Here is a 53,225-nt window from a genome sequence, read left to right on the forward strand (position 1 = left end):
CCAAGCCCCCATGGATGGGTTCACGGCGTCCCCGGCCCAGCCCACCCGCCCGGCCAAGCGCATGAATCGCGTTTTGCGGCCACCCACGAGGGGCTGCGCCGTTCGCGGGAACCTACGCCGCAGGCGCAGGCTTCTGCCGCAGCAGGCTGACCGCCAGGCCACCCACCACCAGCACGCCCAGGCCAAGCAGCGCCCACAACAACCATGCCTTCCAGTCGCGCTGCGGCTCCAGCGCCGCCGCGCCGGCCAGTGTCTCCGGGGCACCTTCCAGGCGCGCCAGCGTCGGCTGCCACGCGGGGTCGTTGCGCTGGCGCAGTTCCTCGATCAGCACCGCGATCGGGGCTTCGGCACGGCGTGCGGTGGCGCTGCCCACGGCCAGCGCATACGGCGCCGCGCCCTGGCTCAGGAACACCATCACTTCCGGCTGGTAGCCCAGGCGCAGGGTCGGCGCCGTGGCCGTTTCCACCGGGCTGGCCACCAGCTTCCAGTAACGGTCACGCCACGGTCCGGCCAGTGACTGTGCCGCCGACTGCTGGCGCTGGCCCGGTGCGCCCTGCTGCACCTGGTAGGCGATCCACGGCGCGCTGCGCCGCTGCCATTCCGCGCTGGCATCATCGCGGCTGTACAGCGTCCACTGCACCAGGCTGTTGTCGGTGCTGGCCACGTCGGCCTTGCTGACCGGGAATCGCCCGTCCAGCTCGAAGGTGTATTCGCCCTTGCCAGCGGCGGTCGGCTGCAACGACAGCCACTCCCACGGCACCGTCGCCGGGGCGGGCGGCAACTCGGCCAGCACGCTGCGCAGGGTCGGCAGGCGCGCTTCGCCCTGCGGCAGCACGCGCAGGTAACGCGCATTGCCATCCACCTGCAGGCGGCGCTGCAGCAGGCGCTTGCCGGCGCGCTGCAGGTCCACCAGCGGCACATCGCGCGACACCGCGCGCCAGTGCTGCAGGTCGTCGCTGGCGTCGACCTGCACCTGTGCCTGCAGGGGTTGGCCGCTGTCGACCCAGTCCAGCACCAGCGCCGCGACCGGCTGCTGGCCCAGCACGCTGCCATCGATCAGCCAGCCAGCCTGCCCGTTCGCCACGGCGCCACTGCCCACCCGCGCCTCGACCCGGCGAACGCGGCCATCGGTATCGCGCTCGGTCAGCAACTGCAGGTCGTTGCGCTGCGCTTCGGCCAGCGGCGGCAGCGCGAACCACGGCAGCTCGCGCTGCACCGGCGGCTGCGCCAGCGGCTGGTCGGGGGCCAGCAGCGCCGACGGCAACGCCTGCCCGGCGGCGTTGAACACCTGCAGGTCGCCCAGGTCGGCACGGCCAGCGCGGCGGTAGATGGCCGGCTCCAGCACCACGCGGTAAGCGCCGGACTGCGCGCTGGACAGGCTCAACGGCCACTGCTCGGCGTAGTGCCTGCGGTAATCGTTGGCCTGCGCGGATGCCGTACCCGCCACGGCCAGCAGGATCGGCAGCAATGCACTGCGCCATGTCTTCATTGCGTGTTCTCCACGGTCGGCGCGGTGCCCGGGGGCGCCGGCGCCAGATAGCCCACGACCGTGCACAGCAGGCCGTAGGCGATGAACGACGCGATACCCAGCAGGTTGCCCAGGTGCTGGCGGTCGATCAGCACCAGCTTGGCCAGCACCACGGCCATCAACACGGCACCCACCATCCACAGGACGCGCTGGCCACGGCGCGAGCCCCAGACCCAGGCGATCACGCCCAGCACGCTCCACAGCACCGTCAGGCTGGTCTGGGCCAGGCTCCCGCGTGCCATCGACGGGCTCCAGGGCGCGCCGCCCCAGTGGTGGACACCGTGCAGCACGGTGCTGGTGAGGGCGATGAAACCGGCCAGCGCCAGCACCGGCACGCGCAGGCGCTGCAACGAGGCCGGGGCCTGGCTGCCGAACAGCCAGCGCGCGGCCAGCAGCAGGCTCAGCCACTGCGCAAGTTCAGCCGGGTTGAGCACCGGCAGCCACGGCAGCGGATCGGCATCACCGGCCAGGCTGATGCCGATCCACCAGGCACAGGCCAGCACACCAAACACCACGGTCTGCAGGGTGGTGCGTGCCGCGTCGAAGGCATCGCCCAGCGGCCAGCGCAACCACGTCCAGCGCCACAGCGACACGGCCGCCAGCAGCAGCCACGGCAGGGTCACCAGCAGCGCCGTCCAGCCCTGCGCCAGCTGCGCGGCATCATCGCCCCACAGCGCAAGCAGGGACAGCAGCGAAGGCCACAGCAGCCACCACAGGAACTGGGCGATGCGGCCCACGCCGTCGCCGCTCTGCCGCAGGCACAACAGCGTGCGCACGCCCAGCACCGCAAACACCGCCCAGGCCAGCCCGCCATAGCCGGCAAACGGCTGCTGGTGCGCATCGCCCTGCAACAGCGCCAGCGGGAAGCCCGTCGCCAGCATCAGCAGCGCGGTCATGCCCAGCGCACGCGCCGGTTGCCGACGATGCACCTCGGCGGCCAGCCAGGCGGTCACCGCCGCCAGCACCAGCAGGGCATCGGCCTTTGCTGCGTGCTCGATGAAGCGGACGATTTCATGGACGAAGCCGCCCAGCCACCACAGCAGGCCCCACAGGTAATAGACCAGGGCCACGTCATGCCGCGCGCGGCGCTGGTAGCTCCAGGCACTGGCGAAGCCGGCCACGGCCAGCAGCAGCGCGCCGACGGCGGTGGCGTTGAGCAGGAACCGGGTGTCGCCGTGCCAGTGGTCGGCGCCCACCACGAAGGCGAACGCGGCACCGAGCTGCAGCAGCGCGGCAGCCACCTGCGGCAGCCAGCGCTTCTGCCGCAGCCCCAGCCACGCCAGGCCAGCACCTTCCAGCGCGAACACCGCGCCGGTGGCACGCGCCGACAGCGCCAGCGGCACCGCGAGCGTGGCAAAGCCCACCGCCAGCACCGCGTGCGACTGCGCCAGCACGCTGTACGACGCGCGATGGATCAGCGCGCGTGCCAGCAACGCATAGACCGCCGCCAGGCCCAGCGCGCACAGCGCCAGCGTCATCGGCTGCTCGTGCAGCATGCCGGCCTGCAGCGAGAACGCGATCAGCGGCGTGCCGAACACCAGGCTGCCATCGACCAGATCGCGGCGCTCGGCCGGCTGGCGGCGTGCGTACAGCAGCGGAATCAGCAGGTAGAACGCGAAGAACAGCAGCAGGAAGGGTTCGGTGCTGGCGAACTTGTCGGCGCGGTACTGCAGCACGCCCCAGAAGGTGCCGATGCCGAAAGTGAAAGCAAAACCCAGCAGGTTGAGCGCGCGCCACGGGCGGAACCAGGCGATGGCGAAGATGCCCGCATTGAGCACCGCGTAGTAACTGAACAGCCCGACGTGGTTGCCACTGCCGGTAGACAGCCACAGCGGCGCCATGAAGCCGGCGAGGATGCCCAGCACTGCCAGCGTGCGCGAGTTCTGCACCACGGCCAGCACGCACAGGCCCGCCACCAGCAGGATCGAGCTGGCGAAGGCAAAGCCGGGGTTGATGAGTTCGAAGCGCTTGAACGCAGCGAAGATGGTCAGCAGCAGCACGCCGATGGCACCGCCCTGCAGGGCCAGCGCAAACAAACGACGACGTTCGCGCTGGTGCCAGCCGAAGCCCAGCAGGCACAGCGCACCGACGGTGATGGCGGCCAGGCGCAGCTCGATGGGCAGCACCAGCCAGCCCTGGTCGCTGACGTACTTCAGCAGCGCGGCAACGCCGGCCAGCAGCACCAGCATGCCGATCTTCACCGGCACGTTGCCCTCGGTGAACCAGCGTTTGGCCGCGCCCACGGCGCGTTCAACGACGTTGGGCTGCGCCGGCTGCGGCGGCAGCGGCGGGCGCGCCGATACCGGCGGTGGCACGGGTGGCACGGGGGGCGCAGGTGGTTCGGGCGCGGGACGCGGTGCAACGGGAGGTACCTGCGATACCACCGGCGGCGGAGCGGCCGCAGCCGGGCGCAGGACCGGCGGTTCGCGGGTCCCGGCGGCGGGCGCGGCGGGCCGTGGCGGCGCCACGGCGGCCTCGGCCTCACGCGGCGGGGCGGCAGCGGCCGCGATGCCGTCAGCCACTGCGCTCTCCAGCGCGGCCACGCGCCGGCGCAGGCCGGCAATCATCACCAGTGCCACCACCAGCAGCAGCGGTATCGCCAGCAGGGCCAACACCACCAGGACGATCAGTGCTTCCATTCTTCGTCTACCCCAACGCAGCCGCGCCCCAGCGGCAGCGGTCCGTGGCCCATGCTACGTCAGCCGGGCCCATGAACGACGAACCCCGGCAAGCCGGGACCCATAAACAATGAACCCCGGCAAGCCGGGGTTCGTGTGCGGATCTTCGCGGGCCTTACTTGGCCGCGACGACCTTGGCCATTTCCAGGCACTTGTTCGAGTAGCCCCACTCGTTGTCGTACCACGACACGAGCTTGACGAAGGTGCCGTCGAGGGCGATGCCGGCGTCGGCATCGAACACCGAGGTGTGGGTTTCACCGATGAAATCGGTGGCCACCACCTTGTCTTCGGTGTAGCCCAGGATGCCCTTCAGCGCGCCTTCGCTCTGTGCCTTCACTTCGGCGCAGATCTCGGCGTAGGTGGCTTCCTTTTCCAGCTCGACGGTCAGGTCGACCACCGACACGTCCGAGGTCGGGACGCGGAAGCTCATGCCGGTCAGCTTCTTGTTCAGTTCCGGGATGACCACGCCGACGGCCTTGGCCGCACCGGTGGACGACGGAATGATGTTCTCCAGGATGCCGCGGCCGCCGCGCCAGTCCTTGTTGGACGGGCCATCGACGGTCTTCTGGGTGGCCGTGGCCGCGTGCACGGTGGTCATCAGGCCGCGCTTGATGCCCCACTTGTCGTTGATGACCTTGGCCAGCGGGGCCAGGCAGTTGGTGGTGCACGACGCGTTGGAGATGATCGCCTGGCCGGCGTAGGTCTTGTCATTCACGCCGAACACGAACATCGGCGTGTCGTCCTTCGACGGAGCCGACAGGATGACCTTCTTCGCGCCCGCATCGATGTGCTTCTGCGCGGTTTCCTTGGTCAGGAACAGGCCGGTGGCTTCCAGCACGACGTCGGCGCCGACTTCGTCCCACTTCAGGTTGGCCGGGTCGCGTTCCTGGGTCAGGCGGATCTTCTTGCCGTTGACCAGCAGGTCGTTGCCCTGCACCGCCACGTCGGCCTTGAAGCGGCCATGCACGGAGTCGTACTTCAGCATGTACGCCAGGTAGTCCGGCTCCAGCAGATCGTTGATGGCCACGATTTCGATGTCATCGCCGAAGTTCAGCACCGCCGAGCGCAGGACGTTGCGTCCGATGCGACCGAAACCGTTGATACCAACCTTGATTGCCATGTTCAGAAGCTCCTGCAGCCGCGACAGGTGCGGCGGGATGGATAGGGCCCATAAGTCTAGCAGCACCCCACTGGCTACCGCCGGCCAGCGCCGCGGGCTGGCAGGCGGCGGGACAGGATTTGATCCGGATCAAAGCGTTAGCGCGGCGTGAGGCCGAGACTGGCCCCATCTACCCCGCAACGAGAACACCCCCATGCGCAAGACCTCCCCCCTGATCCTGGCCGGCCTGGCCGCTGCCGTCTCGCTGGCCGCCGCCCCGGCCATGGCCCAGTCCAAGGGCGACTGGACCGTCTCGGCCGGCGTCCACCAGGTCGCCCCGAAGTCGAACAACGGCTCGCTGGCCGGTGGCACCCTGAAGGTGGACGTCGACAGTGACATCAAGCCGACCATCACCGGTGAATACTTCATCGCCGACAACCTCGGCATCGAAGTGCTGGCCGCGCTGCCGTTCAAGCACGACATCAACATCAACGGCCTGGGCCGCGTGGGCAGCACCAAGCACCTGCCGCCGGTGGTAAGCCTGCAGTACCACTTCAACAGCAAGGGCAAGGTCTCGCCGTTCGTCGGCGCGGGCCTGAACTACACGACGTTCTTCAGCGAGGACACCACTGGCGCGCTGGCGGCCAGCAAGCTGAAGCTGGAAGACTCGTGGGGCCTGGCCGCGCATGCCGGCGTCGACTTCGCCATCGGCGAGAAGGGCGCGCTGCGCGTGGACCTGCGCTGGATCGACATCGACAGCAAGGTGAAGCTGGACGGCGAGAAGATCGGTACGGTCAACATCGATCCGCTGGCTTACGGCGTCTCCTACGTCTTCAAGTTCTGATTCAAGTTCCAGGACACCCACAAACCTCGCAGCATGTTGCCCCGGTGTGTGTGCCGGGGCTTTTTTTTGGACACATTGCGTCAAACCCGCGGTTACCTTCGCCCCGCTAGAATGGGCGCATGAAAGCCCTGCACTCCCTGATCCTCGCTGCCGCCCTCGCGCCGGCCCTGCTGACCCTGTCCCCCCCCGCCCATGCCTGGGGCGCGCAAGGCCATCGCCTGGTGGCCGAAGTGGCCGATACCCGCCTCAACCCGGCCGCGCGTGCCGAGGTCGACCGCCTGCTGGCCACCGAGCCCGGCGCCACCCTGGCCAGCATCGCGCCGTGGGCCGACCAGCTGCGCGCCAAGGACCCCGGCCTGGGCCGTCGCTCCGCCGGCTGGCACTACGTCAACATCGCCGAGGACGGCTGCCAGTACGAGCCGGCCAAGCATTGCAAGAACGGTAACTGCATCGTCGAAGCACTGAAGGCGCAGAGCGCCATTCTCGGCGACCACAGCCTGACCGACGGCGAGCGTCTGCAGGCGCTGAAGTTCGTCGTGCACATGGTCGGTGACGTGCACCAGCCGATGCATGCCGGCTACGGCCACGACAAGGGCGGCAACGACTTCCAGCTGCAGTTCGGCAACCGCGGTACCAACCTGCATTCGCTGTGGGACAGCGGCATGCTCAACACCCGCAAGCTGGATGACGCCGGCTACCTGCCGGTGCTGCGCGCGTTGCCGGCGCCGAAGCTGGCCCGCCAGTCCAACCCGCAGCGCGACCCGCAGCGCTGGGCCGAAGCCAGCTGCCGCATCTCGGTGCAGCCGGGCGTGTACCCGGCCACGCACAAGATCGGCGATGAATACACCGAGCGCTATCGCCCGGTGGCCGAAGCACAGCTGCGGCTGGCCGGCGAAAATCTGGCACAGCTGCTGAACCGCGTGCTCGGCACGCGCTGAGGAGGTTCCGATGTCGGCCCAGGTCCAATCCTTCTTCCACCGCGACAGCAATACCTTCAGCTACCTGGTCTTCGACCCGGACAGCGGTGAAGCGGCGCTGATCGACCCGGTCCTGGATTACGACCCGGACACCGACGCCAGCAGCGACGCGCCGGTGCGCCCGCTGCTGGAGGCCATCGAGCAGCAGGGCCTGCGCCTGCGCTGGCTGCTGGAAACCCACGCCCATGCCGACCACGTGTCGGCCGGGCGGCGGCTGAAGCAGCGCTTCCCGCAGGCAACCCTGGCCATCGGCGAGGGCATCCGCGAGGTGCAGGCCACCTTCGCACCGCGCTACGGCCTGGAGCTGGCAGCGCAGGACGCACACTTCGACCATCTGTTCACCGACGGCGAAACCTTCGCGCTGGGCCAGTTGCAGGGCCGCATCATCGCCGTGCCCGGCCACACCAGCGACAGCATCGCCTACCTCATCGGCGATGCGCTGTTTACCGGCGACTCGCTGTTCATGCCCGATGGCGGCACTGCCCGCTGCGATTTCCCGGGCGGTGATGCCACGCAGCTGTACCGCTCCATCCAGCGCCTGCTTGCCCTGCCCGATGCCACCCGCGTGTTCGTCTGCCACGACTACGGCCCGGGTGGCCGCGCGTTCGCCAACCAGACCACCATCGGCGAGCAGCGCGCGCACAACATCCACGTGCACGACGGCGTAGAGGAAGCCGCGTTCGTCAGCGTACGCGAGGCACGCGATGCGACCCTGGCCGAACCCAGGCTGATGCAGCCGGCGGTGAAAGCCAACATCGTTGGCGGCGCCTGACGACAGCGGTGGAAAACCGCCGGGCGTGGCCCGGCGCTACCCGTTACCTGCCCTGCGTGCGTACCACGTGCTGGCCCTTCACGATCTCGAAGGTGAACGCGTACTGCAGGGTGACCGCCACCGGTTCGATGCGGTCCGCGCCCTCGCAGCCACGGTCATCAGGCATCTTGCCCGGTGCGAAATGGCAGACCGCTGCGGACGAGTACAGCCACTGCGCGACCGCGGCCTGCGCAGCCTGCAGCAGCGGCCCGTTCTCCGCCGCCAGGCCGGCGCTGCATTCACTGCGGTCGGTCAGCGGCTGGCTGCGTTCAACCCGACCCTGCGCGTCGACCACCACCTGCAGGCAGATGGTGGTCGGTGCCAGCGAGGTGCGTGGGTCGTTCCCGCCCACCACCGGGTCGGGTGCGGTATGCAGCTGCGGCATCCGATAGCCCTCGCTGGCCGCCAGCGTGTAGGGCTGGATCTGCCCGCTACCGTCCCCATCCGCCGCGCGCAGGCGCTGGTGGCCGACGTTCTCGCTGCGGGTGTCGACCGTGGTCACGCGCTCCCGGGTGGCGCAGCCTGCCAGCAGCACCGCTGCAATACACAGCGGTGCGCCCTTCATCGCGGCCTTCACTGCGCCTGGCCACCAGCAGGTTCGGTGTTGTCCATGGCGTAGGTGATCGGGACGCGCAGCTTGCCGGCCACCGGCTTTCCATTCTTCATCGCCGGCGTGTAGGTCCATTTACGCGCCGCTGCGATCGAGGCAGCTTCGAATACTCCGGGGTTGGTCGCACTTTCCACCTGCACGTCGGTGACGGTGCCCTTGGCATCGACGGCCACGATCAGGTTCACCACACCGGTCTGGCCCTTCTCGAAAGCCTCGGCCGGATAGCTGGGCGGTGACATCTTCTGGGCCTGGATCGGGCTGTCCAGGCCGGCCTTGGCGGCATCCGCCGCGGCGTACTGGAACGGTTCGGCGCTGACTGACGGCGTGCCCTTCACCGCACCCTGGCTGGCCCAGGCCAACGCAGCAACACCCATGCACAACCCCATCAGCAACACCTGGCCGGACACCTTCGGCAATGCCTTCCGCTTCGACTGCTTCAACATGGCGATACGCTCCTTCAACACGGGTTGGCTGCGCCAATGACATGCCATCGGTGCAACCGGGTGGACCAGCTGCGCCTTCAACAGCGTGCTGGCATAAAGACGGCGCTGCGTCGGCTGCGCGGCAACGGTGCGCGCATCGCAGGCCAGTTCCTGGTCGCGCAGGAAGCGGCGCGCGGCCCACGGCAACAACGGGTGGAACCAGAACACGGAACGTGCCAGCAGCAGGGCGCCATTGGCCCAGTGGTCACCGTTGCGGCGGTGGCTGCGTTCGTGGTGCAGGATCAGCGCCTGTTCGTCGGCATCGAACTGCTGGTCGAAGTGCGGGCCGACCACGATGCGCGGCTGCCACAGGCCGACCAGCGCGGGCAGGCCAGGATCGGCGCTGGCCTGCCAGCTGCCATCGCCACGTGCCTGCAGCGTGCCCAGTGCCCGCTCGAAGCGGCGTTGCGCGCGCAGTTCGCGCGCCAGGTGCACGCCGGCGCCCAGCCCCCAGACCAGGGCCAGCAGCCACGGCCACATCGGCAGCTGCGCGGTGACACCTTCAACGGTGCCCGGCACCACCTTCAGCGGCAGCGTGGGTACATGCTGCAGCACCGGCAATGCCCGCAAGGCCGGCAGGGGCAGCAGCAGGGCCACCAGCAGCAGCGGCAGCAGCCACCAGCTGCGATAGGCCAGCTCCGCGCCGCCCAGCTTCACCAGCAGTGGCCGCGCGGCTGCCAGCAGCAGCACGCCCAGCGCCAGCCACAGGCTGGCCTGCCACAGTCCATCGAGCAGCTCATTCATCGTCCATCTCCTGGATCAGCTTCTTCAGTTCGGCAATGTCCTGCGCCGTCAATTGCCCGCGCTCGCTGAAGTGCGCCACCAGCGGCGCCACCCGGCCATCGAACACGCGGCCGATGAAGTCCTGGCTCTGCGTTTCCACCCAGGCCTGGCGCTGCAGCAGCGGCTGGTACAGGTAGCGGCGGCCATCGCGCTCGGCGGCGATCGCGCCCTTGGTCAGCAGGCGGTTGAGCAGGGTCTTGATGGTCGGCTCGGCCCATTCACGGTGGGCCAGTGCGGCCACCACCTCATCGGCACTGCGCGGCGCCTGCTGCCAGAGCACCTCCATCACTACGGCTTCGGCTTCACTGATCGGGGTCATGGTTTACATCCGTAATCGAAAACCCGATTACGCGCGTAATCGAATGGGATGTCAAGCCCTCGACTGTCGGTTCATCCGGCCTGCCCCAGCATCGGTCCTTCTGCCCACGGAGCCCGCATGAAGCCGCTGCGCAAACTGGATTACCCGGTGGACCAGGCCCGGCGTTTCCTCGAGCCGGGCCCCATCGTGCTGGTCAGCACGGCGGCCCACGGCCAGCGCAACCTGATGACGCTGGGCTGGCACATGGTGATGGGCTTCTCGCCCTCGCTGCTGGCCACCTACATCTGGAACGAGAACCACAGCTTCGCCCTGGCCCGCGACAGCCGGCAGTGCGTGATCAACGTGCCGGGCGTGGAGCTGCTGGACACCGTGGTGGACATCGGCAACTGCAGCGGCCGCGAGGTGGACACGTTCGCGCGGTTCGGCCTGGATGCAGTGCCCGCCCGCGACGTCGCCGCACCGCTGGTCGGCCAATGCCATTCCAGCTTCGAGTGCCGGCTGCACGACGACAGCCAGGTGCAGGCCAACAACCTTTTCATCTGGGAAATCGTGCGCGCCCACGTCGCACCGCGACCGAAGCTGCCACGCACGTTCCACTACCGGGGCGATGGCCGGTTCATGGTTTCGGGGCAGGAAATCTCGCGTCGACGGCGGTTCAAGCCCGACATGCTGTAATGCCAGCACTCCCCTTGCCGCAGGACCGCCACGCATGACCGAACACCTGACCGACCTCGACGCCGCCGTTGACTGGCTGTTCGCGCGCGTGGACGGGCCGCTGCGGGTGGGGGCACCGCTGGCACTGGGCAAGCCGCACCGGCTGCTCAATGCGTTGTATGCGCGGGTGGAAGGGGATGCGTCGCGGCCGCTGCAGCTGTACACCGCACTGTCGTTGAACCCGCCCAAGGCACGCGGCGATGGCCTGGAGGCGCGCTTCATGGCGCCGTTCGTGCAGCGCCATTTCGGCGAGGATTTCCCGCGCCTGGCCTACGCCGATGCGATCGCCCGCGATGCGCTGCCGCCGCATGTGGAGGTGGAGGAGTTCTACATGCAGTCCGGTGCGCTGCTCGGCTCGCGTCAGGCGCAGTCCAGCTACACCAGCCTGAATTACACGCAAGCCGCCGATGCCGTGGCGCAGCGCGCGCCGCACGTGATCGTGCAGAAGGTGGCGATGCGCCCGGACGATCGCCGGCTCTCGTTGTCGTGCAACAACGACATCACCCAGGACACCCTGGACGCGATGGCCGCGCGTGGACTGCCACGCCCGCTGCTGGTGGCCGAGATCGACCCGCAGCTGCCCTACCTGGGCGGCACGGCCACGGTGGATGTGTCCTTCTTCGATCTGGTCATCACCCCGCCGCCGCCGTACCCGGCGCTGTTCGGCCTGCCACGGCAGCCGGTGGCCGATGCGGACTACGCCATCGGCCTGTACGCGAGCACCCTGGTACGGGATGGCGGCACGCTGCAGATCGGCATCGGCACCCTGGCCGATGCACTCAGCCATGCGCTGGTGCTGCGCCACACCGACAACGCGCGCTACCGCCGTGTGTTGAACGCGCTGGACCCGCAGCTGGCCAGCCACCCGCTGGTGCAGGAAATCGGCGGGCTGGATCCGTTCGAGGTTGGCCTTTACGGCTGCAGCGAAATGCTCAACGAAGGCTTCCGGCGGCTGGTGCAGACCGGCGTCATCCGGCGCAAGGTGCACGACGATCTGGCGCTCATGCAGCGCATCGAGAATGGCAGCACGCTGTCCATCGACCATGCCACGCTGGAAGCCGAGGGCGAATACCTGCACGGCGCGTTCTACCTCGGCTCGCCCGAGTTCTACGAATGGCTGCGCACGCTGCCCGAGGACGAGTGCCGCGCGATCGGCATGCGCCGCATCAGCGAGATCAACCAGCTGTACGGCGGCAACGAGACGCTGGAGCGCCTGCAGCGCCGCCATGCGCGCTTCTTCAATTCCTGCATGATGGCCACCGCGCTGGGTGCGGCGGTGTCCGATGCGCTGGACGACGGCCGCGTGGTGTCCGGCGTGGGCGGGCAGTACAACTTCGTAGCGATGGCGCATGCGCTGCCGGAAGCGCGCAGCGTGCTGATGTTCCGGGCCGCGCGCGACGACAAGGGCCAGCGCGCCTCGAACGTGCGCTGGAACTATGGGCACACGACCATTCCGCGCCACCTGCGCGACATCTACCTCAACGAGTACGGCATTGCCGACCTGCGCGCGTTGACCGACGACGACTGCGTGCAGGCGATGGCCGCGATCACCGAAGCGCCGTTCCAGGCAGGGCTGCTGCAGCAGGCCTACGCATCGCGCAAACTGCGTACAGGGCGGCACCCGGACCCGCAGCGCGAACAGCGCAACACGCCGCAGGCTCTGGCCTTGGCACTGGCCCCGTTCCGTGCCGATGGCACCCTGCCCGACTACCCGCTGGGCAGCGATTTCAACGAGATCGAGCAGGTGCTGGTGAAGGCACTGGGCTGGCTGAAATCGAACACGCAGACGCGCGGTGACATGCTGCGCACGGTCTGGGCAGCGCTGCGGCAGCCGGCCGGCGATGGCGATGCGGTGTACCTGCAGCGCATGGGCCTGCAGGCACCAAAGGAGTTCGGCGAGCGCCTCAACGCACGGCTGCTGCGCCTGGCCCTGGCCCGCACCGCGTAACTGCGCGGTGGTAGCGCCGGGCCACGCCCGGCGGACAAGCATCAGTGCCAACCACGGTTGGCACCTACCTGGGCACGGCGGCACGCTATCCTGTAGCGATGAAAGACGATTCCCGTTTCCTGCATGACCTGCAGCAGCGCCAGGCTGCAGGCGAAGACCTGCGGTACCTCTGCTTCTGGGGCCACCAGCCGCCGCGCAGCGGTGTGTCCGCCTCCTGTTTCAGCCAGTGGTATGACGCCGGCTTCGACATCGACGGCGTGCATTACCGCACCGCCGAGCACTACATGATGGCCGGCAAGGCGCGCCTGTTCGGTGCCACCGAGCTGCTCGACAGGATCATCGCCAGCACCACGCCGGACAAGGCCAAGGCACTGGGCCGCCAGATCGAAGGCTTCGACGAAGCGCGCTGGGTACAGGCGCGCTACGGGTTGGTGGTGGACGGCAACAAGGCCAAGTTCGCCCAGAACCCGGAACTGGGGGCGTTCCTGCGCGCGACCGAAGGCTGGGTGCTGGTCGAAGCCAGCCCGGTGGATTTCATCTGGGGCATCGGCCTGGCCAAGGACCACGCCGACGCGCACAACCCGGCGCAGTGGCGCGGGTTGAACCTGCTGGGGTTCGCACTGATGGACGTGCGCGGGGCGATGTAGCGTCTATCCACGCATGGCGTGGATCTACTGCTGACTGTTCAGCATGTCGCCCGGATACAGGCGCTTGATCGGAGGATGTTCCCGATGTTCCGCTTGCCATAGATCATAGGCTGCCTGCATCGCCAGCCACATCCGTGCATTTCCCAAGCCAGCCAGTTCCAGCCGGTACGCCAGCTCTGCAGAAATGCCCGCATGCCCGTTGATGATCGTCGACAGCTGCCCTCGGGAGTACCCCAGGTGCTGCGCCAGCGCACTGATGGACATGCTGATCGCCGGCAGGATGTCCTCGCGCAGCGACTGCCCCGGATGAGGCGGGTCATGCATCGGCATTGCAGGTGCTCCGTCTGGCCGCCAGGCAGTCCCTGACACGCCTATGTTTTCGCAGAAAGCGCAGTACAGGCGGAAGAGGCCAACGCGACATCACCGGTTCGCCGATGAATCATTCTGGGAAAGGCAGTGTTCCCACCCAAAAACGAGAAAGGCCGGCTTGCGCCGGCCTTCTCCTTTCTGCTTCGCGAAGCTGCTTACAGCGCCTTCGCCGCGGCCACCACGTGGTCGGTGGTGATGCCGAAGTGCTTGAACAGCTTGTCCGCCGGGGCCGAGGCACCGAAGGTGTCGATACCGATCACTGCGCCGTCCAGGCCGACGAACTGGCGCCAGAAACCGGTGACGCCGGCTTCGATCGCCACGCGCTTGCGCACGGCATTGGGCAGCACCGATTCACGGTAGGCCGCATCCTGGCGCAGGAACACGTCGGTGGACGGGATGGAAACCACGCGGGTCTTCAGGCCGGCGGCGTCCAGCTGGGCCTTGGCTTCGGTGGCCAGCGAGACTTCCGAACCGGTGGCGATCAGGATCACGTCCGGGGTGCCGGCGGCGTCGGCCAGCACGTAGCCACCGCGCTCGATCTGGGCGATCTGCTCGGCGCTGCGCGGCTGGTGCGGCAGGTTCTGGCGGCTGAACACCAGGCAGCTCGGGCCGTCCTGGCGGGTAATCGCAGCCTTCCAGCTCACGGCCGACTCGACGGCATCGCACGGGCGCCACACGTCGTTGTTCGGGATGTAGCGCAGCGAGGCCAGGTGCTCCACCGGCTGGTGGGTCGGGCCGTCTTCGCCCAGGCCGATCGAGTCGTGGGTGTAGACGTGGATCGCGTGGGCCGGGATCAGCGCGCTCATGCGCACGCCGTTGCGGGCGTAATCGCTGAACACCAGGAAGGTGGCGTCGAACGGAATGAAGCCGCCGTGCAGGGCCAGGCCGTTGGCGATGGCGGTCATGCCGAACTCGCGCACGCCGTAATACACGTAGTTGGCGTTGGCATCATCGCTGGCCACCGACTTGCTGCCCTTCCACAGGGTCAGGTTCGAGTGCGCCAGGTCGGCCGAGCCGCCGACGATTTCCGGCAGCAGCGGCGCGAAGGCTTCGATGGCCAGCTGCGAGGCCTTGCGCGAGGCGATGGTGGCGCCTTCAGCAGCAACCTTGGCGATGTAGGCATCGGCCTGGGCGACGAAGTCGGCGGGCAGTTCGCCATGCGAACGGCGGGTCAGTTCGGCGGCTTCGGCCGGGTACTGCGCGGCGTACTTGTCGAACTGCTGTTCCCACTCGGCCTGGCGCAGGGTACCGGTACCGCCGGCACGCCAGCCGGCGTAGATCTCTTCCGGAATCTCGAACGGACCGTAGTTCCAGTCCAGCGCCTTGCGGGTGGCGGCCAGTTCGTCCTTGCCCAGGGCGGCGCCGTGGCTGGATTCCTTGCCGGCCTTGTTCGGCGAACCGAAGCCGATCGTGGTGCGGCAGCAGATCAGGGTCGGCTTGTCGCTCTGCGACAGCGCGGCCTCGATGCCGGCCTTGATGCTTTCCGGGTCATGGCCGTCGACATCACGCACGACGTTCCAGCCGTAGGCCTCGAAACGCTCGGGGGTGTTGTCGGTGAACCAGCCCTCGACGTTGCCGTCGATGGAGATGTGGTTGTTGTCCCAGAAGCAGACCAGCTTGTGCAGGCCCCAGGTGCCGGCCAGCGAAGCGGCTTCGTGCGACACGCCTTCCATCAGGCAGCCATCGCCCATGAACACCCAGGTGCGGTGGTCCACGATCTCCAGCTCCGGGCGGTTGAAGCGCTGTGCCAGCAGCTTCTCGGCCAGGGCGAAGCCCACGGCATTGGCAAAACCCTGGCCCAGCGGGCCGGTGGTGGTTTCCACGCCCGGGGTCTCGTGGCGTTCCGGGTGGCCGGCGGTGTGGCTGCCCAGCTGGCGGAACTGCTTCAGCTGCTCGATCGGCAGGTCGTAGCCGCTCAGGTGCAGCAGCGCGTACTGCAGCATCGAGCCGTGGCCGTTGGACAGCACGAAGCGGTCGCGGTTGAACCACTGCGGGTTGTTCGGGTTGTGCCGGAGGAAGTCGTTCCAGAGCACTTCGGCGATATCGGCCATGCCCATGGGCATGCCGGGATGGCCGGAATTTGCGGTTTCAACCGCATCAGCGGCAAGGAAGCGGATGGCGTTGGCCAACTGGCGACGGGTAGGCTGCGTCATGGTTCTGTCGGAATCGGGAGGCGGCCGCGAAACTGCGGGCGCGCCATTGTCCCACAGACGCCCGGCAGGGTCAGGTCAACGTCGCCCGGAAACGAGACGGGGTCGGAGCCCTTTCCTGGTGGAAAGGGATCCGACCCCGTTCAGGTGTTGCCGGGATCAGTTGTCCAGACGGGCGGCGGCAGCAGCGGCCTCGGCCGGGGTGTCCGCGGCCTCGCCCTTGGCCACCAGGGTGGTCAGGGCCAGGTCGCCGGTCACGTTCAGCGCGGTACGGCACATGTCCAGGAAGTGGTTCACGCCCAGGATCAGGCCGATGCCCAGCGGGTTCACGCCCACCATGGCGCAGATCATCGCCACCACCGGCAGCGAGCCGGAGGGAACGCCCGCAGTGCCGATGCCGCCCAGGATGCAGACCGCCATCACCATGACCTGCTGGCCGATGGACAGGTCCACGCCGAAGAACTGGGCCAGGAAGATCACCGTCACGCCCTCGAACAGCGCGGTGCCGTTCTGGTTGGCAGTGGCGCCCACGGTCAGCACGAAGCGCGACACGCGCTGCGGCAGGCCCATCTGGTCGGCCACGCGCAGCGCGGTCGGCAGGGTGGCGTTGCTGGAAGCGGTCGAGAACGCCATGACCGTCGCTTCCTGGGTATCGCGGAAGAACGACAGCGGCGAACGGCCCGACAGCCACACGGCCGCGCCATAGGTCACGATCATGTGCAGGCCCAGCGCCAGCACCACCACGCCCACGTAGGCGCCGAGGCGGATGATCAGCTCGAAGCCGAACAGCGCGGCCAGGTTGAACATGAAGCAGGCCACCGCATACGGGGCCAGGCGGATGACCAGGTTGATCAGGGTCATCGAGATTTCGAACACGCCTTCGATGGCGCGGCGCAGCGGGGCGACCTTCGCTTCATCGGTCAGCACCATGCCGATGCCGAACATCAGCGCGAAGAACATCAGCGACAGGATGGCGCCGTTGTCCGACGCGGCCTGCAGCACGTTGCTCGGCACGATCGACAGCAGCATGTCCATGCCCTTGGGCGTGCCATGGATGCCGGCCACGATTTCCTTGCTGCGCTCGGCGTTCTCCGAGAGCATCAGCGCGGCGGTCTGCGGGTCGACGCCGGCGCCCGGCTTGAGCACGTTGACCAGCACCAGGCCGATGCCCACGGCGATGCCGGACAGCAGCACGGTGTAGGCCAGGGTCTTCCAGCCGATGCGGCCAAGGGCGCGGATGTCGCCCATCTCCGACACGCCCATGATCAGCGCCGAGAAGATCAGCGGCACGATCAGCATGAAGATCAGGTTGAGGAACAGGCCCGACGCCGGCGTGGTGATGTAGTCCATGACCCACTTGCCACCGGCCTGCAGGCCATCGACGCTGCCGCCCAGGGCATGCACGGTGAGTCCCAGGACCAGGCCGATCGCAAAGCCGATGCCCATCTTCCAGTGCAGGGGCAACTTCTTCTTGTCGGCAGCAGCTGCTGTCATACGCGGCGTTCCTCGAAAAATGAATCTACTCTAACAAAGCGCGCAAGCCGCGCCGGTTCAGGGTCGCTGCGTGGGGTACAGCGGCGCCAGCCCAGTGTCGCCGGCCTCCTGCGGTGTCGACCAGTGCGGTCCGTCACGGAAGCATTCGCGCAGGCGTGCACGCAGTGCGGAGGCTTCGCCCTGCCCGCCCCAGCGCGCGGCCTGCAGGTCCAGCAGCACCTGGCGCTGGGCTGGATCGGCCAGGCGTTCGATCACCTGCTCCAGGCGCTCGACGCCGGCCATCGCACACAGCTGCGCCTGCACCTGGTCAAAACCTTCGCCGTCGAGCGCACGGCGCAGCTCGGCCACGCTGCCGCGCGAAACACCATTGTGGTTGGCGCCTGCCGCCGTGGGCGAACCTGCAGGAGACACGCGGCGGCCACGGCGCCAGCCCCAGGCCAGGGTCAGCAGCCACAGCAGGGCGAGGCCGGCGGCGGCGGCGATCCACGGCCACGGGCGCGCGTCCGCGGCCCCCAGCGGCACGGCAGTCGGTGCGGCCGGCGGCGCGTCGTCGCCGGGCAGCGCGGCCTGTGTGTCGATGGGCTGGGCGGCCGGAGCGCCGCCACGGCCGGCGGCCACCGCCAACGTGAGGTCCGGCAGCGTGGCCTGCTGGGCGCTGCCGCTGTCCACGTTCCACCAGGCCAGCCTGGGCCCGGGCACCACCAGCGTGCCGGCCTGGCGCGGCACGATCGAGTAGCGACGGGTGATCTTCAAGCGCGGCGTACTGCCGGTGAACGTCTCATCGTACTGGGCCGGCTCGGCGAAGACCTGCCCGGCATCGCCCACGTCGGGCACCGGCAGATCGGTGAACTGGGCGCGGGTCGCGCCGTTGGCCACGGCTTCGACCACCACGGTGGCCGCTTCGCCGGCACGCGCACTGTCCGGCGCCGTGGTGTAGCGCAATTGCAGCCCATGCAGCGGCAACCACGGCTGCGGTGCCTGCGCCGGCTGCGCGCGGACCTGCAGGGTACGCTCGGGGGCGACGGCATTCATGCGCCCGTCGCCACCGGCGCCGAAGAAATCATCGAAGAAGCCACCTGCGGTGCGCCCGTTGAAGCGGGCACCGGGCAGGCGCAGCGGCCCGCTGCGTTCGGGAATCAGCAGGAAGCGCCGCTCCACCACGTTGTAGCGGCGGCCGTTGATCTGGCGCACGTCGGTGCGGTCCTCGCCCACCCGCTGCAGCGACGCGCCCTCGGGCGTATCCAGCACCAGCTCGCCGGAGGCCAGCTGCGAGGCGAAGTAGAGGCGCACCACCACGCCGACGCTCTGCTGCACGTAGGGCTGCGCATCATCCACCTCGGTTTCGACGAAGGCGACGGCATTGCTCTGTGCGGTGGCCACCGTGCCCGCGCCCACCTGCAGCTGCAGCGGCTCGGTGCGCTGGCTGCCCACCTGCAGCGAGGGCACCAGCAGGGTGCCGCTGCGGCGCGGGGTCAGCGTCACCGAGTAGACGGTGCGCTGCTGCATGCTGCCGTTGCTCCATTGCACCTGGCGGTTGCTGCCCTGCGCGCCCAGCACGAAATCGGCATTCAACGGCGCGTAGTCCGGGCTGCCCTGGTCGGTTTCCACCTGCAGCGTGACCGGTTCACCGAGCTGGGTGCTGGTCGTCTCCAGCCACGCGCGCGTCTGCGCCAGCGCGGCCGATGGCAGCCAGGCCAGCAGCATCGCCAGCAGCACCGTCACGTGGAGTGTCCTGCGCGGCACGCCGATCATCGCCCTTCCCTCTTTCTACGTTCGTTTTCCAGCTGGAACTTGGTGCGCAGCAACGAGCCCGGGTCATCGGGCACGCGGCGCATCCAGGCGTCCACGGCCTGCTGTTCCTCGCGCTGCTGCGGCGTGCGCCCGTCGCCACGTCCAGCGGGCTTGCCCTGCTCGCCCGGCCTGGATTGCTGCATGGCCTGCTGCATGCGCTGGCGCTGTTCCGCATCGGCCTGTGCCTGCGCCTTTGCATCAGCCGCCTGCGGACCGGCGTCCTGGCGGTCCTTGTCACCGGGCTTGCCCTGCTGCGGCGGCTGTTGATCCTGCTGGCCCTGCTGCGGGCCCTGCTGCCCCTGCTTGGGATCCTGCTGCCCCGGCGAACCCTGCTGGCCCTGTTGCTGCCCTTGCTGCGGCTGCTGCTGGCCCTGTTGCTTGTCCTGGTTGGAGCGGTTGTTCTGGTCCTTGCTGGACGGCGGCTTGCGCTTGCGCGCGGCGTCCACCACCGCACGGTTGGCCACCGCATCGGCCATGCCGGGATGCTTGGCGAGTGCGCGGTCGTAGGCGGCGATGGCACCGTCGTAGTCGCCCTGCCGCGCCAGCGCGTTGCCCAGGTTGTACAGGCCGGCATCGCTGTCGATGCCTTCGAAGCGCGCGCGCGCCGTATCAAAATCGCCGTTGCGGTAGGCCTGCACGCCTTCGGCGATGCGTTCGTGCTCGCGCTGGTCGGCACGCTGCCAGAGCGTGCCGGTTTCCCTGGCCGGTGTGTTGCGGGGTTGCGCCTGCAGGTTGCCTGACAGCGGCAACAGCCCCACCGCCAGCACCGCGGCCAGCACCGCGCGGCGGCGGAACGCCAGCAGGGCCAGCAGCATCAGCGGCGGCAACAACCAGTAACCTTCGTCCTGCCATTGCCTGCCCTGCCCCGGGCCCTGCCGTGCAGGGCCATCACTGGCATCCAGCACGTCCAGCGCACGCAGGTCGCGGTCATCGGCGGCAATGCGCGCGTACTGGCCCCCACCGGCGGTCGCCACCGTGCGCAGGCTGCCTTCATCCAGCGCCGCCTGCGCGATCTGCCCGCTGCCATCGCGATAGGCCGCGCCCGTGGGCGTGCCCAGCCCCAGCACGGACACCTGCTGGCCGAGACTGCGCGCCTGCGTTGCGGCAAGAGCAGCGGCAGCATCGGCCTGGTCAGTGACCAGCAGGATGCGCCCGCGCAGCGTGCCGGTCTGGCGCAGCAGCTGGGTGGCCCAGTCGATGCCACGGTCGGCATGCTGGCCATCGCGCGGCATCACATCCGGGGCCAGCGCATCCAGATAGAGCGCTACGTTGGCGGTGTCATCGGTCAACGGTGCAACGGTGTAGGCATCGTCGGCATACACCACCAGGGCAACCTGGCCCCCTTGCCGCGCACGCAGCAGCGCACCGATCTTCGCCCGCGCCTGCAGCAGCCGCGAAGGCGGCAGGTCGGTTGCGGTGATGCGGCTGGACAGGTCCAGCACCACCACCAACGGCGTGCCGGCCTGGTACATCGGCTGCGCCTGCTGGCGCCAGCTGGGGCCAGCCAGGGCCAGCACCGCCAGCGTGCAGCCCAGCAGCAGGGCCCACGGCAGGCGCGTACGGCGGCGCTCACCGGCCGCCAGCAGGTGCGACAGCAGGTGGGCATCGACCGCCTGCCGCCACGCATCGCTGCGGCGTTGCCGGTACAGCGTGGCGGCGATGACCAGCGGCAGCACCAGCAGCGCCCACAACCATTCCGGCCGCAGGAAATGCAGTGCGCCCGCATCGGGGAGGACGGCGTGGAGCTTCTGCAGGAAGGTCGCGATCATCGGCGTCGCTCCGGCCACAGCCAGGCCAGCGCGCCCAGCAACAGGGCCAGCGCGAGCGGCCAGGCATAGCGTTCGCTGCGCGGGCGCAGGCTCGGCCCCTTGGCGGCGATGGGTTCCAGCCGGTCCAGCTCGGCGTAGATGCCAGCCAGCTCGTCGGTGTCGCGGGCGCGGAAGAATCGGCCCCCGGTCATCTCGGCAATCCTGCGCAGGGTGGCTTCATCCACTGGATCACGATCACTGGCGATGGGGATGCCGAACAGGCGCATGCTGCCATCGCTGCCAAAGGCGACGGTGTGCACGCGCACGCCTTCGGCACGGGCCAGTTCGGCCGCGCGCAGCGGCTCCAGCACACCGGCATTGCTGACGCCGTCGGTCAGCAGGATCAGCACGCGCTGTCCTTCGGGTTGGCTGCGCAGGCGCTTGACCGCCAGCGCGATCGCATCGCCGATGGCGGTCTCACGCCCGGCCAGGCCGACCACGCTGTCGCGCAGCTGGTCACGCACGCTGGCCAGGTCGGGGGTGATCGGGGTGAGGGTGTACGCGCGGTCACCGAACACCAGCAGGCCGACACGATCACCGGCACGCCGGTCGAGGAAGTCGGCCAGCACCGCCTTGGCCGCGGTCAGGCGTTCCACTGCCTGCGAGCCGAGCACCATGTCCGGCTCGCTCATGCTGCCGGACACATCCATCGCCAGCATCATCTGCCGGCCCTGCTGCGGCGGCGTGATGGCCTCGCCCAGCTGCTGCGGCCGTGCCATCGCCACGCACAACGCGGCCCACGCCAACCACAGGATGAGCGTGCGCAACCAGGATGCATCGATACGCCCGCCCCCGGACAATGCCTGCAGCTCGGCTGCGGCATAGGGCACGCGCAGGGCTGCACCGGGGTCGGCGCGGCGTTTCCACAGGTGCATCAGCAGCGGCACCGGCAGCGCAAAGAGCGCCAGCGGCCAGGCCAGCTGCAGGTCCGGCCAGGGCCAGTAACTTGCCAGCAGGCTCATCGGCGGCGCTCCTGCAGCAACTGCAGGTATCGCTCGCGCGCCCAGCGACGGACCTCGGCCACGTCGCCTGCTGCGACCTGCGGCCGGTAGGCGCCTTCGGCCAGCAGGCGACGCTGCGGCTCGGACAGCTGTTGCTTCGGATCGATCCGCTGCCACCAGGCCTGGTCATGCAGGGCTTCGCTGCCGGGCTGGGCCAGCCGCGCGGCACGGCGCAGCAGCCCGGCGATGGCGGCCAGCTCGGCCGCTGCGGCGGGCGCGGCCTGCAGCTCCCGGTCGAACTGCTGCAGCCAGCGCTGGCGACGGCGACGACGGCGCTGGCTGATGAACACAAGGATGCCCAGCACCAGCAGCAGGACGGCGGCCAGCATCAGCCAGCCCGGTGCGGGCGGCCACCACGACGGTGGCGGCGGCAGCGCGACATCGCGCAGCGGCAGCGCCGCACTCATGCCGGCACCTCGGTGGGCGCAGGTGCCAGCCAGTCATCGCTGGGGGCGTCGGTGGAAAGGATCTGCACATCGACCCGGCGAGCGGCCAGCTGCTGGCGCAGCGCCTGCAGCGGTTCGACGAAGTGGGCGTGCCAGTGCTCCTGCACCTCGCTGCGGCGCAGGTCCAGGCCGATGCGCTGCTGTGCGGCCAGGAACTGCAGCGGTGCCGACGGCGGCTGCAGTTCCAGCGGGTCGACCAGCAGCAGCAGGGTCAGGTCATGGTGCTGGGCCAGGGCGCTCCAGCGCGCCGGCGCGATGCGCAGGGCCTGCTGGGGATCGGCCAGCACCAGCATGCGCGCGCCGGGGCGCAGCACGCGGCCGGCGTGGTCCAGCGCACGCTCCAGGCCGAGGTCATCGGCGGGCGGTTGCGCATACCAGCGGGTCAGTGCGTCGAGCACGCGCAGCACGCCACGCGGCCCGCCGGCTGGGGCGATCGGTGGTTCACGGTCGCTGCCGCGCAGGGCGCCGATTCGGTCGCCACGACGCTGCGCCGACCATGCGGCCACGGCACCGGCGCGTGCGGCCTGCACCGATTTGAAGCGCACGCGCGTGCCGAAGTACAGCGCGGGCGAGGTGTCGGCCACGATCAGGCTGACCCGCTCGCGCTCGGCCTGGAACAGCTTGGTGTGGGCGCGGCCGGTCCGTGCGGTCACCCGCCAGTCGATGTGCCGCGCGTCATCGCCGGCGACGTATTCGCGTGATTCGGCGTACTCCATGCCGCGCCCACGCAACGGTGAGGGCGCCTGGCCGGCATTGCCGGCACGCCCACGGCGTGGCGGTGGCGGTCGCTGGGCCAGGCGGCGCAGGGCCACCAGTTCGGCCAGCTGCGGGCGCAGGCCATCGCCTTCGACCACGCGGGCGCTCTGTGGCGCGGATGGATCGGACATGCGCAGGCTCAGGGTGCCGGCACGCGGGCCAGCAGTTCCTGCACCAGGCGCTCGCCATCCCAGCCTTCGGCAGTGGCTTCGTAACTGGGCAGCACGCGGTGGCGCAGCACATCGGCGGCCACGGCGCGCACGTCATCGGGGGTGACGAAGTCACGACCGGCCAGCCAGGCCCGCGCACGCGCACAGCGCTCCAGCGCGATCGAGCCGCGCGGGCTTGCGCCCCAGGCGATGCGGCGGCCGAGGCCGGCGTCATAGCGCGACGGATCGCGCGAGGCCAGCACCAGCTCGATCAGGTAACGCTCCAGCGCCGGCGCCATGTGCAGGTCCAGCACTTCGCGACGGGCGTCGAAGACCACCTGCATCGGCAGCTTTTCCGGTGCAGGCGCCGCGTCGCCGAGGGCGCCACGTGCGCGCTCGCGGGCCAGGCGCAGGATCTCCGATTCAGCGGCCTGGTCGGGATAGCCGATCCGCACATGCATCAGGAAGCGGTCCAGCTGCGCCTCGGGCAGCGGGAACGTGCCCTCCTGCTCGATCGGGTTCTGCGTGGCCATCACCAGGAACAGCGACGGCAGCGCATAGGTATGCCGGCCGACAGTGACCTGGCGCTCGCCCATGGCTTCCAGCAGGGCCGACTGCACCTTGGCCGGGGCGCGGTTGATTTCATCGGCCAGCAGGATCGGATGGAAGATCGGGCCCGGCACGAATTCGAAGCGGCCTTCCTGCGGGCGCCAGATCTCGGTACCGGTCAGGTCGGCCGGCAGCAGGTCCGGGGTGAACTGGACGCGGGCGAAATCGGCTTCCAGGCGCGAGGCCAGCGCGCGGATGGCGGTGGTCTTGGCCAGGCCGGGGGCGCCTTCAACCAGCAGGTGACCGTCGGCCAGCAGGGCGATCAGCAGGCGCTCGACCAGCGCAGCCTGGCCGACGATCTCGGCCGACAGGGCGTCACGCAGGCCGATGAAGGCCGCATGCAGCTGCGACGGGGTCTGCGCGGGCGGCGCGGTGGTTGGCGCGTCGGGCGGCGCGTTCGACGAATCGGGCATCGGCGGTGGCAGGTTCATGGGGGCCTTTGACCGGCGCGGGGTGGCACGGGTTCCCCACATCATCGCAGGCCGGTCCCGGGATTGGATCAAGGACGGATGAATGGCCATCCATGCAGGGCATGGCGCCACAACGAACCGGGGCCGCACATGGCGGCCCCGGTTCGAACAGCGTGTGATGGCTGGCTCAGCTCTTCTTGGCCACGCGCAGCACCTTCGGGGTCACGAACACCAGCAGTTCGGCCTTGTCCTTGTTGCGGCCACGCTTCTTGAACAGGTTGCCCAGGAACGGCACGTCGCCCAGGAACGGCACCTTGCTGACGCTGCTGCGGTCGGTGAACTCGTACACGCCACCGATCACCACGGTCTGGCCGTCTTCCACCAGCACGGCGGTGTTGACTTCGCGGCGGTTGATTTCCGGGATTTCACCGTAACCAGCCAGGGTGATGTAACGCTGCACTTCGTCCTTCTTGACCTCCATGTTCAGGAACACACGGTTGTCGTCGGTGATGGTCGGGGTGACCTTCAGCTGCAGCACCACTTCCTTGAACTGCACGTTCGGGGTGGCGGCACCGCCGGCGGCACCGCCGCCGCTGATGGTCACGTAGCCGATTTCCTTACCCTGCTTGATCAGGGCCTCGCGCTGGTTGGTGGTCACCACGCGCGGGTTGGAGATCACTTCACCACGCGACTCTTCCTGCATGGCCGACAGTTCGACGTCCAGCAGGTAGCCCGCGTTGAGGATCGACAGTGCCAGCGAACCCGGGTTGCTGGTGGAGGCCACCGGCAGGTTCCAGTTGAGGCCTTCACCGATCTTCGACGCCGTCGGAATCGGGGCGGGGCCGACGCTGCCGCCGGTGATCCAGTCACGCACGGCATTGGCGTTGGCTGTGTTGGTGTCCACCTGCGAATTGAGCGTGCTGTGGTTCTGGGCCACGTTGCCGCCGAAGAACACATTGTCGCGGCTGCCGCTGATGCCGAACTTCGCACCCAGCTCGCGGGCGAAGGTATCGGTGGCGATGACGATGCGGCTCTCGATCAGCACCTGGTCGACCGGGCGGTCGATCACGTTGATCAGCTCACGCATGCGCGCGATCTTCTTCGGGATGTCGCTGATCATCAGGGTGTTGGTGCGCTCGTCGGCCACGATGCGGCCGCGCGAGGACAGGAAGCCGCTCTCTTCATTGCTGGAGCTGCTGCCACCACTGCCACCACCGCCGCCACCGATGCCCTTGGCTTCGGTCAGCGCTTTGAAGATCTGCGAGGCGCTGTGGTAGTTGATCTGCACGTAGTCGGTCACCAGATCCTCGCGGTTCTCGATGGCGATGCGTGCGTCTTCCTTTTCCTGCTCGAACTTGGCCAGCTCAGCCTGCGGCGCGACCCAGATCACGCTGCCATCCTGGCGCTTGTCCATGCCCTTGGCGCGCAGCACGATGTCCAGTGCCTGGTCCCACGGCACGTTGACCAGGCGCAGGGTCACATTGCCCTGCACCGAATCGGACGCTACGACATTCAGGTTGGATTCTTCGGCGATCAACTGCAGCACGGTGCGCACCGGCACGTCCTGGAAGTTGAAGGTCACCGGCTTGCCGCTGTAGCCACGCTGCGGCACGCCCTTGGCGGCCTGGGTGACGCTGCCTGCGGTGACGGCACCGACGGCGGCCGGTGCCTTGCGGGCACTGATCTCCACCACGTACTCGTTGCCGCTCTGGTAGGCCAGCGATTCAACCGCGCCGCCGGTGCTCAGCACCAGCTGGGTGCCTGCGCCGGACGGCTTGGCATCAATGCGCTGCACCGGCGTGGCGAAGTCGGTGACGTTCATCGGCTTCTGCAGGTTGGCCGGCAGCCGGGCATTGCCGACGTCGACCACCACGCTGTTGTCCTGCGTGCGCAGGTCAGGGATGGCGCCCTGGCCGTCGAACTCGACGATCAGGCGGCCGCTGCCGTCTTCACCGCGTTTGAAATCGATCCGCTGCACCGCCAGCGATGCCGGCGCGGTGGCCTGCGCTGCAACGGCGGTGCTGGCCGGCTTTTCAGCCGGTGCGGCAGCCAGCGCCGGAGCGCAGGCCAGCATCAGCGCGACTCCCAGCGCGCTGATGCGGTTCAAGGTAGAGCGCCGGATGGGTCGCAGCCCCTTGGCTTGGTGAAAAGTCATCGTGCTATCCCCAGTAAACGATCATTGATCATCGAGCGCGAGCGTGGCCGGACGTTCCAGCCAGCCCCCCGCGCCGTCCGGCACAAGTTCGATCAGTTCCACGCGGTCTTCGTAGACCGCGGTGACCCGCCCGTCGCTCTGCCCAAGGTATCCACCCGGGCGCACCCGGTAGGTCACCTTGTCGGGCCCCATCACCAGGGCGACAGTGCCGCCTCCGGTACCGATGGTACCCACCATGTCCAGCGCATCCAGCGGGAAGCCTTCAAGCGGCTCCTTGCGCCGGTTCGGATCCGGACGGGTTCCACCAGCCCCCTGCTGCGGATTGGTCCAGGCATCGGTGAACGGATCGCGCATGCCCTGCGCGGAGTATTCGAAGGTCTCGAACTGCTGCATCACCGGCAGCGGCTCCAGCGGCTGCGCCGGTCGTGCACGTTCGCTGGCGACCCAGGTTTCAAGGTTGGGCGCGTCGCCCGGCGTGCTGGTGACGCCGCGGCCACAGCCGGCCAGCATCAACACCGCCAGGGCCATGCCGCCTCGTGCAATGAAGGAACGGATCACGGCTGCGCCTCCTTGCCGGCTTCAAGCTGCTGCTGTTCGGCGACCTCGGCATCATCCAGGTAACGGTAGGTCTTGACCGTACCGGACAGCTCCAGCGCACCGGCACGGCTGTTGCCGTTGGCCTTGTCGACAGGCTTCAGGTTGATGTCGTGCATGGTCAGGATGACCACGCGCGGCAACGAGGCCACGCCACTGACGAACGCGCCGAACTGGTGGTAGCTGCCCACCATCTTCAGCTTGATCGGCTTCTCGGCGTAGAACTCCTTGACCTGTTCCTGTTCCGGCTCGAACAACTGGTTGGTCAGGCCGCTGGACAGCGCGGTCTGCGAGATGTCGATGATCAGGTCCGGCATCTCGGTCTTGCTGGGCAGCTGCCGGAGCATCTGCTGCAGGACCTGCTCCATCTGCGCCAGCTGCTGCTTGAGCGGCTCCAGGTTCACCGCGCGCGCCTGTTCCTTGCTGAACTGGTCACGCAGGGTGGTTTCCTGTGACTCCAGGCCCTCCAGCTCCTCGCGCTTGCCGCTGATCAGCAGCATGTACGCGACGAACATGATGACCAGGGCAATCAGCGCGCAGAACACGATCTTCGCGTTCCGCGGCCAGTTGCCGATGTCGTTGAAATCCAGGCTCTTGACGTCGAATTTCTTGCTCATGCGCGGTCCCCCTGCAGCGGGGCATGGAAGGCCTGCGGCGGTTGGGCCAGTCGGCTCCCTTCAGGCTTGGGCGGTGCCGCCGGGGTAGCTGCCGGTGCCGCCGGAGCGGGCTGGGCAGCCGGTGCCTTCGCCGGCGGCGGCGTCGGGGCTGCGCCGGGCTGGGCAGGTGCCGGGGCGGCCGAAGCAGCATCGGCGCCAGCCGCCAGCGGCGCGACCGCCGGAGCCGCAGCACCCGGTGCCGCGACCGAACCATCGGCGTTCAGGCCTGGCGTGGTCGACTCATCGCTCTGCGCCGGCAGTTTCACCGTCACCTTGAACTTGTACGGCAGGGCCTTGACGTCAGCCAGCAGGTTCCCCTGGCTCGACTCCTTGTCCGGCGCGCTGGCTTCGATGATCGACAGTTCCGGGCTGGTCATCCAGCCGGACACTTCCAGGTTGCGCATGTACGCCGAAACGCGTGCATTGGACTGGGTCCGGCCTTCCAGGGTGAGCATGTCACCGTCCTGGGTCAGGGCGGTGAGCACGACGCCATCGGGGATCGTGCGGACCAGGGCGTCGAACAGATGGACCATCTGCGAACGCTTGGCCTGCAGCTGCTCGATGACGGCCTTGCGGGCCAGCAGGCGGTTCTTCTGCTCGTCGAGGCGCTTGATCTCCTCGTTCTGCTTCTTGACCTTCTCGATCTCGGTCTGCAGGTAGGCGTTGCGATCCTGCTGGCCGCTGACCTGCATGTCGTAATAGAACCAGATCAACAGGGACAGCAGCAGGCCACCGAGCGCGGCCATGCCGAGCATGACGCCGAACTCGCGCTGGCGTTGCTTGCGCCGTTCGGCGCGCCAGGGCAATAGATTGATGCGTGCCATCAGTCGAAGCTCCTCAGTGCCAGACCGGTAGCGATCATCAGCGCGGGGGCATCCTGGGCAAGCGCCTGCGCCTGCACCTTCGGGCCCAGGGTCATCTGTGCCAGCGGATTGGCGACCACGGTCGGCACGCCCAGCTGTTCTTCGACCATTTCCGGCAGACCGGCCAGCGCGGCGCAACCGCCCGCCAGCACGATGTGGTCGACACGGTTGAATTCACTGCCCGCGTAGAAGAACTGCAGCAGGCGGCTGATCTGCTGGACCGTCGCCTCCTTGAAGGGTTCCAGCACTTCCACTTCGTAGCTTTCCGGCAGCCCGCCCTGGCGCTTGGCCAGGCCGGCTTCCTCGTAGCTCAGGCCGTAGCGGCGCATGATCTCGTCGGTCAGCTGCTTGCCGCCGAACACCTGTTCGCGGCTGTACAGGCTGCGGCCACCGCGCAGGACGTTGAGGGTGGTCATGGTCGCGCCGATGTCGACCAGGGCGACCACGCCGTCATGGGACACCGGCAGCTCGCTGGCCACCAGGGCGAAGGCGTTCTCGACCGCGAAGGCCTCCACGTCCATCACCTTGGCCTGCAGGCCGCCCAGCTCCAGCGCCGACTGGCGCAGCTCGACGTTCTCCGAGCGCGAGGCAGCCAGCAGCACCTGGACCATTTCCGGGTTGTTCGGGATCGCCCCGATCACCTCGAAGTCCAGGTTCACTTCCTCGATCGGGTACGGAATGTAGTTGACCGCTTCCAGCTCGATCTGGGCTTCCATGTCGGCTTCGTCGAGGTCGGCCGGCATCGGGATCACCTTGGTGATCACCGCCGAACCGGCCACGGCGGCAGCGGCCAGCTTGGCCTTGCTTCCGGAACGGTTCATCGCCCGGCGGATGGCCTCACCCACGGCCTCCACTTCGACGATGTTCTTTTCAACCACAGCATTCGGCGGCAACGGTTCCACGGCGTAGTGTTCCACGCGAAAACGGTTGCCACTGCGGGAAAGCTGCAACAGCTTTACCGCAGTCGAACTGATGTCGACGCCAATGAGCGGCGACTGACTTTTTGGGATGAGCCCCACGGTTTCTCCCCTGCCGACGGGCACTTGGACACAGGATCTGCGTCCGCGCATTAATAACGTATTTTTAGCGAATGGCAACCGCCCTGCTGTGAAATCCCTCACAGGATGAACACGCAGCCCCTGGCAATTCCCCTTGCGTTCCCCGGTGCCGGCCCCAGCCGCCACCTTGCGTAATCTATACTCTGCGACCACGAAATTCGCAATCGGAATCTGACACCGATGACTCGTCTCCGCCGCTGGCTGCGCTGGATCTTTGTTGTTGTCCTGGTCCTGGCTCTGGTCGGTGCTGCCGCCGTGGGCGGCCTGTACTACGCCGTATCGTCCAAGCTTCCCGACGTGCAGACCCTGCGCGACGTGGAGATGCAGGAGCCGATGTACGTCTATGCTGCCGACGGCAAGCTGATGGCCGTCTTCGGTGAAACCCGGCGCACCCCCATCACCATGAAGGACGTGCCGGAGAACCTTAAGAGGGCTTTCCTGGCCACCGAGGACGCCCGCTTCTATGAGCACGGCGGCGTGGACTACAAGGGCATCGCCCGCGCGGTCTGGCTGCTGGCCACCACCAGCGACCGCCGCGTGCCGGGTGGCTCGACCATCACCCAGCAGGTCGCCCGCCAGTTCTTCCTGAGTTCCGAATACAGCTACACCCGCAAGCTGGCCGAGATCCTGCTGGCCCGCAAGATCGAGTCGGAGCTGAGCAAGGACGAGATCTTCGAGCTGTACCTGAACAAGAGTTTCTTCGGCAACCGTGCCTACGGCGTGGCCGCGGCCGCCGAGTTCTACTACGGCAAGAAACTGAACGAGCTGGACCTGGACGAAATGGCCTCGCTGGCCGGCATCCCCAAGTTCCCTTCCTCGGGCAACCCGATCTCCAACCCGGAGCGTGCCCGCCAGCGCCGCGACAACTACGTGCTGCAGCGCATGGCGGACCTGAAGTTCGTCAGCCAGGCCGAAGCGGACGCCGCCAAGGCGGTGCCGATGCATGCCACCCCGCATGAGCCGCCGGTCCAGGTGTATGCCCCCTACGTGGCCGAGCTGGTGCGCCAGGAAATGATCGCCCGCTTTGGCGGCGATGTGGTCAACAAGGGCTATCACGTCACCACGACCATCGATTCCACCCTGCAGGAATCGGCCAACGTGGCCGTGCGTGACGGCCTGCTGCTGTATGACCACCGCCACGGCTGGCACGGCGTGGAAAAGCAGGTGCAGCTGGGCGCCGCGGATGACGCTGCCGCCCTGGCCGAGCACCTGCGCGGCATCCCCGGCCAGGCCGGCCTGCTGCCGGCCATCGTCGCCAGCACCGGCGCCGACGGCAGTGCCACGGTGGTCATGGCCAACCGCAGCGAGGTCGTGCTGCCGGCCGCCGCCGCCAAGTGGACCAACAAGACCCCGGGCAAGCTGGTACAGCGCGGCGACATCGTGCGCGTGCGTGCCGGGGCCAAGGAAGGCGAATGGCTGCTGGACCAGATCCCGCGCGGCCAGTCCGCCCTGGTCTCCCTGGATGCCCACAGTGGCGCCCTGAAGGCCCTGGTCGGCGGCTTCAGCTTCTCCGGCAACAAGTTCAACCGTGCCACCCAGGCACGCCGCCAGCCGGGTTCGAGCTTCAAGCCGTTCGTCTATGCGGCCGCCTTCGACAAGGGCTACAACCCGGCCTCGATCGTGCTCGACGCCCCGGTCGTGTTCCGCGACCGCCGCGGCAAGACCTGGGCCCCGCAGAACGACGGCGGCGGCTTCCGTGGCCCGATGCGCCTGCGCGAGGCCCTGGTGCAGTCGCGCAACCTGGTCTCGGTGCGCCTGCTCGATGGCATGGGCGTGGACTACGCGCGCAAGTACATCAGCGAGTTTGGCTTTGCCGAATCGGAACTGCCGCCGAACCTGTCGATGTCGCTGGGTACCGCTTCGCTGACGCCACTGTCGGTGGCTCGCGGCTACGCCGTGTTCGCCAACGGCGGCTCGCGCGTGGACACCTGGCTGATCGACCAGGTCAGCGACCGCGACGGCACCCTGGTGTTCAAGGAGAACCCGGCCCTGGCCTGCCGCGAGTGCGCCGGCACCAGCGACCAGCCGGTGAACCAGGTGGTGGATGGCTTCAACTTCGGTGCCCCGGCACCCAAGCCCGATGCCACCGCGGCGGCCAAGCCGGCCACTGAGGCCCCGGCCGCGCCGGCCAACCCGGACGCCCGCACCGCCCCGCGCGCGATCGACGCCCGCACCGCCTACCAGCTGGTGTCGATGATGCGCGACGTGGTCCAGCGCGGTACCGGTACCGCCGCCAAGGTGCTCGGCCGCGCCGACCTGGGTGGCAAGACCGGTTCGACCAACGACCATCGCGATGCGTGGTTCTCCGGCTTCGGCGGCCCGTACGTCACCACCGTGTGGGTGGGCCGCGACGACTTCCGCTCGCTGGGCTACCGCGAATACGGTGGCAAGGCCGCCCTGCCGATCTGGATCGACTACATGCGTGTCGCCCTGAAGGACGTGCCGCTGGCCGAGAACGAACCACCGGCCGGCATGGTCCAGGCCACGCTCAATGGCGCCGTGGAGTGGGTGAAAGTGGAAGACATGGACCGCCTGACCGACTACGACCTCAACCTGCAGAACACCCCGCAGGCTGACGCGGCCGCGTTCGACATCTTCTGAGGCAGGCAGTGGTGGGTGCCAACCGCTGGTTGGCACTTGGGCATCCGCCGGGCATGGCCCGGCGCTACCGGTAGATGCCAACCTTGGTTGGCGCTCTCAACGATGGCCAACCAAGGTTGGCCGCTACCTACGCCCACCCCCACGCAGGTGTCACATCCCTGCGCTACCCTGCACCCAGGTCGCATCAGGAGTCTTTGCATGCATCGGGCACGTCAGCATGCTGCCAGCCAGACCCGCGAGCGGCGCCACCGCCTCGCCCACGAAGCCGCCCGCCTCATGGCCGAAGGCGGCATCCGCGACTACCACCAGGCCAAGTTGAAGGCCGCCAGCCGCCTCGGCATCCACGACGATGCCTCCCTGCCCCGCAACGTCGAGATCGAAGACGCCCTGCGCGAGTACCAGCGCCTGTTTTCCGGACCAGAGCACGGCACCGACCTGCAGCGCCGCCGCGAGGCTGCCGTGCGTGCCCTGGAATTCCTGCATGGGTTCGCCCCGCGCCTGGTCGGGCCGGTGCTGGACGGCACCGCCGATGCCAACAGCCCCGTGCAGCTGCACCTGCACAGCGATGATCCGGAAGCCGTGCACCGCTTCCTGGACGAGCACGGCATCCCCGCCGAATCGCGCGTGCGGCGGCTCCGCCTGGACCGCGAACGCAACCTGGACGTACCGGTGTGGGTGTTCAGTGCCGAGGAGCTGACCTTCGACCTGGCCGTATTGCCCTACGACGCGCTGCGCCAGGCACCGCTGTCACCGGTGGATGAGAAGCCGATGCGACGCGCCTCCATCGCCCAGTTGCGGCAGCTGCTGGCCGAAGCAGAGATCACCGCCTACATCGGCGGGGGCACCCAGCAGCAGCGGTAAACACACCAGGCCTCCCTTCGGCGGCCTGATGTCCAGATCATTCGAACGCGCACTATCAGAAGAAGATCGCGTACAGGATCAACAGCGGAATCGGCACGCCCAACAGCCAGAGCAGGATCATTTTCATGTCAGGTCTCCTTGCATGGAATGCGGGTTACAGGTCACGGCGGCGGCCGCCCCAGGTGGCGCTGAGGCTGGCGAAGAACGCGCCGATCAGCAGGGTGATGAACAACCACAGTGCGGCGTACGCCGTTGCCTTGCGGGCATCGTCGGCGGCCTGCTTGGCGGTGTTCTTTGCTTTTTCCAGCGCAGCCCGCATGCGCGTCTGCACGTCGGTCACGCGCGCCTGGGCTTCGGCCGGGCTCATGCCGGTTTCGCGTGCGATCAGCTGCGACACGTACTGGGTGTCGGCCGGATCCAGTCCCTCGCCCTGCAGGCTGTTGATGATGATGCGGTTCACTTCGGCACGCACTTCGCGACGGTCACCCATCGGCCCGTTGCCCGGCATCGGGCGCGGCGGCGGCGGCGCTGCGGCCGGGCCCATGGGCGCATTGCCCGGGGCAGCGCCCGGTGCTGGCGGAGCCGGCGGCGCAGCGGCGGCCTCTGGACCCGGCTGGGTCGCGCTGCGGAACAGCGAATCAACCCAGTAGTTGAGATCACCGTCCGGCGCGGCGGCAGCAGCACTGCCGGCGCCTGCGGTGGCGCCCGCCACCTTTGCACCCGTGCCCAGTACCCCACTGATGGCCGAGGTCAGCAGGCCAGCGGTCAGCAGCGTGGCCACGGCCCAAGAGACGAAGCCGTGGGCGGTATCGCGGAAGTAGGTTTCATCACCGTGGATCTGCGTCCACTTGGTACGCAGGCGGCCGGCCAGGTAGCCGCCCAGGCCGGAAGCGGCCAGCGCGGTGAAGGTGAGCCAGATGACGCTGGACCAACCGAAGGTTTCCTTGCTGACGCCTTCGAACGACCACGGCGACACCGAGGACAGGCCCAGCCCGACGCCGAGGATCAGCAACACCAGGGACAGTGCGGCCGCCGCAGCGGCACCGGCGAAGATCGCACCCCACGACACCGCGCTTTCGCTGGGCGGTGCGACGATGGGTGCAGTGACGACGGTGGCGACGTCGGCGCCGAGCGGGCCGCGCTCGGGTGGATCGAATCGGGTACTCATGGGGTGGACGCTCCGTATCGGGTGCTGCGGGTGCAGCGTGCGTCCTGAGGCTGCGCGTGCCGTTGTGAAGCTGGCGAGACCCTTGAATCACGCGGTCTTGGCGCGGGCGGGTCTGCGCGAAAGACGTGCCAACCAAGGTTGGCATCTACCAGGGCAAGAGCCGCCGGGCATGGCCCGGCGCTACCGGGGACGGTGCCGGCGCCGAGGGCATGCATGCGTGGATCGATGAGCGCGTCAGTAGAGCCACGCCATGCGTGGATGGTTTTTCGCGAAGGCCCAAAGCGTGCCAACCAAGGTTGGCACCCACCATGCGCGGCGCAAAAAAAAACGCCCCGCGATGCGGGGCGTTCTCATCACGACTTGCCGCGGGCGATCAGCCCTGGTAATCGCGCACGTCTGCGCCGGTGTAGACCTGGCGCGGACGGCCGATCTTCATTTCCGGATCGACCTGCTGTTCCAGCCAATGCGACACCCAGCCGGAGGTACGGCCGAGGGCGAACATGACGGTGAACATTTCGGTCGGGATCTGCAGCGCCTTGTAGATGATGCCGCTGTAGAAATCGACGTTCGGGTACAGCTTGCGGGCGACGAAATACTCGTCCTGCAGCGCGGCCTGTTCCAGCTTCACGGCCACGTCCAGCAGCGGATCCTGCACGCCCAGCTGCTTGAGCACCTTGCCGGTCATCTCACCGATGACCTTGGCGCGCGGATCGAAGTTCTTGTAGACGCGGTGGCCGAAGCCCATCAGGCGGAAGCCGGAGGTCTTGTCCTTGGCCTTGACCACGGCGGACTCGACGTTGTCGGCGGTGCCGATCTCTTCCAGCATCTTCAGCACGGCTTCGTTGGCACCGCCGTGGGCCGGACCCCACAGCGCGGTGACGCCAGCGGCGACCGAGGCATACGGGTTGGCACCGGTCGAACCGACCAGGCGCACGGTCGAGGTCGAGGCGTTCTGCTCGTGGTCGGCGTGCAGGATGAACAGCAGGTCCAGCGCCTTGACCACGTCCGGGTTCAGATCGTACTGGCCATCGGCCGACTCGAAGGTCTGCTTCAGGAAGCGGCTGACGTAATCCAGCGAGGTGTCCGGCTTGTTGGCCGGCAGGCCCTTGCCGTGGCGGTAGATCAGCGCCGACAGGGTCGGCACCTTGGCGATCAGGCGCACAGCGGCCTGGCGGCGCTGTTCGGCGTCGGACAGGTCCAGCGAGTCGTGGTAGATGGCCGACAGCTGCGCGATCGCGGCAGCCAGGATGGCCATCGGGTGGGCATCCTTGGCGAAGCTGCCGATCAGCGTGTTGATCGACTCATCGACGTTGGCTTCGGCGGTCAGCTCATCGGTGAAGGCCTTCAGCTGTTCGGCGCTCGGACGCTCGCCGTTGATCAGCAGGTACGCCACTTCGATGTAGCTGGACTTTTCCGACAGCTGTTCGATCGGGTAGCCCCGGTACAGCAGCACGCCCTTGTCGCCATCGATGTAGGTGATGGCGGACTTGCAGCTGGCCGTCGCGGTGAAGCCGGAATCGTAGGTGAAGAACCCCGTTTCCTTGGTCAGCTTCGCGATGTCGACGCAGTCGTTGCCGAGGGTGGGTTTGATGACGGGCAGAACGACCGACTTGTCGCCGGCGTTGAGCGTGACCTGATCAAGATCGGACACTGTGTGCGCTCCTTCATGGGAAGGCGCCTGCCCAAGCGCATTGGTCAGGCACGTGAATGACGTCCTCGGCCTGTGCCGGGGATCAGGTCATTATCGCACAGCAGCATTTGTCGGGTGCTAGACGGAAGTCGTAGACGACGGGCAGGAGGAACCCTGCCAGCAAGCGGCCTTGATGGGCAAAGATGCCATCCCCTGAACGGTCTGTTCCGCCATTCCAAACGCCCGTTGGGTGGGCGCCGGACAAAAACAAACGGCCGCGCAAAGCGCGGCCGTCGGTTCGAAGCTGGATCGACGGATCAGCGCGCGTAGCGCTTCTGGAACTTGTCGATACGGCCCGAGGTGTCGATCACCTTGTGCTTGCCCGTGTAGAACGGGTGCGAAGCCGAGGAAATTTCGACCTTGACCAGCGGGTATTCATTACCGTCGGTCCAGGTGGTGGTTTCCTTGGTCGCCATGGTGGAGCGGGTCAGGATCTTGAAATCGGAAGTGACGTCTTCGAAGACGACGTCGCGGTAGTTCGGATGGATATCGGCCTTCATGGGCTCACACCGTAAATGGGCTGGTGGTCAAGAGCGGCATTATAAACACCGGTTGCCGCGCGGGGCAACCGGTGTTTGCACATCGGGCTCAGTCCGCGCCCAGCGCCTGGCGGACCAGGGCCTCGAAACGCGCCTGGTCGTAGGCCATCAGCAGGTCGCAGTTGTCCGGCTGGCCGGTCTGGCGGTTCCAGTCGACGATGGTGGCGCCGCGGCTGAACGTACCATTCAGCTCCACGTTCAGCGGACGCGACTCCACCTGCAACTGGCCTTCCGGGTTCAGCGCCCAGGCCATGGCCACCGCATCGGCGGTGTACCAGCGGCCACCCTTGGCGTCTTCGGACAGCGCGCGGGTTTTGCGCGAGATCAGCTCGTAGAAGCGGGCACGGTCGGAATCGGCCTGCAGCCACTGCTCCGCCTGCTCCAGCGGCAGGCCGTGGGCGACGGTGGCTTCCCAGTCCGACACCAGCAGGTGCTTGAACGAGGTGAACACCACATGCGCGGCTTCCGGATCGAAGGCGATGTTGAATTCGGCGGCCGGGGTGATGTTGCCGTGGCAGGTGACCGCGCCGCCCATCACCACGATGCGCTTGATGCGCTGGGGCAGGGTCGGGTCCAGCTTCAGTGCCAGCGCGAGGTTGGTCAGCGGGCCGAGCATGACCAGCATCAGCTCGCCGGCATGCTGGTGCGACAGGCGCAGGATGGCCAGCGCGGCGTGTTCGGCCTCGGCCTGGCGGCTGGGCGGCGACAGGTCCACGTCGCCATAGCCATCACGGCCATGCACGTGGGCAGCGTCCATCGAGGGGTGGATCAGCGGATCGGGGCTGCCTGCGAACACCGGCACATCGGTGCGGCCGACGATGTCGCAGAGCTTGAGGGCGTTGCGGACGGTGTAGTCGAGGCCGACATTGCCGGCGGCGATGGTCAGGGCGACCACGTCGTGCCGTTCATCGGCGAAGGCCATCAGCAGGGCCAGGGCGTCGTCCACACCGGGGTCGGTGTCGATCAACAGCGGGATCTTGTGGGTCATCGTTGCCGTCTTCAGATCGGCAACGAAGTGTGGACCGGGTTGATGACCGTTGCAAGTACGGGGCTTGGGGGTTCGGCAGGGCTGCGCCCTGCACCCGCGGTAGTGCCGGCCGCTGGCCGGCAACTTCAACAGCAACAGCAAAAGCGGGCATTCCGTGGGTTGGCGGGGTGGATCCGCCTTCGACAGATTCCCGCGGTCTGTCGGAACGGCGTTCTGCTCTGGTAGGTGTCGACCTTGGTCGACACATCCACGGGATGATCGAAAGGGGTGTATGTAGCGTCGAGCCATGTTCGACTACCGCGAAGCGCGAAGCGCAGCCGAGCATGGGCTCGGCTCTACAGGGATCAGGCCGAGGCGTAGCGCACGGCGGTGCCGATCCAGCGGTTGACCACGCGGTCGGCCAATGCCGGTTGCTGGTCCAGCAAGCGCTCGGCCAGCTCGTGTACGCCCGGCAGCAGGCCGGCGTCGCGGGCCAAATCGGCAATGCGGAAGCCGGCCAGGCCGGTCTGGCGGGTGCCCAGCAGTTCGCCGGGGCCGCGCAGTTCCAGATCCTTCTCGGCGATGACGAAGCCATCGTTGGTTTCGCGCATGGTCTGCAGGCGCTCGCGCGCCATCTGTGAAAGCGGTGCCTGGTACAGCAGCACGCAGCGCGATACCGCCGAACCACGGCCGACACGGCCGCGCAGCTGGTGCAGCTGGGCCAGCCCCAGTCGTTCGGCGTTCTCGATCACCATCAGCGAAGCGTTGGGAACGTCCACGCCCACTTCGATCACGGTGGTCGCCACCAGCAGGTCGATCTCGCCGGCCTTGAACGCGACCATCGTCGCCAGCTTCTCCGCCGCCTTCAGGCGGCCGTGCACCAGGCCCACGCGCACGCCGGGCAGCAGCGCCTGCAGCGATTCGTAGGTGGCCTGCGCCGGCGTGGCATCCAGCTCTTCGCTTTCCTCGATGAGCGTGCAGACCCAGTACACCTGGCGTCCCTCCTGGCAGGCCAGCGCGATGCGCTCGATCAGTTCCGGGCGGCGATCGTTGTTGAGGGCCACGGTCTGCACCGGTGTACGTCCCGGCGGCAGCTCGTCGATGGCCGATACATCCAGGTCGGCGTACTCGGACATCGCCAGCGTGCGCGGAATGGGCGTGGCGGTCATGACCAGCTGGTGCGGCACGCTGTTGGCGCCCGCCCCCTTGTCACGCAGTGCCAGGCGCTGGTGGACGCCGAAGCGGTGCTGCTCATCGACGATGGCCAATGCAAGATCCTGGAACACCACCGCGTCCTGCATCAGCGCATGGGTACCGACCACGACCTGCGCTTCGCCATTGGCGACCTGCTCGATCACTTTCGCGCGCGCCTTGCCGGTGACCTTGCCGGCCAGCCAGCAGACACGCACGCCCAGCGGTTCCAGCCAGCCGCGCAGGTTGTTGAGGTGCTGTTCGGCCAGCAGTTCGGTGGGCGCGGCCAACGCCACCTGCTTGCCCTGCTCCACCGCCAGCATGGCGGCCAGCGCGGCGACCACGGTCTTGCCGGAGCCGACATCGCCCTGCACCAGCCGCAGCATCGGGCTGGGGCGTGCGAGGTCGTCGCGGATCTGCTTGAACACGCGCGCCTGCGCACCGGTCAGGGCGAACGGCAGTTGCTTCAGCAGGGCCTTGGCCAGCTTGCCCGGGCCAGCCAGCGGCGGCGCGTGGTGCGCCTGCAACGCGATGCGCTGGCGGCGCAGGCTGAGGTGGTGGGCCAGCAGTTCTTCCATCGCCAGGCGGCGCTGCGCCGGGTGGGTGCCGGCCGCCAATGCGGCCAGGTCAGCGTCCGGCGGCGGCCGGTGCACGGTCAGCAGCGCACTGCGCAGCGAGGGCAGGCCCAGGCCGTCCAGCCAACCGGCAGGCAGCAGTTCCAGCGTGCTTTCCTCGGGCAGGCGGTCCAGGGCCTGGCCGATCAGCTTGCGCATGGTCATCGGGCCGACGCCTTCCACGGTGGGATACACCGGGTCGAGGCGATCGCCGAGTTCGGGATCGTCGTTGCGGCCCAGCACCTGGTAGCTGGGGTGGACGATTTCCAGGCCGAGGTGGCCCGGCTTGGGCGTGCCGAAGCAGCGCAGCCGGTTGCCCACCGCGAACTGGCCGACCTGCTGCTGGCGGAAGTGGAAGAAGCGCAGCACCAGGGTGCCCTGCCCTTCGTCTTCCACCGCGACCTTCAGCATCGGCCGGTACCGCATGCCGCGTTCGACCGCGGTGACCCGCACTTCCACCTGCGCCGGAACACCCGGACGCAGGTCTTCGATGCGGGTCAGCCGGGTGCGGTCTTCATAGCGCAGCGGCAGGTGCAGCCACAGATCCTGCAGGGTGGCCAGGCCACGCGCCTGCAGTTTGGCGGCCACGGCCGGGCCCACGCCGGCAAGCATCGCCAGGGATGCTTCGCCGGACGGTGACAGTGCCGGGGTGACCGCCGCCTTGCGTGCCACGGGTGGGTCAGTCGATGACCATCACCGCGTCGACCTCGAAGTTGGCACCCTTGGGCAGGCCGGAGACTTCGATGGTGGAACGGGCCGGGAACGGGGCCTGGAAGTAGTCCTGCATGACGGCGTTGACCTTGGCGAACTCGGCCAGGTCGGTCAGGTACAGGCCCAGGCGCACGACCTTGTCCAGCGAACCGCCGGCGGCTTCGGCCACGGCCTTGAGGTTGTCGAAGGCGCGGCGGGCCTGCGCTTCGACGTCACCGGCGCCGACGATGTCGCCGGTAGCCGGGTCCAGCGGAATCTGGCCGGAGAAGTACACGGTGTTGCCGGCGCGCACGGCCTGCGAGTACGGGCCGATGGCGGCCGGGGCCTTTTCGGTGTTGATGATCTGGCGGGACATGGTCGCTCCGGTGCGTTGGGGGAAAACAGAGCGGGGATTGTAGCAACCCGGTAGTGCCGGCCGCTGGCCGGCAACCTCGCAACGCAGCAGGTCCACGCGATTGCCGGCCAGCGGCCGGCACTACCAGGGGCGCATTACTGGCGGCGTACCGATTGCACCACCGACAGGCGGCGCAGGCGGCGCATGACTTCGGCCAGGTGGTTGCGGTCGCGCACCTGGATGTTGAACGCCAGCACGGCGGCGTTGAAGTCGCGATCCAGGTAATCCACGCGTTCGATGTTGGAATGGCTCTGCGCGATGGCCGCGGCCAGCTGCGCCAGCACGCCGGTGCCGTTTTCCACTTCCACCACCAGCGCGGTGTCGTAGTCGCCGGACACCGTGGTGTCCCAGCCGATCGGCACCCAGCGCTCGGGCGACTTGCGCAGCTCGGCCAGGTTCGGGCAGTCCATGCGGTGCACCACGATGCCCTTGCCGGCGGTGTGGTAACCCATGATCTCGTCGCCAGGAATCGGCTGGCAGCAGCCGGCGAAGGTGACCACGCCACGCTCGCTGCCATTGATGAGGATCTTTTCCTGCGAGTGGTGGCGCGAATGCGGGCCGCCGCGCAGTTCGGCATAGGCCATCAGCGCCTGCGCGGCCTGCGTCGGCATCCAGTTGCCCAGCGCCACTTCGGCCAGCAGGGCCTCCAGGCGCGGGAAACGGTGTTCGGCCAGGAACGCATCCAGGCGCCCCTTGGGCAGGCGTTCCAGCGAGGAATCCATGGCTTCCAGCGCGCGGTCCAGCATGCGGTGGCCAAGCTGCACGGCATCTTCGTGTTCCAGCTGCTTGAGCTGGTGGCGGATGGCGGTGCGCGCCTTGCTGGTGACCACGAATTCCAGCCACTGCGGTTTGGGCGTGGCCGAACGCGCGGTGATGATTTCCACCGATTGCCCGGACACCAGCTTGGTGCGCAGCGGCACCAGTTTCTTGTCCACGCGCGAGGCCACCGCCATGTTGCCGACGTCGGTGTGCACGGCGTAGGCGAAATCGAGCGCGGTGGAGTTGCGCGGCAGGGCCAGGATCTTGCCCTTCGGGGTGAACAGGTAGACCTCGTCCGGGAACAGGTCGACCTTCACGTTGTCGAGGAATTCCAGCGAGGAACCGGCGGCGCGCTGCGAATCGATCAGCTCGACGATCCAGGCGTGGGCACGGCTCTGCGCGCTGTTGGGCGAATCGCCACCGAACTTGTAGGTCCAGTGCGCGGCCACGCCGCGTTCGGCGATCAGGTCCATTTCCTCGGTGCGGATCTGCACTTCGATGGGCGAACCGTAGGGCCCGAACAGCACGGTGTGCAGCGACTGGTAACCGTTGGCCTTGGGAATGGCGATGAAATCGCGGAAGCGGCCATCCAGCGGCTTGAACGTGGCGTGCACCGAGCCCAGCGCGTGGTAGCAGCTGGGCACGCTGCGCACGACCAGGCGGAAGCCGAACACGTCCATCACCTGGTCGAAGGATTTGTTCTCGTCGCGCATCTTGTTGTAGATGCTCCACGGGGTCTTGATGCGGCTGACCAGGCGGTGCTCGATGCCCTCTTTCGCCAGCCGCTGCGACAGCTGCACTTCCACCTGCGCCATCGCCTCGCGGCGTACCACCGGCTGGCTGCGGATGTGTTTTTCGATGATGGCGTGGCGCCACGGGTACAGCGCCTTGAAGCCGAGGTTCTGCAGCTCGCTCTTGACCAGGCTCATGCCCAGGCGCTGGGCGATGGGCGCATAGATCTCAAGCGTTTCGCGGGCGATGCGGCCGCGCGCTTCGCGGCTCTGCGCGCCCAGCGTGCGCATGTTGTGCAGGCGGTCGGCCAGCTTGATCATGATCACGCGCAGGTCGCGCGACATGGCCAGCAGCATCTTGCGGAAGCTCTCGGCGGCCGCTTCCTGGCGGTCGCGGAACTTCAACTTGTCCAGCTTGGTCACGCCGTCGACCAGCTCGGCCACGGCTTCACCGAACTCGGACGCCAGCTCCTCGCGGGTCAGCGGGGTGTCTTCGATGGTGTCGTGCAGGATCGCGGCGATCAGCGCTTCCACGTCCAGGCCGAGCTCGGCCAGGACCTGGGCCACGGCCACCGGATGGGTGATGTAGGGCTCGCCCGACTTGCGCGTCTGCCCAGCATGCGCCGACGCACCGACTTCCCAGGCACGGCGCAGCAGCGGCAGCTGTTCCGGCGGCAGGTAATGGGCGGCGCGTTCGAGCTGGAGGACGTAATCAGGTACGGCCGCGGCGGTGGGCGCGGCTACCTTGGCAGTGGGGCCTGGGTTCATGCCAGAAGCCTATGCCAGCGCGCCGATTACGGCAAACCCTGAATGCGAAACAGCCCGCACGGGGCGGGCTGTTCAGCGGTCAAGCAACGGCATTGATCGATGCGATCAATCGTCGTTCTTGGACATGTCTTCGTCGGCGACCACTTCAGCGGCGGCCCACTCCAGCGCTTCGCGCTCGGCACGCTCGCGCTCGGCCTTCTCGACTTCGTCGATCAGCGCGTTGTCGATCTTTCGGGCGGCGATTTCGCGCAGTGCCAGCACGGTCGGCTTGTCTTCGGTGTCGTTGTCCAGGGTGGCCTGCACGCCGTTGGCAAGCTGGCGGGCACGCTTGGAGGCCATCATGACCAGCTCGAAACGGTTGTTAACGACTTCCAGGCAATCTTCTACGGTGATGCGGGCCATACGGGCTCCCGGCGACCGGTCGGCCGCTCAGTCGAATGAGGGAAAGGGGACGGAGTGTACTGGCAGGGGCTGGACAAAATCAAGCCAACCCCCACCCGATTCTTTTGGAATCAGTCAGTTGCGCCCGTATCCGGGGTCAGCAGGGCCTGGATGAGGCCGGCGTGGCGGACCTTCTGGGCCTCCCGGCGCAGGCGGCTGGCGGTGAAGATGGCGCACAGCTCGTCCACGGCGGTGTCGAACACCTCGTTGACGATGACGTAGTCGAACTCGTTGAAGTGCAGCATTTCATCGCGGGCGGCGCCCAGGCGCTGGGCGATGACCGCCTCGCTGTCCTGGCCGCGCTTGCGCATGCGGTCCTGCAGGGCCTGCTTGGACGGCGGCAGGATGAACACCGTCACCGTGCCCGGCACCAGCTGGCGCACCTGCTGGGCGCCCTGCCAGTCGATCTCCAGCAGCACGTCCTGGCCGGCGGCCAGCTGCGGCTCCACCGACTGCCGGGCGGTGCCCTTCCAGTCGCCATGCACCCAGGCATGCTCGAAGAAATCGCCGTCGGCGATCATTTCCTCGAACGTCTCGGCGCTGACGAAGTGGTAGTGCTCGCCGTTCACCTCACCCGGGCGCATGGCGCGCGAGGTGAAGGAAATGGACAGGGCGATCTGCGGGTCACGCGCCAGGGTGGCGTTGACGATGCTGCTCTTGCCGGCGCCCGAGGGGGCGGCAACGATGTACAGCGTACCGCGCGCAACGGCGGCCGACGGAGTGGACGGAGCGCTCATGCGCGGAACCCAAGTTGTTGATTTCGCAAAATTTATCCTCGATGTTCCAGAACCGGCGCGGAGGATCGCGCCAGCACGGCGGGAGCTGCGCGGAACATCCTGGAACCAGGCCCGGCAGATGGCTCCCCGGGGTGCGGGCACGCAACTTTAGCAGAGCGGGCCGGGATGGCTGATCCCACCGCCGCAGGAACTCCCCCCTCAGCGGGGCCGGTTTATCCTCGCCGCGGCAAACCCCGGAACCGAGCCGCACAAGACCGCCTCGACTTCATCCAGCCCCAGGCCGGCAGCAAGCGCTTCCAGCACCAGACACTCGCCCATGTATCCGGTGAGCCCGGCATTGTCGACCAGGCTGCACCAGACCAGCCGGTCAACAGGGCTCAAGCCGCGCTGCTGGTCGAGCCGGGAAGCATAGACAGCGTGCCACCGACGTCGCCCTGTCCTGTCCTGCTGGCTCCAATAGCAGCGCGCCGCGTCGACCGCCGCGCGTTGATCGGCATCCAGGCGGTCCCCCAGCCGGTCGCAGAAGGCCATGGCCAGCGTCGCCGTGGCGCGTGCGTCGTTTTCCAGCCCGGCGACGTCCAGAACCTCATCCAGCAGGTCCACGGTGGCGCGCATCGCCAGATGGGGATCGTTCGCGTCGTCCATGCGTACCCGCCTCCAGCAAACCCAATGAAGAAGGGCGCCCGAAGGCGCCCCGCTGCACATCATTCGATGTTCTGCACCTGCTCGCGGATCTGATCGATCAGCACCTTCAGCTCGACCGCGGCATTGGACGTGCGGCTGTCCACCGACTTCGACCCCAGCGTGTTGGCTTCGCGGTTGAACTCCTGCAGCAGGAAGTCCAAGCGGCGGCCGACCGGCTCGCGCTGCTTGAGCACGCGGCGGATCTCGACGATGTGGCTGCCCAGGCGGTCCAGCTCCTCGTCCACGTCCAGCTTCTGCAGCCACATCACCAGTTCCTGCTCGGCACGGCCGGGGTCGACCGGGTGCGGCAGGTCGGCCAGGCGGGCGGCCAGCTTGGCGCGCTGGCCGTCGCGAATGGCCGGAATCAGCGTGCGCACGTCATTGGCGATGCGCTCGATGCCATCCACGCGCTCGGCAATGGCGGCGGCCAGCTTGTCGCCCTCGCGCTCACGGGCGGCGACGAAGCCGTCCAGTGCCTGGTCCAGCAGCGACAGCGCCTCGGCCTGCAGGGCGGCGGCGTCGGTGGCCTCACCCTGGGTCACGCCCGGCAGCTGCAGCAGTTCGGTGAAGCTGACCTGCAGGTTGGGGAAATCGGAGGTCAGGCGGTGCGCGAGCTGGCCCAGCTGGCCCAGCAGCACTTCGTTCACCTGCAGGCTGGCGGTACCTTCCGGCGCACGCAGGCGCATGACCAGGTCCAGCTTGCCGCGGCTCAGGCGGGCGGCGATGCGCTCGCGCAACTGCGGTTCAAGCGCACGCAGCTCCTCGGGCAGGCGGGTGCCCACTTCCAGGAACCGGTGGTTGACCGAGCGCAGCTCGCAGCCCAGCGTGCCCCACGGGGTCACGCGCTCGCCGCCGGCATAGGCGGTCATGCTTCGAATCATGGAATGTGTCCGGTGCGTGCAAAGGGGGAATGGTACCCTAGCGCCCTCACCAGAGCCCCCCTGCCCGCCCCCTCAAGGTCGCGGGCATGGCGGCGTACTCCCTTGCCCTTACGGAACCCGCACCATGTCCGATTCCCGCCCCAGCGGCCGCCAGCCCGACCAGCTCCGCCCGGTCGTCATCCAACGCGGCTTCACCCGCCATGCCGAGGGTTCGGTGCTGGTGTGCTTCGGCGAAACCCGCGTGCTGTGCACCGCCAGCGTGGAAAACCGCGTGCCGGGCTTCCTGCGTGGCAAGGGCGAAGGCTGGGTGACCGCCGAGTACGGCATGCTGCCGCGCGCCACCCACACCCGTAGCGATCGCGAAGCGGCCCGCGGCAAGCAGGGCGGCCGCACCCTGGAAATCCAGCGCCTGATCGGCCGCAGCCTGCGTGCCTGCGTCGACCGCAACGCGCTGGGCGAACGCACCATCACCCTGGACTGCGACGTGCTGCAGGCCGACGGTGGCACCCGCACCGCCGCCATCACCGGCGCCTACGTGGCCCTGGTCGATGCAGTGAACGTGCTGATGAAGCGTGGCGACATCAAGCGCAACCCGATCCTCGGCGCGGTCGCCGCCGTGTCGGTGGGCGTGTACCGCGGCACCCCGGTGCTGGACCTGGACTACGCCGAAGACAGCGATTGCGACACCGACATGAACGTGGTGATGAACGACGGTGGCGGCTTCATCGAGCTGCAGGGCACCGCCGAAGGCCACGCCTTCCGCCGCGATGAACTGGACGCGCTGCTGGGCCTGGCCGAAAAGGGCGTGGGCGAGCTACTGGCCGCACAGCAGGCGGCGCTGTCGGCATGAACCGCCGCATCGCCCTGACCACCCTGGTGGTGGCCGACTACGACGAAGCCATTGCCTGGTACACCGGCAAGCTCGGCTTCGCCCTGTTGGACGACATCGACCAGGGCAGCAAGCGCTGGGTGGTGGTCGGGCCGACCGATGGCAGCGCTGCCGCCCTGCTGCTGGCCCGTGCCAGCAACGAGGAACAGCGCAGCCGCATCGGCAACCAGACCGGTGGCCGCGTCGGCTTCTTCCTCAACACCGATGACTTCCACCGCGACCACGCGGCGATGGTCGCCGCCGGCGTGGAGTTCCTGGAAGCGCCGCGCGAAGAACCCTATGCCACCGTCGCGGTGTTCCGCGATCTGTACGGCAACACCTGGGACCTGTTGGAGCCCCGCTGATGAAGACGCTCGTGCTTGCCAGCCACAACGCCGGCAAACTGGTGGAAATGCAGGAGATCCTCGCCGACCTGCCGCTGCAGATCACCTCGGCTGCCGAACTGGGCCTGGGGGACGTGGAGGAAACCGGCCTGACCTTCGTCGAGAACGCGCTGCTGAAGGCACGCGCGGCCTGCGAGGCGACCGGCCTGCCGGCACTGGCCGATGATTCGGGCCTGATCGTCGATGCCCTCGGCGGTGCGCCCGGCCTGTACAGCGCGCGCTATGCCGACCACCCGACCAATGCCGCGGCCAACAACGCCAAGCTGCTGGACGCGATGGCCGATGTTCCCGATGGCCAGCGGAGCGCCCGCTTCTATGCGGTCATCGTGCTGCTGCGCCATGCCACCGACCCGCAGCCGCTGATCTGCGAAGGTCGCTGGGAAGGGCAGATCATCCGCGAACTGCGCGGCACGAACGGCTTCGGCTACAACCCGGTGTTCCTCGATACCACCCACGGCCTGACCGCTGCGGAAATGGAGCCGGCGCTGAAGAATGCCATCAGCCACCGCGCCACCGCCCTGCAGCAGCTCAAGCAGCAGCTGGCCACCTGGCTCTGATGCCGTCCTGATTACCCAAGGGAAGCCGGCCAGCGGCCGGCACTACCGATGAAGCCCATGCCGCACGACCACGACCACTGCAACCACCTGCCCGGCGAAGCCTGTTCCGGCGACCACTCGCACGACACCGCGCCGCGCCTGGTACCGCCGCCGCTGTCGCTGTACGTGCACCTGCCGTGGTGCGTGCGCAAGTGCCCGTACTGCGATTTCAACTCGCACCAGGCCAAGGGCGAGCTGCCGTTCGAGGCCTACATCGACGCCCTGCTGCGTGACCTCGACCAGGACCTGCCGCTGGTCTGGGGCCGGGTGGTGCACAGCGTGTTCTTCGGTGGCGGCACGCCCAGCCTGTTCCCGCCGGAAGCCATCGACCGCTTCCTGCAGCAGGCCAGCGCGCGCCTGCGCTTCGCGCCCAATGCCGAGATCACCCTGGAGACCAACCCGGGTACCGCCGAGCACGGCCGCTTCGACCGCTACCGTGCGGCCGGCGTGAACCGCCTCAGCTTCGGCATCCAGAGCTTCGACGATGCCGCGCTGAAGCGCCTGGGCCGCATCCACGACAGCGGCGAAGCCGAGCGCGCGGTGAAGATGGCGCAGGACGCCGGCTACGACAATTTCAACATCGACCTGATGTACGCACTGCCGGAACAGACCCTGGCCGGTGCCGAGGCCGACCTGGAGCGCGCGTTTGCGCTGCAGCCGGCACACATCTCGCACTACCAGCTGACCCTGGAACCGAACACCGTGTTCTTCGCGCGGCCGCCGCAGGGCATCCCCGACGAGGACCATGCCTGGGACATGCAGGAACACTGCCAGGCACTGCTGGCACAGGCCGGTTTCGGCCAGTACGAAGTGAGCGCCTATGCCCGCCCCGGCCGGCAGAGCGCGCACAACCTGAACTACTGGCGCTTCGGCGATTACCTGGGCATCGGCGCCGGCGCGCACGGCAAGATCAGCTCCGGCGCCGAGGAGCACGTGCTGCGGCGCTGGAAGCTCAAGCACCCGCAGGCCTACATGGACAGCGCTGGCAGCCCGGCCTCGTTCGGCGGCGACGACGTGATCGCGGCCGACCGCCTGCCCTTCGAGTACATGCTGAACCTGCTGCGCCTGCATGAGGGCTTCGGCCTGCGCGATTTCGAGTCGCGCACCGGCCTGCCGCGCAGCGTGCTGGATGCGCCGCTGGCCGAGGCCGTGCAGCGCGGCTGGCTGACCGTGGCCGAGGGCCATGTGCAGCCCACCGAGCTGGGACGCCGCTTCACCAATGATGTGGTGAGCCTGTTCCTGGAGGATTGATCCTCCTGCGTCGCACCCGCCGGGCACGACCCGGCCGCTGGCCGGCCTTCGCTGCGTTTGAACGGGTGCCCACCGCAGAAAGTCCTCAAGTAGCGCCCGCGGCTGCCGACACGGTAGATTCCCATGTCGATCCGCGGGAATCCCGGAACTGCTCCCGATGTCTGCCGCTTTCCCTTTTGCCACCCCTGACAGCGCGCGCCTGGCCGCCGCAGACCTTCCCCCACGCGTGCGCGAGCTGCTGGGTGAACTGCTGGTGCTGTGCCGGCATGTGCTGACCGCCCCGCTGATCCTCACCGTGGAAGCGGCCGAACAGGCGTTGCTGCACGATGCCGACCACGCCCGCAACCCGCAGATGCAGGCCGAGCTGCTGGCCCAGCGTGGCCAGCTGCATGCGTTCGCCGGCACCTTCTGCGAGCGCATGCTCGATGCGCTGGCTGACAGCCTGGTGCAGCTGCGCGCGCCGCAGGACATCGCGCCGCCGGCCGCACCCGCCCGCCCGCCGGGCCTGCTGGGGCTGTCGCTGGTGGATGACCACGAAGTGGACCGCACCCTGGTGCTGACCGAAATGGTGCGCCGGGAGAACCAGCGTTCGGGCAATGCGCTGAACCTGCTGGGCCAGCGCCTTGCGGTGCTGGCCGCCGCCCCCGCGTTCGACAACGACACCCTGCCACTGGCACCGCAGGCGCTGTGCGCCCTGGTGCGGCGCCTGGCCGAACAGGATGGCCTGAGCGCGGAACTGCAGCTGGCCCTCTACCGCAGCTTCGAACGCCAGCTGCTGGAACGCCTCGGCGACGTCCTGGAGCGCTCCAACACCCTGCTGGCGGAGCACGGCGTGCTGCCCGGCCTGGTCTACACCCCGTACCTGGCACGGTCGTCCAGCACCCGCCGGATCATCACCCAGTCCGTCGGCGGCGGTCGCACGACGCAACCCGCGCCGCGCTCGGCCGAACCACTGACCGGCTGGAGCGGCTCCGGCCGCGCCGGTTCGTGGTCGGCGCTGATGCAGAACGCCTTCGCCGATGCCACGCCGCCGGGCGCACCCAACCCGGAACTGACCACGCCACCGGCCAACCTGCTGCACGACCTGCTGCAACAGGCGCGGCATGCCGCACCGATGGCCATCGAACCGCCCTCGGTGCCCAGCGGGCTGGTGGATGCCGTGCTGGCGCGCCTGCAGGCACAGGCCGGTGCCGCCACCAGCATCACCGACCTGCAGACCGCGGTGACCGCGCAGCTGCGCAGCGAGCACGGTGCGCAGGCCCAGCTGGCCAGCCATGACCGCGACCACCTGGACCTGCTGCGCCTGTTGCTGCAGCAGGTGCAGCAGCAACAGCGCCCCGACCCCGTCCCGGCCGCCCTGCTGGCCCGCCTGCAGGTGCCGCTGGCACGCGCGGCGATGGCCGACCCCGCCTTCTTCGTGCGCGACGAACACCCTGCACGCGAACTGCTCAACACCATCGCCGAAGCCGGCGCCAACTGGCTGGGCGATGACGATGTGGACCCGCAGCTGATGCAGCGGCTGGCGCAGAGCGTGCAGGGCCTGCTGGGCCAGGACGCACGCACGCCGGAGGCATTTGCGGCGGCCAACGAAGAAATCCAGCAGCACCAGCGCGCCGCCGCCCACCGTGCCGAGCTGGCCGAACGCCGCCATGTCGAGGCAGCGCGCGGCAAGGAACGGCTGGCCCTGGCCCGCCGCGAAGCCAGCGCGCAGATCGACCAGCAGTGCCAGGCACAGGAACCGCCACGCTTCGTGCAGACCCTGCTGCGCGAGGCCTGGGCCGACGCGCTGACCCTGACCCGGCTGCGCCATGGCGATGACTCGGCGCAGTGGCAGGAACGCCTGCAGCAGACCGAACGCATTGCAGCCGTCACCGCCGCACCGGCCGAGGCCGACAGCGTGCCCGACGCGCCGCTGGCTGCGGAAGTGGAAGCGGCCCTGCTGCAGGTCGGCTACCACCCCGAGGAAGCTTCGGCGGTCGCCCGTCGCCTGGCCACGCCCGGCGGCGAAGACGAGCACACCTCACGCACCGAGCTGAGCGCGCGCCTGAAGGCACGTGCACGCCTGGGCGAGCATGCCGCGAGCAGTACCGGCAGCCACGCCGCCGCACCGCGCACGGCGGCCGAACAGGCCAGCCATGACCAGCTGACCAGCCTGCCCTTCGGCAGCTGGTTCGACCTGGCCGACGAGGACGGCAGCGTGCGCCGCCAGCGACTGTCCTGGTACAGCCTGCTGACCGGCCACGTGTTGTTCGTCAATCCGCGCGGGCAGAAGAGCAGCGAAACCGACCTGGATACGCTGGCCCGGCAGATGGCCGCTGGCCGGGCGCAGCTGGTCACCGAAGAAAAAGGCCGCCTGGTCGACCGCGCGTGGCAGGCCAGCCTGTCGGCCCTGCGCGCGTTGGCCGGTCGCCGCCGCCAGGAGCCTGACGCATGAGCCAGCTACCGCCGCAGGACACCCGCCGCGCACCGCGCCGCCAGGTGTCCGACCTGGTCCCGGTCACCGACCAGATGCGCGACAGCGTGGTGGGCCGGCTGGGCAATGTGTCCGAAACCGGCATGCTGATGCTGGCCAGCCAGCCCCTGCGCGACGACGCGCTGTACCAGCTGCGCTTCCCGCTACCGCTGGGCGATGGCCGCAGCGCAGCCATCGATGTGGGCGTGCACCTGCTGTGGAGCGAGCCGGCGCATGCCCCGGGCCAGAGCTGGGCCGGGTTCCGCTTCCTGACCCTGTCGCGCGAACATCGGCATCTGCTGCGCGCCTGGATCGGCGAGGACAGCGACGAGGCGCCGGTTTCGACAGGCTGAGTGCCGGTTCCTGCACAGCGGTTTTCTGCGGTATGCGGCAGAATCTAGGGCCGTTTTCCGTGTCGAGCCACCGCAATGATCCAGCAAGACCCTGGCGCCCTGTATTCCGACCACCTGGCCGTGCTGTGCCGACGCGCCGAACAGGCGCTGGCACGCGGCGGCTTCGACCACCTGGTGGTGCCCAGCGGCACCCTGCACTACCAGGTGTTCGACGATCGTGACTACCCGTACGCGGTGAACCCGCAGTTCAAGGCGTGGCTGCCGCTCACCCGCGTGCCCAACAGCTGGGTGGTGTTCACCCCGGGCAAGCGCCCGGCGGTGATCTTCCACCAGCCGTTCGACTACTGGCACGTGGTGCCGGACGCCCCCAGCGGCTGGTGGGTGGAGCATTTCGACATCCGCATCATCCGCAAGCCGGAAGACGCGCTGGCCCTGCTGCCGGCCGATCCGGCGCGCTGCGCGATCTTGGGCGAACCGCAGAGCGCGCTGGGGGCTTACGTGCCGAACAACCCGGCCCCGGTGGTGAACCATCTGGAATGGCACCGCGCCTACAAGACGCCGTATGAAATCGCGCTGATGCGCCAGGCGCAGGTGCTGGGCGTACGCGGCCATCGTGCTGCCGAAGCCGCGTTCCGCAATGGTGCCGATGAATTCAACATCCACATGGCCTACTGCCAGGCCGTGGGCCAGGATGCCAATGAACTGCCGTACGGCAACATCGTCGCGCTGAACGAACACGCCGCCGTGCTGCACTACACCGAGCTGGGCCGCACGGCGCCGCAGCCGCTGCGCAGCTTCCTGATCGATGCCGGCGCCAGTGCGCATGGCTACGCCAGCGACATCACCCGCACCTATGCGGCCAAGGGCCACGACGAGTTTGCCGCGATGATCGACGCGGTGGACGCGGCCCAGCAGCAGATGTGCGCGGCGGTGCGTGCCGGCTTCGACTACAAGCAGCTGCACGTGGACGCGCATCTTTCGCTGATGGGCGTGCTGAAGGATTTCGGCGTCATCAAGGTATCGCCGCAGACCGCGCTGGAGACCGGCGTCAGCGCCGCGTTCTTCCCGCACGGCATCGGCCACCTGATCGGCCTGCAGGTGCACGACGTGGCCGGTTTCGCGGCCAGTGAAGAAGGCGGCCGCATCGAGCGCCCGGCCGGCCACCCCTACCTGCGCCTGACCCGCGTGCTGGAACCGGGCATGGTGGTGACGATCGAGCCGGGCCTGTACTTCATCGACATGCTGCTGGACGAAGTGAAGGCCGCCGGCCATGGCGATGCCATCAACTGGGACCGCGTGGATTTCTTCCGCCCGTACGGCGGCATCCGCATCGAGGACGAGGTGCTGTGCACCGAGGGCGAAGCGGACAACCTGACGCGCCCGGAGTTTGCTGCAGCCAACGGCTGAGCCCCTTGTGGTTGGGCGATGAATTCAAAATGCCTCGCTTGGCGGGGCGGGATGGGTTCGCGGGGGACGCCGTGAACCCATCCCTGGGGGCTTGGCCGCGGCATCCATGCCGCGGACACCCCCGCGACCCCACCCCGCCCCGCCTCTGACAGTTTCCGTGCGCGTCCAACCACGGAAAAGAAAAAGAAGATCAAGAGCGGATCGCTCGCTGCGCTCGCTCTGTGTCGACCAAGGTCGACACCTACCAGTAGATCCACGCCATGCGTGGATGATTCATTTGATATCTGACAGATGTGCCGACCATCGGTCGGCACCCACCAACAGCCGCGCGTGCCAGTAGATCCACGCCATGCGTGGATGATTCATTCGATATCTGACAGATGTGCCGACCAACGGTCGGCACCCACC

At 68.2% G+C, this 53,225-nt stretch carries 46 protein-coding genes; 15 read left to right on the plus strand and 31 right to left on the minus strand.

What is annotated here, in order from left to right; translation table 11 throughout:
- Positions 1-112 precede the first annotated feature (112 nt).
- From AC3WL7_RS18925 to gap, 3 genes are all read right to left on the minus strand, one after another.
- A complete protein-coding gene (locus AC3WL7_RS18925) occupies positions 113-1,489 on the minus strand; it encodes a DUF3999 domain-containing protein (protein ID WP_492752442.1) in 1,377 nt (458 codons plus the stop codon).
- A complete protein-coding gene (locus AC3WL7_RS18930) occupies positions 1,486-4,167 on the minus strand; it encodes a DUF2339 domain-containing protein (RefSeq protein ID WP_492752443.1) in 2,682 nt (893 codons plus the stop codon). The genes AC3WL7_RS18925 and AC3WL7_RS18930 overlap by 4 nt, the downstream gene beginning before the upstream one ends.
- A 154-nt stretch (positions 4,168-4,321) precedes the next feature.
- Positions 4,322-5,326, minus strand: a complete 1,005-nt coding sequence (gap, locus tag AC3WL7_RS18935) for a type I glyceraldehyde-3-phosphate dehydrogenase (RefSeq protein ID WP_492752445.1) — start codon at positions 5,324-5,326, stop codon at positions 4,322-4,324.
- A 193-nt stretch (positions 5,327-5,519) separates the two neighbouring features.
- Between gap and AC3WL7_RS18940 the strand changes: the two genes are divergently transcribed.
- From AC3WL7_RS18940 to AC3WL7_RS18950, 3 genes are all read left to right on the plus strand, one after another.
- Positions 5,520-6,149 (plus strand): OmpW/AlkL family protein, encoded by a 630-nt coding sequence (locus AC3WL7_RS18940; RefSeq protein ID WP_492752446.1) that lies wholly within the window; start codon positions 5,520-5,522, stop codon positions 6,147-6,149.
- Positions 6,150-6,268: 119 nt separating this feature from the next.
- Positions 6,269-7,087: a S1/P1 nuclease gene (locus tag AC3WL7_RS18945; protein ID WP_492752447.1), complete on the plus strand. Its 819-nt coding sequence runs from the start codon at positions 6,269-6,271 to the stop codon at positions 7,085-7,087.
- 10 nt (positions 7,088-7,097) lie between these two features.
- The gene (locus AC3WL7_RS18950; protein WP_492752449.1) at positions 7,098-7,898 is read left to right on the plus strand and encodes an MBL fold metallo-hydrolase; all 801 of its coding nucleotides are present in this window, start codon (positions 7,098-7,100) and stop codon (positions 7,896-7,898) included.
- 43 nt (positions 7,899-7,941) lie between these two features.
- Here AC3WL7_RS18950 and AC3WL7_RS18955 read toward each other — a convergent pair whose 3' ends face one another.
- From AC3WL7_RS18955 to AC3WL7_RS18965, 3 genes are read right to left on the minus strand one after another with little or no spacing between them, the layout of a single operon-like run.
- Positions 7,942-8,502: a hypothetical protein gene (locus tag AC3WL7_RS18955; protein WP_108760458.1), complete on the minus strand. Its 561-nt coding sequence runs from the start codon at positions 8,500-8,502 to the stop codon at positions 7,942-7,944.
- Positions 8,503-8,510: 8 nt separating this feature from the next.
- Entirely contained in the window at positions 8,511-9,773 is a 1,263-nt protein-coding gene (locus AC3WL7_RS18960) for a M56 family metallopeptidase (RefSeq protein WP_492752451.1), read from the minus strand.
- On the minus strand, positions 9,766-10,131 hold the full coding sequence (locus AC3WL7_RS18965; protein ID WP_079223013.1) for a BlaI/MecI/CopY family transcriptional regulator: 366 nt from the start codon (positions 10,129-10,131) through the stop codon (positions 9,766-9,768). The genes AC3WL7_RS18960 and AC3WL7_RS18965 overlap by 8 nt, the downstream gene beginning before the upstream one ends.
- A gap of 117 nt (positions 10,132-10,248) precedes the next feature.
- Here AC3WL7_RS18965 and AC3WL7_RS18970 point away from each other — a divergent pair, with 117 nt between their 5' ends.
- From AC3WL7_RS18970 to ybiA, 3 genes are all read left to right on the plus strand, one after another.
- A complete protein-coding gene (locus tag AC3WL7_RS18970; protein ID WP_492752452.1) occupies positions 10,249-10,806 on the plus strand; it encodes a flavin reductase family protein in 558 nt (185 codons plus the stop codon).
- Positions 10,807-10,840: 34 nt separating this feature from the next.
- Positions 10,841-12,793: an acetyl-CoA hydrolase/transferase C-terminal domain-containing protein gene (locus AC3WL7_RS18975; protein WP_492752454.1), complete on the plus strand. Its 1,953-nt coding sequence runs from the start codon at positions 10,841-10,843 to the stop codon at positions 12,791-12,793.
- Between the two features lie 98 nt (positions 12,794-12,891).
- Positions 12,892-13,440 carry a riboflavin biosynthesis intermediates N-glycosidase gene (gene ybiA / locus AC3WL7_RS18980; RefSeq protein ID WP_200734158.1) on the plus strand — a complete coding sequence of 183 codons (549 nt, stop codon included), beginning with the start codon at positions 12,892-12,894 and terminating at the stop codon, positions 13,438-13,440.
- A 24-nt stretch (positions 13,441-13,464) separates the two neighbouring features.
- On the opposite strand, the gene AC3WL7_RS18985 is transcribed toward ybiA, so the two are convergent.
- The 14 genes from AC3WL7_RS18985 to AC3WL7_RS19050 all read right to left on the minus strand — a co-directional run bounded on the left by AC3WL7_RS18985 (position 13,465) and on the right by AC3WL7_RS19050 (position 29,710).
- The gene (locus AC3WL7_RS18985) at positions 13,465-13,770 is read right to left on the minus strand and encodes a HigA family addiction module antitoxin (RefSeq protein WP_492752457.1); all 306 of its coding nucleotides are present in this window, start codon (positions 13,768-13,770) and stop codon (positions 13,465-13,467) included.
- A gap of 194 nt (positions 13,771-13,964) precedes the next feature.
- Positions 13,965-15,962 (minus strand): transketolase, encoded by a 1,998-nt coding sequence (tkt, locus tag AC3WL7_RS18990; protein WP_108760452.1) that lies wholly within the window; start codon positions 15,960-15,962, stop codon positions 13,965-13,967.
- Positions 15,963-16,118: 156 nt separating this feature from the next.
- Positions 16,119-17,453 (minus strand): dicarboxylate/amino acid:cation symporter, encoded by a 1,335-nt coding sequence (locus AC3WL7_RS18995; RefSeq protein WP_492752460.1) that lies wholly within the window; start codon positions 17,451-17,453, stop codon positions 16,119-16,121.
- Between the two features lie 57 nt (positions 17,454-17,510).
- Positions 17,511-19,205 carry a BatD family protein gene (locus AC3WL7_RS19000; protein ID WP_492752462.1) on the minus strand — a complete coding sequence of 565 codons (1,695 nt, stop codon included), beginning with the start codon at positions 19,203-19,205 and terminating at the stop codon, positions 17,511-17,513.
- Entirely contained in the window at positions 19,202-21,013 is a 1,812-nt protein-coding gene (locus AC3WL7_RS19005) for a vWA domain-containing protein (RefSeq protein WP_492752463.1), read from the minus strand. The genes AC3WL7_RS19000 and AC3WL7_RS19005 overlap by 4 nt, the downstream gene beginning before the upstream one ends.
- Positions 21,010-22,014, minus strand: a complete 1,005-nt coding sequence (locus AC3WL7_RS19010) for a vWA domain-containing protein (RefSeq protein WP_108747278.1) — start codon at positions 22,012-22,014, stop codon at positions 21,010-21,012. Before AC3WL7_RS19010 ends, AC3WL7_RS19005 begins: the two co-directional genes overlap by 4 nt.
- Positions 22,011-22,460, minus strand: a complete 450-nt coding sequence (locus AC3WL7_RS19015; RefSeq protein ID WP_492752465.1) for a DUF4381 family protein — start codon at positions 22,458-22,460, stop codon at positions 22,011-22,013. The genes AC3WL7_RS19010 and AC3WL7_RS19015 overlap by 4 nt, the downstream gene beginning before the upstream one ends.
- Positions 22,457-23,386: a DUF58 domain-containing protein gene (locus AC3WL7_RS19020; protein WP_492752466.1), complete on the minus strand. Its 930-nt coding sequence runs from the start codon at positions 23,384-23,386 to the stop codon at positions 22,457-22,459. Before AC3WL7_RS19020 ends, AC3WL7_RS19015 begins: the two co-directional genes overlap by 4 nt.
- Positions 23,387-23,394: 8 nt before the next feature.
- Positions 23,395-24,444, minus strand: coding sequence for an AAA family ATPase (locus AC3WL7_RS19025; RefSeq protein ID WP_492752468.1), 1,050 nt, complete (start codon positions 24,442-24,444; stop codon positions 23,395-23,397).
- 166 nt (positions 24,445-24,610) lie between these two features.
- On the minus strand, positions 24,611-26,578 hold the full coding sequence (locus AC3WL7_RS19030) for a type IV pilus secretin PilQ (protein ID WP_492752469.1): 1,968 nt from the start codon (positions 26,576-26,578) through the stop codon (positions 24,611-24,613).
- Positions 26,579-26,599: 21 nt separating this feature from the next.
- Complete coding sequence (locus AC3WL7_RS19035; RefSeq protein ID WP_079225360.1) at positions 26,600-27,106, minus strand: pilus assembly protein PilP; 507 nt, start codon at positions 27,104-27,106, stop codon at positions 26,600-26,602.
- A 26-nt stretch (positions 27,107-27,132) separates the two neighbouring features.
- Positions 27,133-27,789 carry a type IV pilus inner membrane component PilO gene (locus AC3WL7_RS19040; protein WP_079223034.1) on the minus strand — a complete coding sequence of 219 codons (657 nt, stop codon included), beginning with the start codon at positions 27,787-27,789 and terminating at the stop codon, positions 27,133-27,135.
- On the minus strand, positions 27,786-28,652 hold the full coding sequence (locus AC3WL7_RS19045) for a PilN domain-containing protein (RefSeq protein ID WP_492752471.1): 867 nt from the start codon (positions 28,650-28,652) through the stop codon (positions 27,786-27,788). The genes AC3WL7_RS19040 and AC3WL7_RS19045 overlap by 4 nt, the downstream gene beginning before the upstream one ends.
- Complete coding sequence (locus tag AC3WL7_RS19050; RefSeq protein WP_079223036.1) at positions 28,652-29,710, minus strand: pilus assembly protein PilM; 1,059 nt, start codon at positions 29,708-29,710, stop codon at positions 28,652-28,654. The genes AC3WL7_RS19045 and AC3WL7_RS19050 overlap by 1 nt, the downstream gene beginning before the upstream one ends.
- 219 nt (positions 29,711-29,929) lie before the next feature.
- Here AC3WL7_RS19050 and AC3WL7_RS19055 point away from each other — a divergent pair, with 219 nt between their 5' ends.
- Together AC3WL7_RS19055 and AC3WL7_RS19060 are read left to right on the plus strand one after the other, a co-directional pair.
- Positions 29,930-32,350, plus strand: a complete 2,421-nt coding sequence (locus tag AC3WL7_RS19055) for a penicillin-binding protein 1A (RefSeq protein WP_079223037.1) — start codon at positions 29,930-29,932, stop codon at positions 32,348-32,350.
- A gap of 198 nt (positions 32,351-32,548) precedes the next feature.
- Positions 32,549-33,211 (plus strand): hypothetical protein, encoded by a 663-nt coding sequence (locus tag AC3WL7_RS19060; protein ID WP_492752472.1) that lies wholly within the window; start codon positions 32,549-32,551, stop codon positions 33,209-33,211.
- A gap of 154 nt (positions 33,212-33,365) precedes the next feature.
- On the opposite strand, the gene AC3WL7_RS19065 is transcribed toward AC3WL7_RS19060, so the two are convergent.
- The 11 genes from AC3WL7_RS19065 to AC3WL7_RS19115 form a co-directional block, all read right to left on the minus strand.
- The gene (locus AC3WL7_RS19065; RefSeq protein WP_492752473.1) at positions 33,366-34,379 is read right to left on the minus strand and encodes a hypothetical protein; all 1,014 of its coding nucleotides are present in this window, start codon (positions 34,377-34,379) and stop codon (positions 33,366-33,368) included.
- A 373-nt stretch (positions 34,380-34,752) separates the two neighbouring features.
- Complete coding sequence (locus AC3WL7_RS19070; protein ID WP_079223040.1) at positions 34,753-36,030, minus strand: citrate synthase; 1,278 nt, start codon at positions 36,028-36,030, stop codon at positions 34,753-34,755.
- Between the two features lie 296 nt (positions 36,031-36,326).
- The gene (locus AC3WL7_RS19075) at positions 36,327-36,569 is read right to left on the minus strand and encodes a type B 50S ribosomal protein L31 (RefSeq protein ID WP_079223041.1); all 243 of its coding nucleotides are present in this window, start codon (positions 36,567-36,569) and stop codon (positions 36,327-36,329) included.
- A gap of 88 nt (positions 36,570-36,657) precedes the next feature.
- A complete protein-coding gene (locus tag AC3WL7_RS19080) occupies positions 36,658-37,596 on the minus strand; it encodes a nucleoside hydrolase (RefSeq protein ID WP_492752476.1) in 939 nt (312 codons plus the stop codon).
- 344 nt (positions 37,597-37,940) lie between these two features.
- The gene (recG, locus tag AC3WL7_RS19085; protein WP_492752479.1) at positions 37,941-40,052 is read right to left on the minus strand and encodes an ATP-dependent DNA helicase RecG; all 2,112 of its coding nucleotides are present in this window, start codon (positions 40,050-40,052) and stop codon (positions 37,941-37,943) included.
- Between the two features lie 7 nt (positions 40,053-40,059).
- A complete protein-coding gene (locus AC3WL7_RS19090) occupies positions 40,060-40,446 on the minus strand; it encodes a RidA family protein (protein ID WP_046987316.1) in 387 nt (128 codons plus the stop codon).
- Between the two features lie 134 nt (positions 40,447-40,580).
- Positions 40,581-42,743 carry a RelA/SpoT family protein gene (locus AC3WL7_RS19095; RefSeq protein WP_079223044.1) on the minus strand — a complete coding sequence of 721 codons (2,163 nt, stop codon included), beginning with the start codon at positions 42,741-42,743 and terminating at the stop codon, positions 40,581-40,583.
- 105 nt (positions 42,744-42,848) lie between these two features.
- Positions 42,849-43,145, minus strand: a complete 297-nt coding sequence (gene rpoZ, locus AC3WL7_RS19100; RefSeq protein WP_079223054.1) for a DNA-directed RNA polymerase subunit omega — start codon at positions 43,143-43,145, stop codon at positions 42,849-42,851.
- A 110-nt stretch (positions 43,146-43,255) separates the two neighbouring features.
- Positions 43,256-43,921, minus strand: coding sequence for a guanylate kinase (gene gmk, locus AC3WL7_RS19105; RefSeq protein WP_108747289.1), 666 nt, complete (start codon positions 43,919-43,921; stop codon positions 43,256-43,258).
- A 198-nt stretch (positions 43,922-44,119) separates the two neighbouring features.
- Positions 44,120-44,566 carry a hypothetical protein gene (locus AC3WL7_RS19110; protein ID WP_200733227.1) on the minus strand — a complete coding sequence of 149 codons (447 nt, stop codon included), beginning with the start codon at positions 44,564-44,566 and terminating at the stop codon, positions 44,120-44,122.
- A gap of 59 nt (positions 44,567-44,625) precedes the next feature.
- Positions 44,626-45,486 carry a YicC/YloC family endoribonuclease gene (locus AC3WL7_RS19115; RefSeq protein ID WP_492752484.1) on the minus strand — a complete coding sequence of 287 codons (861 nt, stop codon included), beginning with the start codon at positions 45,484-45,486 and terminating at the stop codon, positions 44,626-44,628.
- A gap of 124 nt (positions 45,487-45,610) precedes the next feature.
- Between AC3WL7_RS19115 and rph the strand changes: the two genes are divergently transcribed.
- The 7 genes from rph to pepQ all read left to right on the plus strand — a co-directional run bounded on the left by rph (position 45,611) and on the right by pepQ (position 52,817).
- Positions 45,611-46,336, plus strand: a complete 726-nt coding sequence (rph, locus tag AC3WL7_RS19120; protein ID WP_005410889.1) for a ribonuclease PH — start codon at positions 45,611-45,613, stop codon at positions 46,334-46,336.
- A complete protein-coding gene (locus AC3WL7_RS19125) occupies positions 46,333-46,719 on the plus strand; it encodes a VOC family protein (protein ID WP_200733228.1) in 387 nt (128 codons plus the stop codon). The genes rph and AC3WL7_RS19125 overlap by 4 nt, the downstream gene beginning before the upstream one ends.
- Positions 46,719-47,315 (plus strand): RdgB/HAM1 family non-canonical purine NTP pyrophosphatase, encoded by a 597-nt coding sequence (rdgB, locus tag AC3WL7_RS19130; protein ID WP_492752489.1) that lies wholly within the window; start codon positions 46,719-46,721, stop codon positions 47,313-47,315. The genes AC3WL7_RS19125 and rdgB overlap by 1 nt, the downstream gene beginning before the upstream one ends.
- A 57-nt stretch (positions 47,316-47,372) precedes the next feature.
- Positions 47,373-48,605, plus strand: a complete 1,233-nt coding sequence (gene hemW / locus AC3WL7_RS19135; RefSeq protein ID WP_492752498.1) for a radical SAM family heme chaperone HemW — start codon at positions 47,373-47,375, stop codon at positions 48,603-48,605.
- Positions 48,606-48,762: 157 nt separating this feature from the next.
- The gene (locus AC3WL7_RS19140) at positions 48,763-51,039 is read left to right on the plus strand and encodes a DUF1631 family protein (protein WP_492752491.1); all 2,277 of its coding nucleotides are present in this window, start codon (positions 48,763-48,765) and stop codon (positions 51,037-51,039) included.
- The gene (locus tag AC3WL7_RS19145; RefSeq protein ID WP_108747295.1) at positions 51,036-51,410 is read left to right on the plus strand and encodes a PilZ domain-containing protein; all 375 of its coding nucleotides are present in this window, start codon (positions 51,036-51,038) and stop codon (positions 51,408-51,410) included. Before AC3WL7_RS19140 ends, AC3WL7_RS19145 begins: the two co-directional genes overlap by 4 nt.
- A 75-nt stretch (positions 51,411-51,485) precedes the next feature.
- Positions 51,486-52,817 carry a Xaa-Pro dipeptidase gene (gene pepQ / locus AC3WL7_RS19150; RefSeq protein WP_492752494.1) on the plus strand — a complete coding sequence of 444 codons (1,332 nt, stop codon included), beginning with the start codon at positions 51,486-51,488 and terminating at the stop codon, positions 52,815-52,817.
- The last annotated feature ends 408 nt before the right edge of the window (positions 52,818-53,225 follow it).

It is taken from the genome of Stenotrophomonas sp. FW305-3-2-15-E-LB1, from assembly GCF_058787375.1.

Excerpts from the sequence above, each read along its gene's own strand:
- AC3WL7_RS18925 (WP_492752442.1), bottom strand. The coding sequence starts at position 1,489 with ATGAAGACATGGCGCAGTGCATTGCTGCCGATCCTGCTGGCCGTGGCG.
- AC3WL7_RS18930 (WP_492752443.1), bottom strand. The coding sequence starts at position 4,167 with ATGGAAGCACTGATCGTCCTGGTGGTGTTGGCCCTGCTGGCGATACCG.
- gap (WP_492752445.1), bottom strand. The coding sequence starts at position 5,326 with ATGGCAATCAAGGTTGGTATCAACGGTTTCGGTCGCATCGGACGCAAC.
- AC3WL7_RS18940 (WP_492752446.1), top strand. The coding sequence starts at position 5,520 with ATGCGCAAGACCTCCCCCCTGATCCTGGCCGGCCTGGCCGCTGCCGTC.
- AC3WL7_RS18945 (WP_492752447.1), top strand. The coding sequence starts at position 6,269 with ATGAAAGCCCTGCACTCCCTGATCCTCGCTGCCGCCCTCGCGCCGGCC.
- AC3WL7_RS18950 (WP_492752449.1), top strand. The coding sequence starts at position 7,098 with ATGTCGGCCCAGGTCCAATCCTTCTTCCACCGCGACAGCAATACCTTC.
- AC3WL7_RS18955 (WP_108760458.1), bottom strand. The coding sequence starts at position 8,502 with ATGAAGGGCGCACCGCTGTGTATTGCAGCGGTGCTGCTGGCAGGCTGC.
- AC3WL7_RS18960 (WP_492752451.1), bottom strand. The coding sequence starts at position 9,773 with ATGAATGAGCTGCTCGATGGACTGTGGCAGGCCAGCCTGTGGCTGGCG.
- AC3WL7_RS18965 (WP_079223013.1), bottom strand. The coding sequence starts at position 10,131 with ATGACCCCGATCAGTGAAGCCGAAGCCGTAGTGATGGAGGTGCTCTGG.
- AC3WL7_RS18970 (WP_492752452.1), top strand. The coding sequence starts at position 10,249 with ATGAAGCCGCTGCGCAAACTGGATTACCCGGTGGACCAGGCCCGGCGT.
- AC3WL7_RS18975 (WP_492752454.1), top strand. The coding sequence starts at position 10,841 with ATGACCGAACACCTGACCGACCTCGACGCCGCCGTTGACTGGCTGTTC.
- ybiA (WP_200734158.1), top strand. The coding sequence starts at position 12,892 with ATGAAAGACGATTCCCGTTTCCTGCATGACCTGCAGCAGCGCCAGGCT.
- AC3WL7_RS18985 (WP_492752457.1), bottom strand. The coding sequence starts at position 13,770 with ATGCCGATGCATGACCCGCCTCATCCGGGGCAGTCGCTGCGCGAGGAC.
- tkt (WP_108760452.1), bottom strand. The coding sequence starts at position 15,962 with ATGACGCAGCCTACCCGTCGCCAGTTGGCCAACGCCATCCGCTTCCTT.
- AC3WL7_RS18995 (WP_492752460.1), bottom strand. The coding sequence starts at position 17,453 with ATGACAGCAGCTGCTGCCGACAAGAAGAAGTTGCCCCTGCACTGGAAG.
- AC3WL7_RS19000 (WP_492752462.1), bottom strand. The coding sequence starts at position 19,205 with ATGATCGGCGTGCCGCGCAGGACACTCCACGTGACGGTGCTGCTGGCG.
- AC3WL7_RS19005 (WP_492752463.1), bottom strand. The coding sequence starts at position 21,013 with ATGATCGCGACCTTCCTGCAGAAGCTCCACGCCGTCCTCCCCGATGCG.
- AC3WL7_RS19010 (WP_108747278.1), bottom strand. The coding sequence starts at position 22,014 with ATGAGCCTGCTGGCAAGTTACTGGCCCTGGCCGGACCTGCAGCTGGCC.
- AC3WL7_RS19015 (WP_492752465.1), bottom strand. The coding sequence starts at position 22,460 with ATGAGTGCGGCGCTGCCGCTGCGCGATGTCGCGCTGCCGCCGCCACCG.
- AC3WL7_RS19020 (WP_492752466.1), bottom strand. The coding sequence starts at position 23,386 with ATGTCCGATCCATCCGCGCCACAGAGCGCCCGCGTGGTCGAAGGCGAT.
- AC3WL7_RS19025 (WP_492752468.1), bottom strand. The coding sequence starts at position 24,444 with ATGAACCTGCCACCGCCGATGCCCGATTCGTCGAACGCGCCGCCCGAC.
- AC3WL7_RS19030 (WP_492752469.1), bottom strand. The coding sequence starts at position 26,578 with ATGACTTTTCACCAAGCCAAGGGGCTGCGACCCATCCGGCGCTCTACC.
- AC3WL7_RS19035 (WP_079225360.1), bottom strand. The coding sequence starts at position 27,106 with ATGGCCCTGGCGGTGTTGATGCTGGCCGGCTGTGGCCGCGGCGTCACC.
- AC3WL7_RS19040 (WP_079223034.1), bottom strand. The coding sequence starts at position 27,789 with ATGAGCAAGAAATTCGACGTCAAGAGCCTGGATTTCAACGACATCGGC.
- AC3WL7_RS19045 (WP_492752471.1), bottom strand. The coding sequence starts at position 28,652 with ATGGCACGCATCAATCTATTGCCCTGGCGCGCCGAACGGCGCAAGCAA.
- AC3WL7_RS19055 (WP_079223037.1), top strand. The coding sequence starts at position 29,930 with ATGACTCGTCTCCGCCGCTGGCTGCGCTGGATCTTTGTTGTTGTCCTG.
- AC3WL7_RS19060 (WP_492752472.1), top strand. The coding sequence starts at position 32,549 with ATGCATCGGGCACGTCAGCATGCTGCCAGCCAGACCCGCGAGCGGCGC.
- AC3WL7_RS19065 (WP_492752473.1), bottom strand. The coding sequence starts at position 34,379 with ATGAGTACCCGATTCGATCCACCCGAGCGCGGCCCGCTCGGCGCCGAC.
- AC3WL7_RS19075 (WP_079223041.1), bottom strand. The coding sequence starts at position 36,569 with ATGAAGGCCGATATCCATCCGAACTACCGCGACGTCGTCTTCGAAGAC.
- AC3WL7_RS19080 (WP_492752476.1), bottom strand. The coding sequence starts at position 37,596 with ATGACCCACAAGATCCCGCTGTTGATCGACACCGACCCCGGTGTGGAC.
- AC3WL7_RS19090 (WP_046987316.1), bottom strand. The coding sequence starts at position 40,446 with ATGTCCCGCCAGATCATCAACACCGAAAAGGCCCCGGCCGCCATCGGC.
- AC3WL7_RS19095 (WP_079223044.1), bottom strand. The coding sequence starts at position 42,743 with ATGAACCCAGGCCCCACTGCCAAGGTAGCCGCGCCCACCGCCGCGGCC.
- rpoZ (WP_079223054.1), bottom strand. The coding sequence starts at position 43,145 with ATGGCCCGCATCACCGTAGAAGATTGCCTGGAAGTCGTTAACAACCGT.
- gmk (WP_108747289.1), bottom strand. The coding sequence starts at position 43,921 with ATGAGCGCTCCGTCCACTCCGTCGGCCGCCGTTGCGCGCGGTACGCTG.
- AC3WL7_RS19110 (WP_200733227.1), bottom strand. The coding sequence starts at position 44,566 with ATGGACGACGCGAACGATCCCCATCTGGCGATGCGCGCCACCGTGGAC.
- AC3WL7_RS19115 (WP_492752484.1), bottom strand. The coding sequence starts at position 45,486 with ATGATTCGAAGCATGACCGCCTATGCCGGCGGCGAGCGCGTGACCCCG.
- rph (WP_005410889.1), top strand. The coding sequence starts at position 45,611 with ATGTCCGATTCCCGCCCCAGCGGCCGCCAGCCCGACCAGCTCCGCCCG.
- AC3WL7_RS19125 (WP_200733228.1), top strand. The coding sequence starts at position 46,333 with ATGAACCGCCGCATCGCCCTGACCACCCTGGTGGTGGCCGACTACGAC.
- rdgB (WP_492752489.1), top strand. The coding sequence starts at position 46,719 with ATGAAGACGCTCGTGCTTGCCAGCCACAACGCCGGCAAACTGGTGGAA.
- hemW (WP_492752498.1), top strand. The coding sequence starts at position 47,373 with ATGCCGCACGACCACGACCACTGCAACCACCTGCCCGGCGAAGCCTGT.
- AC3WL7_RS19140 (WP_492752491.1), top strand. The coding sequence starts at position 48,763 with ATGTCTGCCGCTTTCCCTTTTGCCACCCCTGACAGCGCGCGCCTGGCC.
- AC3WL7_RS19145 (WP_108747295.1), top strand. The coding sequence starts at position 51,036 with ATGAGCCAGCTACCGCCGCAGGACACCCGCCGCGCACCGCGCCGCCAG.
- pepQ (WP_492752494.1), top strand. The coding sequence starts at position 51,486 with ATGATCCAGCAAGACCCTGGCGCCCTGTATTCCGACCACCTGGCCGTG.